Below are 56436 nucleotides of genomic sequence, written 5' to 3' on the forward strand. Positions count from 1 at the left end.
GCCATTGAGGGTAGCGGCGGTGTTGCTCACGGAAACCAGGTTGTTGGAGAACGTTAGCTCTAATGCCGTGGCGAGGCGCACCACGCCTTTGATGCCCAACAAGCCGACCCCGAGGGTGACCAGCGCACACAGTAGAAATGAAAGCAGCAGCTTGGTTGAGATTTTCATGGCTTGAATCCGACGGTAGTAACGGAGGACGCACGGTAGAGCCTCCCTGGCCTGGTGCAGTGTCATAGTGACATCATCGCAATCGACAAAGTTTCGATCCAGACAAATTAACTGAATCGATAAAGCCTGCGCAGATGTATCAAGCTGTTGCAAGAACGCACCAGATTCCGTTTTTGATGTCAGATATTTCGTCATTCAGCGAAAGCTGGATGCCGCCCTCCCGCGTCGCTGGAGGTGCTCTTCCGCGGTCCAGGAGGCCGCCATGTATCGACGACTGCTGCTCAGCGCTTTACTCGGTCTGACCCTTTCTGCTTGTGTGCCTTATTACGATGGAGGCCAGAGCTACTATCGATCCGAGGTCTACACCTCACCGGCACCGGTGTATTACTACGGGGGTGGCACGGCGTACCCGTACCGCCGTGATTACTACCCTGCGCCGCGCTATTACGCGCCCCAACCGCGTTATTACTCGGCCCCGCGCTACTACCAGCCGGCCCCGCGTTACTACGGACCGCGTGCCGGTTACCGGCCTTATCCGAACCAAGGCTGGGGCGGCGATCGTTGGGGCAATGGCGGGCACGGCCGCGGTGACCATGGAGGCGGTCGCGGCGGTCATCGCTGACCGGTCTGTAGTGCAAGCGGCGCAGGAAGCGCCGCTTTTTATTGGCCACAATTAATCAATAATCGGACAGGTCTGCCAGCGGATGGCGGCCTTCCCACGCCTTATTGAAGTGCGCCTGCACCACCGCCTCCGGAATCGCGTTGATATCCGGCCAACGCCAATGCGGCGCCTGGTCCTTGTCGATCAGCCGCGCACGCACGCCTTCGCTGAATTCGGGGTGACGGCAGCAATTGAGGCTCAGGGTGTATTCCATCTGGAACACCTGCGCCAGGGACAGATGCCGGCCACGCTGGATCTGTTCCCATACCAGGTGCGCGGTCAACGGGCAGCCTTCGCTGAGCGTCTTGCCGGCCCGGCTGAACAGTGGGTCGGCGTGTTCGCGCAATTGACTCAAGGCGCGCCAGGCGCATCGCACATCACCCACGTCCAGCCATTCGTCGATCTGTGCCCGGCGCGGCAGCCATTGTGCTTCGGGTTGCTGATCGACGGCTTCCTGGGCCAGCGCCTTAAGCAGGCTGTTGAGTTGCATCGAGGTCTGTTCCTGCCAGTTCAGCTGCAGCAGGCCATCGAGCAGTTCGTCTTGCTGGTCGTCGCGCAGGAAGCGGTCGGCCAGGCCCAGGTCCAAAGCGTCGCGGCCGTTGATATGGGCACCCGTGAGGCCCAGGAAGAGCCCGAGCTTGCCTGGCAGGCGTGACAGGAACCAACTGGCGCCGACGTCCGGGTACAGGCCGATGCTGATCTCCGGCATGGCCAACCGGCTGCTGGGGGTGACGATGCGCACTGCCGCACTCTGCAGCAGGCCCATGCCGCCACCCAGCACGTAGCCGTGGCCCCAGCAGATCAGCGGTTTGGGGTAGGTGTGCAGGCGGTAATCAAGGCGATACTCCGCGGCAAAAAACTGCGCGGCCAGGTCCGGCACAACCCCTGGCTGTTCCCGGCAGGCCTGCGCCAGGCTGCGGACTTCGCCACCGGCGCAAAACGCTTTGGGGCCGTTGCCGCGCAGCAGTACACAGACGATGTTCGGGTCCTTGGCCCAGGTATCCAGGCGTTCGCCCAGGGCGAGGATCATCGGCAAGGAAAGGGCATTGAGGGATTTTTCAGCGTCGAGGCTGGCGATGCCGATGCGGGCACCGTCGCTGCCGGTCAGCTCTTCGAAGTGCAGGTTCATCGTGACCTCAATCGATACGTTGAAGGATGAGTATGATCGCTTCGTAGGAAAGTGTCGGTGGTGTGTCAGATCAATTGACAAGCGGGGTCGGCTTTCCTAGGGTTCGCCTCATTCTTTTTGACAAGACTATTCAACCATGACCGAAGACGACCGTATCAAACTCGAACCCAGCTGGAAACACGCCCTGCGGGATCAGTTCGAGCAGCCGTACATGGCGCAGTTGCGCGAGTTCCTGCGCCAGGAACATGCCGCCGGCAAAGAGATCTACCCGCCCGGCCCGCTGATTTTCAACGCGCTCAATTCCACGCCGCTGGACAAGGTCAAAGTCGTGATCCTCGGCCAGGACCCGTACCACGGCCCCGGCCAGGCCCACGGCCTGTGCTTCTCGGTGCAACCGGGCGTGCCGGCGCCGCCGTCACTGGTCAATATCTATAAAGAGCTCAAGCGCGACCTGAACATCGACATCCCCAATCACGGCTACCTGCAAAGCTGGGCGGACCAGGGCGTACTGATGCTCAACACCACCATGACCGTCGAGCGCGCCAACGCCAACGCCCATGCGGGCAAGGGCTGGCAGTTCTTTACCGATCGGATTATCGAAGTGGTCAGCGAGCATCAACCGCACCTGGTGTTTTTGCTGTGGGGCGCCCATGCCCAGAGCAAGCAGAAGCTGATCGATGCCACCAAGCACCTGGTGTTGACCTCGGTGCACCCGTCGCCGCTGTCGGCATATCGCGGGTTCCTCGGGTGCGGGCATTTCAGTCGTACCAACAAGTTTCTTGAGCAGAATGGCGAGACGCCGATCAATTGGGTGTTGCCACCTGCCTGAATCCCTTGGGGCGGCAGGCTGCCGTTCATCGGTAACGGCGGAGCCCTGTTATTTCTGACAGTATCCGCGCGCTTTTTTTGCGCATTCAATAAGTATCCGGACCTGAGCGTGCTGATCGCCCGGGTCGATCCTCGATTGATTGCTCAAGGAGCGTGACCATGTCTGATTCGAACCTGCCCTCAGGCCGGCGGCCCCCTCATGGGTCAAGAGCGGCCACGAAGCCGATGCGTGACCCGACGATACTTGAGCTGGACGCGCCTAACCCTTCCCAGGCACTGGATTTGGAGTGGGACGAAGCAGCTCGGACCTTGCCGCTTGCTCTTCATGATCAGGATCTGGAAGTTACGATTGCACGGGTCTGGCCATTCAACCTCCATGAGGAGGACATGGTGACAACGGTGGAATATCGTTGGAATGGCGACACTGTGCATACCCACCCTATTAAAGGTCCGTACAACCCTGACGACATCTTTCCGTTGGTGCAGTACTTACCCAAATCGATCTTGTCGACCGAGGGCATCCATCGGCTGACTTATAATGTCAGCGCCAGATTGATTGGGCCGAGCGACTCATTTCCAACCTTCGTCAATGTCGACAAAACCGCTCCGAATGGTGGTAACCCTGCCCCGGATGTGCAGGTGGATGACGAGGCTCGCACTGAGGTGACGGATGGGTACTTGGTCACGCACGGTGGCATACCGTTCTGGCTGGTGCGTTGGTTTGATATGCGTATTGGCGATTTGATCTACGTCTATTACGGAACACTTCCTGATCTAAGCCTGGCTGCCACCTTTGTCATTACGAGAGCGCATGTGCAAGGCGCGCCCATCGCGTTCACCCTTCCTGAGGCGCACGTGCGTGCCAGCGGTAGCGGTGACAGGTTCGTGTCCTGTCGGCTTGAGGATCGAGGCGGCAATGTGGGGCAGTTTTCTGATGCACTCAAGCTCAAGGCCTCTCCGGTTGTGTTGCCGGACCTGCCTCGTCCTTACATTGAGCCGGCTGAGCTGACGGGTGTGGTCCTCTTTGAAGATACCTGGCCGCCGAAAGAGCTGGCGGTCACCATCCCTCGGATAGAGGGCGCAGAAGCGGGGGCCAAAATTTACACCTATTGGAATACTCATTCCCTCGGCATCCAAGAGATTGGCGATGTGCAGCACTGGCCGATTCTCAGGCCTGTGCCGTGGTCTGTTATTGCTGCCGGTGGTTTCTCTACGCGTTATCCATTGCGTGTGCGCTATGTGTATGAGCAAGGCAGCGCTTCCAAGCCGTCACCGGACAGCTTTTATGATGTAGATATGCGTGTGGCCGGTCCGGACCCCAGCGGGCCTGATCCGATCAATCGCAAGCTGGCCGTCCCCATCATAAAGGGCAAGACCGGCGACAATGTGCTGACTTCCGTTGATAGCCCCGGGCCGGTGCGGGTAGAAGTGCGATTGTTTGAAAACCCGCAACAAGGCGAACGCCTTGAACTGTGCTGGAACAGCGACGACGTTATCGTCGCGGCCTATGACGTACAGCTGGGGGACGTGGCCGGGAAGTTGATCACGCTGTGGGTGCCCTGGGCAGTGGCGTCGTCCGTCAACCTCGCTGAAGTCTATTACTGGACAGACAACGGCATAAACCGGCAGCGCAGCCCTTCAACGCCTGTACGGGTAACCCTCGACACGCTGACCGGCCTCAAGAGTCCGGTGCTATTGAATGACAGCCCTCTGTTCTTTATTGCGTGCGGTACCAAACCGGAACCTTATGAAGGCGTGTTCATTGGCATACTCTGGGATTTTACTCATTTCAGTACCGGTGATTACGTGCATCTATATTGGAAAAGTTACCCGTCAAAAAATGGCAGTGGTGAGCCCTTCAGTGGTACCGAGGTGAGTTTTGAGCATCGCCTGACATCGGATGATCGTGACAGAGGCCAAGTTGAGATCCGTATCGAGCCATTCAGCTTGATCACATTGCCGGGTTTGGTGAAGGATTTCGGCTCGGCGGTTGTGCAGTATCGTCTGTTCAAGGCAGCGGGGGAGACCGGGTTGTCCTCCAGGAAACTTATCTATATCGATTTGAAGATACCGGGTGGTGGAACGTGCCTGGGGCCGCATAGTGGCGGCGTTTAAACGTTGGCTGAAATAAAAGAGGGCGAAAGCCCTCTTTTTTATTTATGAAAAATCTGATGATGTTTTTGCATTGGAGTGAGCCGAAGACTTAGGTTTGTTTAGAGTAATTGGTGTTAAAGGTGTTTGGTTTTTAGCGTGTTTGTTATTAAGGCAGCTGTTTAGGTGGTCTGTCATTCAGATGCATAGTTTGTGCATTTGTGCAGCTGTCAAGTTTCACAGGCTGTGCAAGTTGATTGAGTGATGTCTAATTAAGCTCTCATCCCTCGCGTGCGTCGGGTGACGAGCGTGAATCATTTAACTTACAGGAGTAAGCAGTGATGGCTAAGTCAAATAACACTCAAGCAGCTTCAGTCGATCAAAAAAAGAAGTCGAAGGGCAACGATAGTAGCGCTACTCAATGCGTCAATCCCTTGGAGGCCCCTGTTCCCCATGGTCTTGCGCCCCACGGACCTAGAGCTGTGGATGACCTCAGAGTTACCAATGCCCTGCCTCCAGTGGTCGGTTTACCGCCTAATCTGATGAAAACTATCGTTGCGCAAACGGAAGGCGTCAAGCTTGAAGTTGATATGTGGGACGATACCTTTCCGCTTCCTGGAAGCAACCCTGATGTGTTTCGGTTGTTCGTGAATGGCGTCGTTTATGGAGATCCTATAGAACGACCTAAGCCATTGTCGAGTCTGGTTTGGCCATTGGCAGTAACTATCAAAGATGTCGATGTATCGAACCATGGGGAGTATCGTGTCAGTTATGAGATCGCTTTGGGATCGGGGGGTAACGAGCAGTCCAACACTACATTGGTGAACGTCGATACTATTGGCCCTGCCGGTGGGATTTTATTGGATGCTGTGACGTTGACAGGCGGTGCAGTAGGTGGGAAGGTCACGCTGGAGTCACTGGCCGCGAATGGCGATGCACTTGATATTACTGTTCCAGGGCGTCTAATTGCACGTGCAATGGATGAGCTTTGGTTGTATGGGAATGTTACAGATGCGGATCCAATAAAAGTTGTTAGCAGTCTGCCGGTTAATACTTTGCCTGTCGTTGTCTCTCTCACTAAAGATGAAGTTGTCGCTAAGGGGTCACGTGTAGAGCACCTGTCGTTCCGTTACTTTGACTACTCCGAGAACTCAACAATTTATCCGACGAAGTTGAGAGAGGTTGAGTATCTTTTAACGCCCCAGCCGACGAACTTGACCGACCCCGCAGTACCGGCGGCACCGTTGGACCTTCGGGACGCGCAGTTGAAATTGGCGGAAGTGTATATTTTTGGCTGGACCAATTATAGACCTGGCCAAACCCTGAACATCGACTTGGGTGGGCACGTGTTCCCGGCTGCATTGTCGTCCGAGCCGACCCTTGCAAACCCCGCAAAGATTGAAATTCCATGGCTCATTCTCTTCGCGGCCTATGGGATCACTGTTGCCGGTACAGCCAACCTACGTTACCAAGTGGTGGATGGCGGCACGGCTTCAGCATGGTCCAACTCTATTTCGGTGGCTGCAGACTTCCGGTCAGCCGCTGGAGAACCTGGAGGCCCCGGTCCCATCCGGGATTACCTGCCGCAGATTACGGTAACCTCCTTCGACGGACTCACCAACGAGATTGGACCGGGTGATGACGGCCCTGCTACCGCCGCATTTGGTGTGTATATCGGAGCGATGCCAGGGCACCAACTTCAGCTCTACTGGGACGGGATACCGATTTTCACCCCCACCCCTCATACCGTGACGCAGCCTGAAATTGACTCAGGGACGTTTTCCTTCACTATTCCTGCCTCAATCATCGCTGCCGGCCTTAACGGACTGGACAAACCCGTCTGGTACAGCCTGACGAATGGTGTGAACCCCAACATGGACACGTCCCTGTCTACGCCGGTTGATGTGTTTGCCAGTGAACTGACGAACCTGGCGCTGGCACAATTCCCTAAATCCGTGAGTGCGGGCGGCACCTTGCGCTCGATCAGTTGCAAGCAGTTTGTTGAGCTTGGCATCGACACAAGAATCAAGGATGCGGTCAATCTGAAAACAGGTGACACGATCAGGCGTTTCTGGACCCTGTATGGAGAGGGCTTGGAGTCCTCCAACATACTGGTCCAAGCAGAAATGCTGCCTCCGATTGTGGTCGTAAATGATCACAGCCTGCCGGGCCACAATGGCGAAGAATTCGTCGCGGATTTCGCCACGTATGTCCAGCCGGCGATTTTGGGGCGAGTAGAGTTCTATTACACCGTACTCAAAGCCGACGGGGTGACGACAGGCCAATCCCTACCGACGATTCTCTATGTCAGCCGCCGTAACGCCGATACCACCGTTTGCGGTGCTCTGCCTACTCCTTAAACGCGTCGCCCGGTATGAACCGTCATGGGTAGCCGTGACGGTTTGTACCGTTCTTTTTTAGCGAGCCCCTGCAGGCTCAAATTTCACGACCTGCTGTGATTAAGGAAAGTCCTACGTCGCCTTGGACGATCCCTACATGAACCTCCCTGCCTGATCCGTACCCTTGCCGCTTCTGAAAGCCAGAGTCGATGGACCTTTAAATCGCTTGGCTTGTTCAGTCACCGACTAGAGGTACTTAAGCATGTCCACTGAAAAAACATTTCTTCTTTCTCGTTTATCACTAGCTATTAGAGTATTGGCCGTCATGCCTGTCGCCTTGGCGGCGACACAGGTCAAGGCGTTGAATATCTACCCTGGGCAAAACGTCGTCATTGACGCTGACACGTTAGTTGATCGCTACCACGTGACCGAGGCCACCCTGACCTCGAATGGGGCCAGGATCCTGGGGGTTAAAGCCTATGATTCGACCTTTACGATGAGCGGTGGCACTGTCAAGAACACCGCCGGTACTGAAGTGGGTGTGGCGCTTTATGGCAGTAAAGGTACCGTGCGCGATGCTTCGATCTACAGCGGCGGTGCCGAAGGCATGATTGTCGGCACCAATTCGGACCGCGGCTCTGCCGTGGAAGTGTTCGATAGCGACGTGACTGGCGCCACAGATGGCATTGTGCTCAGCGGCTCCAGCACTTTGGCCCTGCATAACACTCAGGTCAGCGGTGCAAACGCTGGTTTGAGAGCGTACGACGGGCAATTGACCACCCAGGGCGGCCGAATTTACGGCGGCACCAACGGCATTGTGGCGTATCGCCTGCCTACGGTGGATAACCCCTCCGTGCTGAACCTCAACCAGACTGAAGTGGTGGGCGGAACAGGGGCTGCCATCCTGGTGGACTACCCCGGTGGCACCGAGATCAACATCAACAATGGCACGACCTTGGTCGGCGGCAACGGCAACATGCTTGAGCTTGCCCACGGCGGCGCGGCCGATGTCAATGTCTCCAACACGACGCTGGGTGGCAATATCCAAGTCGGCAAAGACAGCGCCCTGGACATGAACATGGATTTCGCCTTCATGAACGGCGACATCATCAACAGCGGCGGCAGCGCCAACGTTGGCCTGAACAATGGCTCGGTGCTGACCGGTCGCCTGGACAATGTCGACAAACTGTCGGTCAACAGCGACGCCACCTGGGTGATGGTGGATGGTCAACAAGCGCTCAACACATTGTCGATGAACGGCGGTAACGTTAAGTTCGGCGAGTCCGGAGCCTTCTATAAGCTGGACGTGGCTAACCTCTCCGGCACCGGCGGTACGTTCATCATGAAGGCGGATTTCGGTTCGCTGACCGGCGACTTCCTAAACGTCACGGGCACGTCTGCTGGTCACCATCAGTTGCTGCTCGCCGCCACGGGGGCCGACCCGTTGAACGAGCGCCTGCACATGGTGCACACCGCCGACGGTGTGGCGGATTTCAGCCTGGTGGGCGGTCGGGTCGACCGCGGTACCTATTCTTACGACCTGGCGGCGGATAACCAGAATCATGATTGGTACCTGGACCCGGATAGCAAGGTCATCAGCCCGAGCACCAACTCGGTGTTGGCCTTGTTCAACGCGGCGCCGAGCGTGTTGTTGGGGGAAATGACTAACCTGCGTACGCGCATGGGCGAACTGCGTTTCAACGGTGGACAGACCGCTGGCTTGTGGACCCGTGCCTACGGCAATAAGTATGAAGTGTCCAACGACAAGACTGGCTTGGGTTATAACCAGACCCAACGCGGTTTCACTTTGGGTGCGGATGCACCGCTGGAGGCCGGCGATGGGCAGTGGCTGATCGGTGCAATGGCCGGCCACAGCCAATCGGACCTGGACTTGAACCTGGGCAGCAAAGCCACCATCAACAGCTACTACGTGGGCGGCTATGCAACGTGGCTGGATAGCGAAAGCGGCTTTTACTTCGACGGCGTGCTCAAGTTCAACCGCCTGCACAATGAGTCCAACGTGGCCATGAGCGATGGCAAGAAGAGCAAGGGCAACTACACGCAAAATGCCACAGGTGCCTCGGCTGAGTTCGGTCGTCATATCACGCTGGATGACGGCTATTTCGTCGAACCCTACGGCCAATTGGCGGCGGTGATCACCCAGGCCCAGAGCTACACACTGGACAACGGCCTGAGCGCCAAGGGGGATCGTTCGAGTTCGGTGATCGGTGAGTTGGGCGTCACTGCTGGCAATAATATCCAACTCGACAGCGGCGGCGTGCTGCAGCCTTACTTGAAAGCCGCAGTCACCCATGAGTTCGACCAGAGCAACAAAGTGTTTGTTAATGACAACTCGTTCAACAACGACCTGTCGGGCTCACGTTTGAAGCTGGGGGCGGGTATGGCGATGTCGGTGTCGCAGAACTTGAGCATGCATGCGGACCTGGAGCGCAGCGTGGGCAAGAACATCAAGCAACCTCTGGGTGTGAATGTGGGGCTGCGCTACGCGTTCTAAGCGCGGCCGGTGCAGTACTTTCCGCTTGTCGGACAAACCGCCAACCTATCAAATATGACAGTAGGCGGTTTATTTTTTTGGGGGCTAACTGGAGGGGCATTCCTAATCAGGAGATTCCCATGCATCATTTTATGAGTAAGAAAGTTATGCGTACTGTCCCCAAGGTATTACTGGCGGCAGGTGTCGCTGTGCTGCTTGCCGCTTGTGCCAGTGGCCCTTCCGAGACGGTGTCGAGTGAGTACCCAGGGCTTGATCCTGTCTGCACTCGTGCAGGCACCTTCAAAAGCATATCGCCGGGTTGGTATTACACCTGCAGGTACGACACTAATTCCCAACGGTGGATAAGGCAGCCAAGACAGTGCCCGGCTGGACAAGATTTCAATGAAACTCTTCAACGATGCATACCCAGATAATAACCCATTGAAAGGCCTCTCTTCCTGACGGTAGAGAGGCCTTTTTTATTGCCTTCAATGTGCTGCTGTCGGGTGGCTATGTCGCCACCCGACAGCGGTCTTGAGCAATGAATCTATGGCCGCTCCACAACCAAAATATCATCCAGTGAAAACTCTGCCCCTGAGGTAATACTCTTGAAGTAGATGCGCATAGGCAAGAACTGAGAGGGAACCCCGGCAGGCAATGCAAAGGTCCGGGAGTGTGAGGTCCACACACCGGGATTAACATGGGTGAAAGATTGTGACTGAGTGCCGAACTCTATGAATACCTGGGGTAGATAGGGGTTCAAGTCCACCTTCATTTTGAAGCTCAAGTCGTAGGTTTTACCGCTCTTGATATAAAAGGTTTTAATGACGCCGGGAAAGAGAGGGCTGCCATTATTGAGTTTCACATACCAGAAATTGTTGTTGTTGACGTTTCTGATCGCGCCCAAGACATTGATGATGTTGACCCAGCCATTCCAGGACAATAACTCAAAGTCTGTCAAATCATAGAGCCGAAGCGCTGTGAGGGTGTAGTTGCTCGACGGAAAGGGCTTGGCGGTCAGTTCATTTGAATCGCCATTGAAAGTGACGGCTGCCGTTGCCGTCACCTGGCTGCTATCCGCAAGTACGGTAAACCAATCACGCATTGCCTTTTCATTCACTATCCCATTATCGACCTGCGTCTGGTCGATCGGATGGCCGTTCAACAGTGTCAAAGGGGTTGCGCCAACACTATGGAGTTTGAGCCAGATCCGTTGGCCCTTCCGGCTCAGCGTCCAGCGCACCAGGCTCACCCAGCAATCGGTGTTGAATGTATTCAAGTCGATGGTTGAGCCGGATGGCAGGCCATTGAGTCTTGGCTGCGGCAGTGGATTGCCGCCGGGTAATTCATTGAAGTCCAGTACGCGCAGATTCAGCACCCTTGAGTCATCGGTGACGCCGTTGGTTGTGACGTGATACTGAAGACGCAGGACGCTTCCAATGTAGTCGCCGATGACGCTGTTGGAGAATTTGAAATCGACGAAACCCGTAGTTGGGTTGCCGTATTGGGGCGTTATGGACGGCAGCGTCGCACCGGGCTTGCCTTGCAGTTCGAGCTTGATGAAGTCGTTCGAAGACATCGGTGCAAATTGCACGCGTACCGTCACCTCTGGCGTGTTGTCAGCAATGACCGGGTTGATGGTCGCGTTTCCGTCGTCCACGGGGGTGCTGTTGTAAACCAAAGGCGCGGGCAAATGGCGCACTGCGAGGATCTTCATGGGTGCGGTGTTCGACGTGCGTGGTGCAACGCCTGGGCGGGCGCGGTCGTAGAAAATATTCATGCTTTGATTGAGCAGGATGTACTGGCGCTTAAGCGTGAAAGGCAGCGGCCGGTCTTTCCAAATGTTTGAGACAAAGAAGGGTTGTGGCGGAGCGCTTCCACCTGGCGCAGTGCCTTCAGCGTGCAGGGTGACCGTATCCCCCACTTTGATATCGTTGTGGGGGTCAACCTCAATGGTGGCATCACCGGTGGATTGGTTCGGATCAAATACGTAATCAGGCGGCGGAGCCTCATGCACCCTCGGTTCGGGCAGTACGGCCGTAGAGGCACCGACATAAACGGTTGTGTCCGGGGATGGTATTGTTCCCTCGCTATTCTGACGGGTATAAGAAGCAGTCAGGCTGCCACCTGCCAATTTGGCAATATCACCCTCGGGGCCATTGATAATCGAGAACACCACATTGCCTGTACCTGCATTTTTGAATTCTTCGTGGTAGTAAAATTTACCGTTAGGGTAGCGGCCCAACAGCTTCAGCGTGATGCGGTCAAAGAAGTCCTGTCCATGATATTTACGGATGTCGATGTTAATGATGGGGGTGTCCGCAATCAGAATCCCATCGACAGCCTCCCGAAATGTCGGGGCGTAAAGCCCACCGGGAATGGCGGTGCCGATCACACTGACCAGCGTGAGGTGTGAGCCTCTATTCGGCGCGCCAAAGCGGATTCGCTCATAGCGAAGTCGAGCCTGCCCTCTGATCAACGGTATCAGGTCGCTTACCGGGCATGGAATTCTGAGTTGGCGCGTCGTGGTGGATGTCAGTGGATCGGAACTGTAGGTTTTCCTCACCGTTTGCCCATCCGCCGTCCTGCCGGTGAGGGTCACCTTGATCAAGTCGCCCAATCGGTAGCCGTTACCCGCGATTGGAACGACGATCGTCACAAAATCGCCACTGACTTCATCGAGGTTGAGGATGTCTTCCGGAGCCTCATCGAAGAAGCAATGGGGCAACAATGGCTCTGAACCATCGTTCAGGAAGACCTCGAGGAATTCGGCGACCGACCAGCCATCCGAGTAGTTTCCGCACTCATCAATCACGTTCCACTCAGCGACGTGAGAGCCGCTGCCGATCTGAAGCCAGTGTTCGATGCACAGCCTGAAGACAATGTCGTCATGGTGATCCGCTTCTGGCTGCGACACGGTGTGCTCGAATAGTGCGTCGCCGATTTTCAGGCGAACAACATCACGCACCGCGCGGTGGGTGCGTGGTGACAATGAGGTATCGGCAGGGTAGTAGGGGACGCGAATCTCTATGCAGTTTTGGGCATCTTCTTCTGTAACGCCAAAGTCGAGAAACGCTTGGGGAATGATCGGCTTGGGCAGGTTCGTGTTTACAAAACTGTAGCCGTCCGGGTTGTCCCCGGCGGGTTTCACCTTATCAACCTTCAGTGCGAATTTTCTTGTTTCTCCTACCGCCAGGCCGAGGCGTGTCACCCGGAAGAACACCGGATAGACATTACCGTCGGTGATCGCACCCGACGGTACGAACAGGGGAATCACCTCAGCGTTATCCACTTCATGCTGGTGGATGGTGGTGGATGCGACGGGGTTGCTCAGATCGCCCCAGAACAGTTCCACGAAATCCAGGGCTGCCATCTCCAGAAATGGCAGCAAGGCAATCAGTAGTCCCTCCTTGTGCATCGTGATCGCGACGAGATTGATACCTGCATCGACGCCTTGCACCGGCTGGGTATTTGCGGGGATGTACAGTACCAAATCTTCGAGGCGAACCTTTTTGAAGGCTTCCGTCGAATTGAGAGACAGGTCGGAGGGGCATGGCACCAGGTAACGAGGGTCGATGAAAGTACGCTGCACGGGCGGCGTCTTTTCAGGTGGCTGCTGGTTTGAGTAAGACGCAAGCAGTGAGCGCCCTTCTGGGAGCTTGATCAAGCGCTGGTTTGGATGGTTGGAAAGCTCTTCGTCGTTACCCATGATGAAACCCTCTGCAGTCAGTGAGGAACTCAATGTCTACGGCCCATATACTGAGTGGGAGTAGTTGCGAAGAGGTGTAACGCGGAATCTGGGGAGCAACCAGCTGTGAGAAATGACAGTGCCGACAAACGGCAACGGCCCGCTGGCGAGCCGTTCACGTTGCGGTGGTCAGGGTTGGCGGTTCCAGTGCCGGAACAGGGGTTCGGCGAGAAACAGAACGAACAACAAACGCATCACCTGCATGGCCGTTACCAGGGGGACGGACAACTGCAGCGTCTCGGCGGTCAGGCTCATCTCGGCAATCCCCCCCGGCATCATGCCCAAGGTCAGCGAGCGCAGGTCCAGGTGGGTCAAGGCGCTCAAACCCACCGCTGCCAGGGTCGCCAGCGCCATGGTCAAGGCCGTGCCGATAAGGGTGCGGCCCATGAACGACGGCGCCCGACGGAAGAACTGCCGGTTGAAGTGGCAGCCCAAACCGCTACCGATCAACCATTGGCCGATTTGGCTGCCGCCATCGGGCAGGCCGATGTGCAGGTTCCAGACCACACTGGCAGTGGCGCTTACCAGTAAGGGCCCGAACAGCCACGGGTTCGGCTGACGCAAACGCTGCCAACCCCAGGCGACCAGTGCGCCCATCGGAAACAGCGCTAACAGCCAAGGCCAACTCACGGGCGCCGGATGAAACTGCGGTGTACCGCCTTCCAGCAGGTACTTGAAGATCGCCGGCACACACAGCACCACCACCAGCACGCGCAGACTCTGCCCTGCCGCGACACGGCTGAGCACGGCGCCATTGCGGGCGCCGAGGTTGACCATCTCGCCGGAACCGCCCGGCATACTGGAGAAGAACGCGGTAGCGCGGTCTTCACCGCTGCGGCGCATCAACCATACGCCGACCACGCTCGACAGGCTGGTGACCAGCGCGCCGAAAAAGATCAGCCCGAAGTGGCTCATCACCTGCTCGATCACCACGGGCGTGAAGTGCAGGCCGATGCCGATGCCTACCACCCATTGGCCGCATTTGCGCCCACCGGGAATTTCCGCCAACTGCCAGGGGGTTAGGCAGCGCACCAGGATGATCGCCAGCAACGAGCCGACCATGTACGGCAAAGGCCAGCCGACGAGGCTGGCCAGGTAACCGCCGGCCAGGCCGACCAGCGGTGTTCCCCACCATTGCTTAAAGGTGACCTCAGACATCGGCCACGGCACGACGCTGCAGGGCACGTTTGCGGTAGATGCGGATCAGCGGAAAGGCCAGCATCAGCGCGGTCAGCACCCACACACCAAAGGTGATCGGGCTCGACCAGAGGATCTGCAGGTCGCCGTTGGAGATCGACAGCGCACGGCGCAGGTTCTGCTCCATCAAGCCGCCGAGGATAAAGCCCAGCAGCACCGGCGACAGCGGGAAGTCCAGCTTGCGCAGGATGTAACCGAAGATGCCGATACCGACCATCAGGAACAGGTCGAACGTGGTGGCGTGAACCGCGTACACACCAATCGCGGTGATGATGGCGATCACCGGCACCAGCGCCCAGTTCGGCACGGCGAGGATACGGGTGAAGATGCGGATCATCGGGATGTTGAGGATCACCAGCATGATGTTGGCGATGAACAACGAGGCGATCAGGCCCCAGACGATGTCCGGTTGCTGTTGGAACAGCAGCGGGCCCGGGGTGATGTTGTACAGCGACAGCGCGCCGATCATCACCGCCGTAGTGCCCGAACCGGGTACGCCGAGGGTCAGCATCGGCACCAGGGCGCCGCAGGCAGAGGCGCCGATGGCCGTTTCCGGAGCCGCCAGGCCGCGCATGTCGCCTTGGCCGAATTTACCGCTGGCACCGGCCAGGCGTTTCTCGGTCATGTAGGCAACAGCCGAGGCCAAGGTAGCACCGGCACCCGGCAACACGCCCATGATGAAGCCAAGCAGACCGCAGCGGATGTTGACGACGAAGACGGCGCCGGCTTCCTTCAGGTTAAACATCATGCGCCCGGTGGCTTTTACCGCTTCCTGGCCACGGTGGGTTTTTTCCAGCAGCAACAGGATTTCGCTGATGGAGAACAAACCCAGCACCAGCACCACAAACTGGATGCCGTCAGTCAGGTGAATGTTATCGCCGGTAAAGCGGTACACGCCGCTGTTGGCGTCGATGCCGACCGCCGACAGGAACAGGCCGATCAGCGCCGCCACAAAGGTCTTCAACGGTTTGCCACCGGCCATGCCTCCCAGGCAGACAATCGCGAACACCATCAGTACGAAATATTCCGCCGGGCCGAAGGCAATCGCCCATTTAGCCAGCAGCGGCGCAAACAGCACCATGCCGCAGGTGGCGATAAACGCACCGATGAACGAACTCCACGCCGACAACGACAGTGCCACGCCGGCCAGGCCTTTACGGGCCATCGGGTAGCCGTCGAGGGTGGTCATTACGGTGGAAGCTTCGCCTGGGATGTTCAGCAGAATCGAGCTGATACGGCCGCCGTATTCACAGCCCAGGTACACGGCTGCCAGCAGGATCAACGCCGATTCCGGCGGCAGGCCCAGGGCGAAGGCGATGGGGATCAACAGCGCCACGCCGTTGATCGGGCCCAGGCCCGGCAACAAGCCGACGACAGTACCGATCAGGGTGCCGCACAGTGCGGTCACCAGGTTGTAAGGGGACAGTGCAACGCCGAAGCCCTGGCCCAAGTAGCCGAAAGTATCCATATCAGTTCTCCAGAACGTCGAGCAGGCCGAGGGGCAACGGCACATCCATGGCTTTATCGAACAGCAGATAAAGACCAATCGCCATCAGGCTGACGATCACCACGCTGGGCACCCAGCGGCCGCCATACAGGCGCGCCATCGGGATGCCGATCAGCATGCTGCTGAGGATGAAACCCAGGGGTTCGAAGGTGGCGGCGAACACGATCAACAGCGCGACGCACACGCCGATCTTGATCAGGGTGTCGCGGTCCAGCGCAGGCTCTTCTTCGGTGTGCTGGGTCGGCTGTGGACGAAACAGCATGTAGATCAGTGCCAGGCTCATCAGCCCGAGCATCAGCAGCGGGTAGGCACGTGGCCCTACCGGCTCGTAGGAAAACGACGCTTGATACGGCCAGGCCATCAGCGCCAGGCCGGCGCAGGCGAGCAAGAGCACGGCGGCGAAAATGCGTTGTAAGAGCATAGGAAACTCCTTGGAGACTCTTGTAGGCGCGCGCTTGTTCACGAAGGGCGCAAGGATGTCGCGTGTATCAGGCCACACGCGTCGTCGTTGACGTTTTTCGCGAGCAAGCCCGCTCCCACAGAGGGGCGATTACTGGATCAGGCCGAACTCTTTGGCCAGCACTTTGTAGTCAGCCACCTGTTTCTTCACGTAGGTGTCCAGCTCCGGGCCGGTCATGGCGAACGGGAACAGCTCGCGCTGGTCACGCAGCTTGGCGAACTCCTCGGAGACCAGCAGTTTGTCGAAGGCGTCTTTCCACCAGGCGTAGTCCGCATCGCTGACTTTTGGTCCGAGGTAGAAGCCACGTACCACTGGCCAGACGATGTCGTAGCCTTGCTCCTTGGCGGTCGGAATATTCTTCATTTCCGGCTCGTCCAGGCGTTCCTCGGAGAACACCGCCAGCAGGCGCATGTCGCCGCTCAAGATGTGCGGCATGGAGTCGGAGATATCGGTACTGCCCACCTGGATATGGCCACCGAGCAGGGCGGTGGCAATTTCACCGCCGCCTTCGAGTGCCACGTAACGCAGTTCGCGCGGGTTGATTCCGGCGGCCTTCGCGATCAGCGCGGTTTGCATCCAGTCCTGGCTGCCGACGGTGCCGCCGGAACCGATCACCACGCTGCCCGGATCTTTCTTCAGTGCTTTGACGAGATCGTCGAGGCTCTTGTAGGGCGAATCGGCTTTCACCGCGATAGCCCCGTAGCTGGTGCCGACGGCGGCCAACCAACGCACGGCGCTTTCATCGAAACGACCGAACTTGCCCTGGGCCAGGTTCAACAGCGAACCGCTGGACCAGGCCACCAAGGTGCCGGCGTCTGCAGGACGCTGGGCCACTACGGCGTTGTAGGCCACCGCGCCTACGCCGCCAGGCATGTAGGTCACGCGCATCGGCTTGCTGAGCAGTTTCTCGTTGACCAGCGCGCTTTGCGCCAGTTTGCAGGTCAGGTCAAAACCACCGCCAGGCGAGGCCGGGGCGATGCATTCCGGGCGCTTGGGTTCGTCGGCGGCCAGCAGTTGGCCGGCGAACAGCATGCAGCCGGCGGCGAGGGCCAATTTACGCAGTGAAGGGGTCATGGTTATCTCCGTCTTTGTTGTTATGAGTTGTTACTACCAAAGCGCAACGCTATAGCTCACCAGCAAGCGCATTTCATCCGCATCACGGGCTGAGTAGTTGGAACGGTAGGTGGCGTTGCGCAGGCGCACGGCCACGTCTTTGAACGTGCCGGTCTGCACCACGTACTTGATCTCGCTGTTGCGTTCCCACTCTTTGCCCGTCTCGCCGTTCTTGAGCTTGATGTTGTCACCTGAGAGGTAACGGCTCATGAAACTCAGGCCGGGGATCCCAAGCTTGGCGAAGTCGTAGTCGTAGCGCGCTTGCCAGGAGCGCTCTTCGGCGCCGGCAAAGTCGTTGATCTGCACGAAGTTGACCAGGTACGGGTCGCTGCCATCCACATACGGGAACGCACTGTCGCCGGACATGTGCTGGTAACCGGCGCTGAGCTTATGACCATTGAGGGCATAGCTGAACAGGCCGTTGAGGGAGGTGTTGTCGATCTTGCCGCCACGCGCACTGCCGGTGTCATCGCTGATCGCCAGGCGCAGGTCGGTGCCGAACGTACCGGGGCCCATCGGGCGCGCGGCCACCAGGCCGAGGAAGTGCTGGCGGTACACGTCGTCGAGTTGGGCGAAGTGGTAGCTGCCGGTGATTTTGTCGGCGAACTTATAGTCGGCCCCGCCGAAATTGAAGTGCTTGCCGGTGGCCCCGCTGAGGAAGCGGCTGTTCTTGTTGTTGAGGGCAATGTCTTCGTAGTTGCTGTCGTCGCGGTCCTTGGCTTTGTCCAGGCGACCACCGGTGAACACCAGGTTCTTGAATTCCTTGGACGTGATCAGGCCGCCATTGAAGGTCTGCGGCAGGATGCGACCGTCGTTGGGCTTGAGGATCGGCAGTTCGGGGATCAGCGAGCCGATTTTCAGCTCGGTGGCCGAGATCTTCACTTTGCCGGTCAGGCCCAGCTTGGAGTACTCATCGGCGGCGCGACCGTCGTCATGCGTGGGCAGCAGACCGGTGCCGGTGCGGTCGGGGCTTGAGTCGAGCTTGACGCCGAGCATGCCCAGCGCATCCACGCCGAAACCGACGGTGCCGTCGGTGTAGCCCGATTGCAGGTTGAGCATGAAGCCCTGGGCCCATTCATCGCGCTTGGATTGCTGCGCGCTAGTGCCGTCGCGGAAGTCGCGGTTGAAGTACATGTTGCGGGTTTCCAGGGTCGCGCTACTGTCTTCGAAGAAGGCAGCCTGGCTAAGCGGCGAAAAGCCGGCAAGGGTAGCAGCACTGGCAAGGGCGGTCTGGGTCAGGCGAGAAGAACGAACAGGCGAGGGGGCCTGGGGCTGTGTCGACAGCATCGTTGTGTACTCCGTTATTGTTCTTATTTTGGCGAAAACGCTTCGAGGCGTTTTTCGGGCGCTGCGGTTCAGGCAACTCGGTGGGCATAGACCACCGTGACTGGATGCTAAAGGGCGAAGCTTTCACTAACCTTTCAGCTGCCTTTCAATGTTTTCGGGCTTCACAGGGCAGTCGGCGCCTGTAAACTGCCCGGCAAAGCGTGGTGCCAACCACCCCTGACTGAGGTAGAAATCCATGCGTGTCTTGCTGGTTGAAGACCATCTGCAACTCGCTGAAAGTGTCGCGCAAGCGCTCAAGAGCACGGGTTTGACCGTTGACGTGCTGCACGATGGCGTGGCCGCGGACCTGGCCCTGAGCAGTGAGGAATACGCCGCGGCGATCCTCGATGTGGGGCTGCCGCGCATGGACGGTTTCGAGGTGCTCGCGCGCCTTCGGGCCCGTGGGAAAAATCTGCCGGTGCTGATGCTGACGGCGCGCAGTGACGTGAAAGACCGCGTGCACGGCCTGAACCTGGGGGCGGACGACTACCTTGCCAAACCTTTCGAGCTGACGGAGTTGGAGGCGCGGGTCAAGGCGCTGCTGCGGCGCAGCGTGTTGGGTGGCGAGCGTCAGCAGGCCTGTGGTGTGCTGGTATATGACCTCGATACCCGGCGTTTTACCGTGGGCGGCGAGCTGATGACGCTCACTTCCCGTGAGCAAGCGGTGCTTGAGGCGCTGATCGCCCGTCCGGGCCGGGTGATGAGTAAGGAGCAGTTGGCTTCCCAGGTATTCGGCCTGGACGAAGAGGCCAGCCCCGACGCCATCGAAATCTATGTGCATCGACTGCGTAAGAAGCTCGACGGCCAGCCCATCGCCATCGTGACCTTCCGCGGCCTTGGCTACCTGTTGGAAGCCCGCGATGCATAAGCCCAGCAGCCTGCGCTGGCGCCTGTTGTGGAACCTGGCGCTGTTGCTGGTGTTGTTGATGATCGCCAGTGGCCTGAGTGCCTATTGGAATGGTCGCGAGGCCGCCGATACGGCCTACGACCGTACGCTGCTGGCCTCGGCGCGTACCATTGCCGCCGGGTTGACCCAGGTGGACGGTACGCTCAGCGCGAATGTGCCGTATGTCGCGCTCGACACGTTCGCGTACGACAGCGCCGGGCGTATTTACTATCAGGTCAATGACATCAACCAGAAGTTGATCTCCGGCTACGAAAACCTTCCTGGCCCACCGCCGGGTACCCCACGAACCGATGATTACCCGGCCTTGGCACGGTTCTACAACGCCATCTACCAAGGGCAGGAGGTGCGGGTGGTCAGCCTGCTCAAGGCCGTTTCCGAGCCGAACATGAACGGCATGGCGGAGATACGCGTGGCTGAAACCGACGAAGCACGCGTCAGCATGGCCCGCAGCCTGGCAGCGGACACGTTGCTGCGCCTGGGCATGCTTGCGATTGGCGCCTTGTTATTGGTGTGGTTTGCGGTGAGCGCGGCATTGCGCCCGCTGGAGCGATTGCGCACGGCGGTGGAAGAGCGCCAACCCGACGATCTGCGGCCGTTGCCCTTGGTGGAAGTGCAGCACGAGTTTGGCCCGCTGGTGCGGTCCCTCAACCACTTCACCGAGCGCTTGCGCGGCCAGTTCGAGCGCCAGGCGCAGTTTATTGCCGACGCTGCCCATGAGTTGCGTACGCCACTGGCCGCGCTCAAGGCCCGGCTGGAACTGGGCTTGCGTGCCGAAGAGCCCGCCACGTGGCGCAGCACCCTGGAAACCGCCGCCCAGGGCACTGACCGCTTGACTCATCTGGCCAATCAATTGTTGTCCCTGGCCCGCATCGAAAATGGTGCCCGCGCGATTGCCGAGGGTGGCGCACAGTTACTCGACCTCAGCCAATTGGCCCGTGAACTGGGCATGGCCATGGCACCGTTGGCTCACGCACGTGGCGTGGCATTGGCGCTGGAGGCCGATGAGCCGGTGTGGCTGCGCGGTGAGCCCACCCTGTTGAATGAGCTGTTGAGCAACCTGGTGGACAACGCCCTGGCCCACACGCCACCGGGTGGCAATGTGATCCTGCGGGTGACGGCGCCGGCGGTGCTGGAAGTGGAAGATGATGGTCCAGGCATTCCGCTGGACGAGCGGGACCGAGTGTTCGAGCGTTTTTACCGACGCAGTCAGCAGGGCATGGGCTCGGGGCTGGGGTTGGCGATTGTTGGCGAAATCTGCCGGGCGCATCTGGCGCAGATCAGCCTGCACGATGGGGAGCAGGCCGGGTTGAAGGTGCGGGTGAGTTTTATCGCGGGTTGATCAGTAGAACATCGAGCGGGCTTCATCCAACTCGGCCCGCAAGGCGTCGCTGTAGGGGTCGAACCGCAGCTTTTTGATCGCCGGCAGCGTGGAAACCGCTATGTTGGCCAGCGGGTGATCGGTGCCGCGATGGCAATACAGCACGGCGACCTGCACCAGGTCGATGTAGTCGAGGCTGGGCGAATCGCGCTCCAGGTCGAGGTATTGGCCGGGCAGTTTCGCCAGCATTTCCGGGAAGTCCCAGCCACCCAGCAGTTTGTCACCCAGTAACGGGTGGATGCTCTCGATGACGTGGTTGAGGCTGACCGGGTCCGCGAGCAGCTCGTAGTGGTCTTCGGCGTATGTCAGGATGGGCAGCACACCGATCTGGTGCACCAGGCCGCCGAGGGCTGCCTGGTCCGGTTTGAGCTGGCTATGGCTGCGGCACAAGGCGTAACTCACGCCCGCGACTTCGAGGCTGCGGCGCCACACATCACGCATCTTTTGTTCGACCACGTCGGAGCGGGCGTGGAATATCTGCTCCATCACCAGGCCGATCGCCAGGTTACTGCTGTAATTGGTGCCCAGCCGGGTGATGGCGGTGTGCAGGTCGGTGACTTCCTGGGTCGCGCGCAACAACGGGCTGTTGACCACTTTGATCAGGCGCGCCGACAGCGCGGTATCGCGACCGATCACTTTGCTCAAGTGGCTGATGCTGATTTCCGGGTCTTCGGCGGCCTGACGAATGTTCAGGGCCACTTCCGGCAATGTCGGCAGAACCAGGTCATCGTTATCGATGGCCGTCACTAAAGCCTGTTGGACTTTTTCCGCCAGCTTGTTCATTCATGATCTCTAGGGTGTTGCAAAAGGGTGCGGCGACTAACGCTGGATCTCTCGATCACGGTCGAGCGTGTAAGGCAGGTCAAGCAGTTGCAAGCCGGGACCTTCCAGATTGCCTAAATGCACATCGCCACTATCGGCAGCTTCGGCTTGCAATACGGCCAGAAGTTCAACGCTCTGGTCAGCTTTTGCGGCAATGACCACTTCGCCGATCGCGCTGTTATGGCTGGGTGAAAACAGCGGTGTGCCTGGCGCGGGCATTTCAGTCGCATTGAGGCTCAAGCGGTACAGGCGACGTTTGAGTTTGCCCAGATACTGCATGCGCGCGACGATTTCCTGGCCGGTGTAGCAGCCTTTCTTGAAGCTGACGCCGCCCACGGCTTGCAGGTTGAGCATCTGTGGGATGAACAGTTCGCGTGTTTGCGGCATGACCTGGCCGATGCCGGCGCGGATTTGCCCCAGCAGCCATTCATTCAAGTCCGCTTGTTGCAGCCTTTCTGTCAGTTGGCTGCGCACCGTATCGGCGTGCTCGGCGGGCGCCCACAGTTCGGCGCGGCCGGGGGACACACGAACAGCGATCAAGGCATCGGTGCGGGCAACGCTGTCGGTCTCGGCCGGCAGTTCCAGACCAAGGCCGGACAAGGCCTGGTCGGCATTCGCCAGGCCAAAACGCACCCAGGCGGCACTTTCGTCGGTGAGTTTGGATTTGGAGAATACGGCGTATTTCTTCAGGTCTGCCAGTTGCGGTTCCAGCAGCTCGGTGGCCATGGCCAGCAACACGCCGTCACCTTGCAGCAGGATGCGGAAGCTCGACTGCATGCGCCCTTTTTGCGTGCACCGCGCACCAAGGCTCGCCTGGGTGTCGCTCAGGTAATTGAGGTTGCAGGTCAGTTGGCCCTGAAGGAATTTGGCAGCGTCAGTGCCGCGGACGGCGAGAACGCCTTCGTGGGACAGGGGGCAGAAGAAAGCAGAGTCAGCCATGGGTCATCGCAGGTCAAAAAGTCATGGGTGCATCATAGAGGGGCGCCCGGCAAATGGATAGTTTCCGTAGGGGGCGACCAAAGCCGACTGTTCCGGTGCCGTCGGGGCTGTATACTTGCCGCCTATTTGAGGAGCGCTCCATGGTCGAAGAAGTTGAAATCAATCGCCTCTACTGGCACAGCCGTCGTGGCATGCTGGAGTTGGATGTGTTGTTGGTGCCTTTCACCAAGGAAGTGTACGCGACGCTCAACCAGGTGGACCGCGACCTCTACGTCAGGCTGCTGACTTGCGAGGATCAGGACATGTTCGGCTGGTTCATGGAGCGCGCCGAATCTGAAGATCCGGAGCTGCAGCGCATGGTCCGGATGATCCTGGACCGTGTCCAGCCCAAGTAATCGCTTCGAATGCCGCTGGCAGGCCTCACGGCTGTTGCTGGCGGCGTATCTCCTTGCCCAGCTGTTCGCGTTGGGTGCGCTTTCGTTGCTCGATCTGACGTATTCAAGCCTCGCCATGCTGTTATGCCTGGCTCATGCCGCCTGGGTGCTGCCGCGCCATATCCTGCTGACTCACCGTTCGTCGATTCGTGGCCTGCGTCGCGATGACGATGGCTGGTGCCTGTTCAGTGAAGAGCGGGGCTGGCACAGCGTGCAGCTACTTCCCGACAGCCTGGCGTTGCCGCTGGTCGTAGTGCTGCGCTACAGGGTGCAGGGTGGGTGGTGTGCGCGTTCGATGTGTGTGCCCAGGGATGCGCAGGCGGCCGATGTACACCGGCGCCTGCGGGTTCGCCTGAAGTTCAGCCGCCGTAGGTGGTTGGCACCAGGATAGTGTCGCGGGCCTCGGGCAACATCTGGGGGTAGTCGAGGGTGTAATGCAGGCCGCGGCTCTCCTTGCGCTCCATCGCCGAGCGGATCATCAGTTCGGCGACCTGGGCCAGGTTGCGCAATTCGATCAAGTCGCGGCTGACCTTGTAGTTGCTGTAGAACTCGTCGATCTCATCCAGCAGCAGCCGCACCCGGTGTTGCGCGCGTTGCAGGCGCTTGTTGGTGCGCACGATCCCTACGTAGTCCCACATGAATCGGCGCAACTCGTCCCAGTTGTGCGCGATGATCACGTCTTCGTCCGAGTCGGTGACCTGGCTGGCGTCCCAGCGGGGCAGGGCGGCAGGCACCGCAATGCGTGGCAGCTGTTCGAGAATGTCCGCCGCCGCCGAGCGCGCATAGACGAAGCATTCGAGCAGCGAGTTGCTGGCCATGCGGTTGGCTCCGTGCAGGCCGGTGAAGCTGGTTTCACCAATGGCGTACAGGCCGGGCACGTCGGTGCGGCCGTGCTGGTCGACCATCACGCCGCCGCAGGTGTAGTGAGCGGCCGGCACCACCGGGATCGGCCCTTTGGTGATATCGATGTTGAATGCCAGGCAGCGCTCATAAACGGTGGGGAAGTGGGTCTTGATGAAATCTTCGGGTTTGTGGCTGATGTCCAGGTAGACGCAGTCGACGCCCAGGCGTTTCATTTCGTGGTCGATGGCGCGGGCGACGATATCCCGTGGGGCCAGCTCGGCGCGTGGGTCGAAGCGCTGCATGAAGCGTTCGCCGTTGGGCAATTTCAAGTGTGCGCCTTCACCGCGCAGGGCTTCGGTGATCAGGAAGCTCTTGGCCTGCGGGTGATACAGGCAGGTGGGGTGGAACTGGTTGAATTCCAGGTTGGCCACGCGGCAACCGGAGCGCCAGGCCATGGCGATGCCGTCGCCACAGGCGCCGTCGGGGTTGCTGGTATAGAGGTAGACCTTGGCTGCGCCGCCTGACGCCAGGATGGTGAAGCGCGCGCCGTAGGTGTCGACTTCGCCGCTGCCGCGATTGAGCACGTAAGCGCCAAGGCAGCGGTCGCCTTCCAGGCCCAGGCGTTTCTCGGTAATCAGGTCGACGGCGACGCGTTGCTCCAGCAGCTCGATGTTGGGGCGTTGGCGCGCCTGATCGAGCAGGGTTCTGAAGATGGCGGCGCCGGTGGCGTCGGCGGCATGGATGATGCGACGGTGGCTGTGGCCGCCTTCGCGGGTGAGGTGGAATTCGAAGCCGCCGTCGTCGCTGCCTGCGTGTTCGTCACGGGTGAACGGCACGCCCTGATCGATCAGCCATTGGATCGCCTCGCGGCTGTGCTCGACGGTGAATCGCACCGCCTCTTCATTGCACAGGCCGCCACCGGCGTTGAGTGTGTCTTCGACGTGAGATTGCACTGTGTCGGTGTCGTCCAGCACGGCGGCGACACCGCCCTGGGCCCAGAATGTCGAGCCGTTGGCCAGGTCGCCTTTGCTCAGGACCGCAATGCGCAGGTGGCCCGGGAGGGTCAGCGCAAGGCTCAAACCGGCCGCGCCGCTGCCGATCACCAGGACATCGTGTTGAAACTGTTGGCTCATTGGAAGGATTCCGCAAAAAGCGATCCGAAGAGGGGGCGCAAACAGGACGCCTGGATCGGCGAATCAAAGGGTCACACGGGCTACTAGTATATAGAGGGGTGGAGCGGCACAATAGCCGGGCATTCGTGGCAATGTGAGATTACGGTGCACAGCTTGGGGTAAAATCGGCTGGTTATTGAAGCGGGAACTTTTTGCATAAGCCTCGACTCAATAGCAGGTTGCCCGAAAGCTGGGAAAACGTTGAGTTTATTGGCCCGTCGGGAGCATTGGACGCGTCAGAAAACCGACGACAAGATTATTCGCGCAGTCGGCGTTGCCCGTACTGCGTTTTTCGTGTGTGCCAAATCAGTGCGTGCCGGAAACTTGCTTGAAGGGGGAGAACTTTTGCGAAAAGACCGAGTCTATGTTTGCAAGCCTGATCGTTTAGTTATGCAAGCCTCCTTCAAGTACAACGAGGAGTGTTCATGCTAACCCAGGAAGAGGATCAGCAGCTGGTCGAGCGCGTTCAACGCGGCGACAAGCGAGCTTTTGATCTGCTAGTGCTGAAATACCAGCACAAAATTCTCGGGTTGATCGTGCGGTTTGTGCACGACACCCATGAAGCGCAGGACGTTGCACAGGAGGCCTTTATCAAGGCTTACCGTGCGCTTGGTAATTTTCGCGGTGACAGTGCGTTTTACACGTGGCTCTACCGCATCGCCATCAACACGGCGAAGAACTATCTGGTGTCTCGCGGACGCCGCCCACCAGATAGCGATGTAAGTTCAGAAGATGCGGAATTTTACGATGGTGATCACGGCCTCAAGGATCTCGAGTCGCCGGAGCGTGCATTGCTGCGCGACGAGATCGAAGGCACCGTTCATCGCACAATTCAGCAACTGCCAGAAGATTTACGTACGGCGTTAACTTTACGTGAATTCGATGGTCTGAGTTACGAAGACATTGCGAGCGTCATGCAGTGTCCGGTGGGGACTGTAAGGTCACGGATTTTCCGGGCCCGGGAAGCCATCGATAAAGCCTTGCAACCGTTGTTGCAAGAGAACTAAAGACAGCGGCGACAGCCAAGAGAGGAACCGCCATGAGTCGTGATGCCCTGCAGGAATCGCTGTCCGCAGTGATGGATAACGAAGCGGATGAACTGGAACTTCGTCGAGTGCTCAATGCATTTGATGATGCCGAAACCCGTGACACCTGGTCTCGTTACCAAGTCGCTCGGGCGGTGATGCACAAGGATCTTCTAATCCCTCGTCTGGATATTGCTGCGGCTGTTTCTGCTGCGCTGGCTGATGAAGCCGTTCCGGCTAAAGCTACTCGTGGTCCATGGCGTAGCCTGGGTCGCCTGGCAGTTGCAGCCTCGGTGACTGTTGCCGTGTTGGCCGGTGTTCGCCTGTACAATCAAGACGAAATCGCGGGTGCCGAGCTCGCCCAACAGACTCAGCAGCCGGTCATGGCCGGTCCGCAAGTCAAAGGCCCAGCGGTACTGGCCGGCTACAAGGAAAGCTCCGACACCACCGGCCCTATGGCTAACGGTGTGTTGCAAGGGCAATCCGGCTGGCAAGACCAGCGTCTTCCAGGTTACCTGCGTCAACACGCACAGGAATCAGCCCTGAAAGGCACTGAAAGCGCTCTGCCATACGCTCGCGCAGCAAGTCTGGAAAACCGCTAATCCGTAAGGAGCTCTATGCGAGCCATACCGCTCCTTACGCTTTTGCTCAGTAGTTGGTTTGCACTCCCCGCCCACGCCGATGAAGCCCAAGATTGGCTGACTCGACTTGGGCGTGCAGAGCAGCAGCAGAGCTTTCAAGGTACGTTCGTCTACGAACGTAACGGCAGTTTTTCTACCCATGACATCTGGCATCGTGTCCAGAATGGTCAAGTCCGTGAGCGGCTCTTGCAACTCGACGGTTCCGCCCAGGAAGTCGTGCGGTTGGACGGTCGTACACAATGTGTCAGCGGCACCCTCGTCGCAGGCTTGGGCAACTCACGTGATGCACCTTCACGTGCGCTGGATCCGCAAAAACTCAATGAATTCTACGAACTGGCCGTCATTGGCAAATCCCGTGTGGCCGGTAGAAATGCGGTCATCGTATCGATCACGCCGCGTGACCAGTACCGTTATGGGTTTGAATTGCACTTGGATCGAGAGACCGCGCTGCCGCTCAAATCCCTGTTGTTGAACGACCAAGGGCAATTGCTGGAGCGCTTCCAGTTCACGCGGTTGGATACCTCGCAGGTACCTGACGAACGTGATCTGCAACCTAGTGGTGAATGCACGCCTATCGCCGTCGCTAATGGCAAGGCGCCAGAAGTGCAGTCTACCGAGACTTGGCATATGGAGTGGTTGCCACCCGGTTTTCAACTGACCCGTAGCAGCGCCCACAAAGACACCCACACCAAAGCGACGGTCGACAGCCTGATGTATGAAGACGGGCTGGCGCGTTTCTCGGTGTTCCTTGAGCCGATCAGCGATGTGAGCGTGACCGAAACCCGCACTCAGCTGGGCCCTACGGTTGCAGTATCGCGTCGCCTCAATACGGTGGACGGCGAGATGATGGTGACGGTGGTGGGTGAGATACCCATCGGCACCGCAGAACGTATCGCGTTGTCGGTGCGCGGTGAAAAAAAGCCAGTCCCCCAGCCGTGAGTCGTTAATCCTATGTTCATCCTGACCTTTCACTGTATTTCCATGCCAGGTTGGCTGCCGAGAGCATGAAATGTCTGGATCAGCATTTTCACTTGCAAAAATCCTTCATGTTTTTTATAGGTCAGGGCTTGTCGGCTCTGGCCTTGATTTGTTCGCGGAACAAAGATGTCGGTCGCAGTTTTCGGCGTTTCTTGAACCCTGTCGCTCAACCCTGCTCGTCGTAACGGGAGCTGTATGTCGATACCACGTTTGAAGTCTTACCTATCCATAGTCGCCACAGTGTTGGTGCTGGGTCAGGCCTTACCTGCGCAAGCAGTCGAGCTGCCTGACTTCACCCAATTGGTTGAGCAAGCCTCGCCTGCAGTTGTGAATATCAGTACCACGCAAAAACTGCCGGATCGCAAAGTCTCCAACCAGCAGATGCCGGACCTGGAAGGCCTGCCACCGATGCTGCGCGAGTTCTTCGAGCGTGGCATGCCGCAACAGCGCGCACCGCGCGGCGGCGGTGGTCAACGTGAAGCTCAGTCCCTGGGCTCGGGCTTCATCATCTCGCCGGATGGCTATATCCTCACCAACAATCACGTGATTGCCGACGCCGATGAGATTCTCGTGCGCCTGGCTGATCGCAGTGAGCTGAAAGCCAAGCTGGTCGGCACCGATCCACGTTCCGATGTGGCTTTGCTGAAAATCGAAGGCAAAGACCTGCCTGTGCTGAAACTGGGTAAATCCCAGGACCTGAAAGCCGGCCAGTGGGTGGTTGCCATCGGTTCGCCGTTCGGTTTTGACCATACCGTTACCCAAGGCATCGTCAGCGCCATCGGCCGCAGCTTGCCGAACGAAAACTACGTGCCGTTCATCCAGACCGACGTGCCGATCAACCCAGGTAACTCTGGTGGTCCGCTGTTCAACCTGGCGGGCGAAGTGGTGGGCATCAACTCGCAGATCTACACGCGTTCCGGTGGTTTCATGGGTGTCTCGTTCGCGATCCCGATCGACGTCGCCATGGATGTTTCCAATCAACTGAAAAGCGGTGGCAAGGTCAGTCGTGGTTGGTTGGGTGTGGTCATCCAGGAAGTGAACAAAGACCTGGCTGAGTCCTTTGGCCTCGACAAACCGGCCGGTGCCCTGGTCGCGCAGATCCAGGACGACGGTCCGGCTGCCAAAGGTGGCCTGCAAGTCGGCGACGTGATCCTGAGCATGAACGGCCAGCCGATCGTCATGTCGGCCGACCTGCCGCATCTGGTAGGCGCACTCAAGGCTGGCAGCAAGGCCAAGCTGGAAGTGATCCGCGAAGGCAAGCGCCAGAATGTTGAGCTGACGGTGGGCGCCATCCCTGAAGAAGGCGCAACGCTGGATGCACTGGGTAACGCCAAGCCAGGTGCCGAGCGCAGCAGCAATCGCCTGGGTATCGCCGTGGCCGAGTTGACCGATGAGCAGAAGAAGAGCTTCGACCTCAAGAGCGGCGTCGTGATCAAGGAAGTGCAGGACGGGCCTGCCTCCCTCATCGGCCTGCAGCCGGGTGACGTGATTACGCACCTGAACAACCAGGCAATCGACAACACCAAGCAATTCACCGACATCGCCAAGGCGTTGCCGAAGAACCGTTCGGTGTCGATGCGCGTGCTGCGCCAGGGGCGTGCCAGCTTCATTACCTTCAAACTGGCTGAGTAAATCGGTAAAAACAAAAAGCCCCGCCTTCGTTTAACGAGGGCGGGGCTTTTTTGTGCCTGGTAGGTTTAGCTCATCATCCCTTTAACCAGGCGTTCCTGCTCGATCAACTCACGCTGGCGTGCGTCGATGCGCGACGACAGTGGGAAATTGTTACCGGCCCGACGCTTGGCAAAGTCCAATTGCTGAATGGCCTGCTGGAAATCACCCACCAACGCAAAGTATTCGGCGCGGGCCTGATGCAGGCCGATGATGTTGCCGGACAACCCGCGTGTTTCGGCGACCTGGTACCAGACGTCCGGATCATCCGGGCGCGACTTGAGCAAGCTGTCCAACGCCTTTTCCGCGTCCGCCGTGCGGTTCTGCTTGAGCAGCAGATCCACGCGCACCTGATTCAACGGATAGTTGCCCGGATATTGGGTCAGCATCCGATCCGTCCGTTGCTGGGCATCCGGCAGGCGGCTGTTGTCGATGTCCAATTGGATCTGCGCCAGGTTGTAAGTGATGTCGTTGGGCGCCTTGGCCAGCAGCGCCGCCAGGTTTTCCCGTGCCTGCTTGAACTGAGAACCTTTGATTTGTGCGATAGCCAGGCCGTAGCGCGCCACATCATTCTTCGGGTTCTCGTCCAACTGCGCCTGGAAGCGCTTGGCGGCGAGGCCCGAGGTGTCTTCGTATTGCAACTGCACCCGCGCGCGAATCAGCTGATAGCGCAGGCTGTCTTCCTTGCCACCAGGCTTGGACTGCTCGGCACGGTTGCGGGTGTCGGCGATCCGCGATTCGGTGACTGGGTGCGTCAGCAGGAATTCCGGTGGCTTGGCATCGAAGCGGTACTGGCGCATCAGGCGCTCGAACATGGTCGGCATGGAGCGCGGGTCGTAACCGGCTTTTTCCAGGTTGAGGATGCCGATGCGGTCCGCTTCCTGTTCGTTCTGGCGGGAGAACCGTCGTTGTTCCTGGATCGCGGCGGCCTGGGTGCCGGCAATGGCGGCGATACCGGCATCACCGGCACCGGCGGCTGCCGCGATGATGCCGCCGAGCAGCGCGGCCATCATCGGGATCTGCATGCGCTGTTGCGCTTCAACGCCACGGGCGAAGTGGCGTTGGGACAAGTGCGCCAGTTCGTGAGCCAGTACCGAGGCATATTCGCCTTCGGTCTGGGCGTTGAGGAACAGGCCGCCGTTCACACCGACAATCCCGCCAGGCGCGGCGAAGGCGTTCAGTTGCGGGCTGTTGATGAGGATGAACTCCAGGCGCCGGTCGTTGACCTGGCTGGTCTCCACCAGTTTGTACACGCTGGTCTCGACGTAGTCCTTGAGTTGCGGGTCGTTGAGCTGCGAGACCTGGCCCCGCAGGTAAGCCAGCCACGCACGGCCCAGCTGGTATTCCTGTTGTGGCGAGACAATGGCAGAACTGGCGTCGCCAAGTGACGGTAGGTCGTCAGCGAAGCCTGGGGAGGCCAGCAGGCAAGCCAGCGTCAGCAGGGTAGGGCGCAAAAAAGTCATGCACAGAGCCTTTCGACAAAGAGCTTACTGTAGCCGGACACTGAGCTTCGGACCAGATATTCTAAGCAACCCAAACGCGTGCCCGGAGTAAAAACATGACCGACGCTTTAGCCTTTGATGCCGAACTCGATGCCAGCGGCCTCAATTGCCCGTTGCCCTTGCTCAAGGCCAAGCTGGAACTCAATCGTTTGGCCAGTGGCGCAGTGCTTAAGGTGATCGCCACGGACGCTGGCTCCCAGCGCGACTTTCGAACCTTTGCCAAACTGGCCGGCCACACCCTGCTGCATGAAGAAGACGCCGCCGGTGTGTACCGCTATTGGTTGCGCAAGGCCTGAACCGTTTGCCCCACCACCCGAGGTTGATTGATGTTCAAAGTGTTACGAGACTGGATTCAGCGCTACTTCTCCGATGAGGAGGCCGTGGTGCTGGCGGTCCTGCTGTTTCTGGCCTTTACGGCCGTGCTCACCTTGGGCGGCATGCTGGCGCCCGTATTGGCGGGGATGGTGCTGGCTTACCTGATGCAGGGCCTGGTGACCACGCTGGAACGCTTGCGCTTGCCGGGCGGTGCTGCGGTGGGGCTGGTCTTTGCCTTGTTCATGGGCCTGTTGGTGCTGTTTATCGTGGTGGTATTGCCGTTGTTATGGCATCAGCTGATCACGCTGTTCAATGAGTTGCCGGGCATGCTCGCTAAGTGGCAATCGCTGTTGTTGCTGTTGCCGGAGCGCTACCCGCATCTGGTGTCGGACGAGCAGGTGTTGCAAGCCATCGAAGTGGCGCGTGGCGAGATCGGAAAATTCGGCCAGTGGGCGCTGACCTTTTCCTTGTCCAGCCTGCCGCTGCTGGTCAACATCATGATCTACCTGGTGCTGGTGCCGATCCTGGTGTTCTTCTTCCTCAAGGACCGCGCCATGATCGGTCGCTGGGTACGTGGCTATCTGCCCCGCGAGCGCGCGCTGATCACACGCGTGGCCGAAGAGATGAACCGGCAGATCGCCAACTACATCCGTGGCAAGGTTATCGAGATCATCATCTGCGGGGGCGTGACCTACATCGCGTTTATCGCCCTGGACCTGAACTACGCGGCCTTGCTGGCGTTGCTGGTCGGCATTTCAGTGGTGGTACCGTACGTCGGCGCCGTGGTGGTGACCGTGCCCGTGACCCTGATCGCCTTGTTCCAGTGGGGGTGGAGCGATCAGTTCATCTACCTGATGGCGGTATACGGGATCATCCAGACGCTGGATGGCAACGTGCTGGTGCCGCTGCTGTTCTCTGAGGCGGTCAACCTGCACCCAGTGGCGATAATCTGCGCAGTGCTGTTGTTTGGTGGGCTGTGGGGTTTCTGGGGCGTGTTTTTTGCGATCCCGCTGGCAACACTGTTCAAGGCGGTGCTGGATGCATGGCCACGGCAAGAGCCGGTGGTAGCGCCGTTGTTGTAGCGGCACAAATAACTTACTGTAGTGAGCGGGCTTGCCCCGCGCCGGGCTGCGCAGCAGCCCCAATACAGCCGCCGCAGTCTTTCAGATAAAACGCGATTGCAGGTTTTAGGGCTGCTTCGCAGCCCAGCGCGGGGCAAGCCCGCTCACTACAAAAGCCCGCGTTTCAGGCTTTGTTTAAAGCCTGTGCTGCCGCCAATACGGCATCCACATGGCCTGGCACCTTCACGCCGCGCCATTCCTGACGCAGCACACCTTCGCTGTCGATCAGAAAGGTGCTGCGGTCCACACCCAAGTATTCCTTGCCGTACAGCTTCTTCAACTTGATCACATCAAACAGCTGGCAAACCGCTTCATCCTTGTCGCTGATCAGCTCGAAGGGGAATTCCTGCTTGCCCTTGAAGTTCTCGTGGGACTTCACGCTGTCGCGCGACACGCCGAACACTTCGGTGTTGGCCGCCTTGAACGCTGCGTACTGGTCGCGAAAGCCCTGGCCCTCGGTGGTGCAACCCGGCGTGCTGTCCTTCGGATAGAAGTAGATCACCACTTGCTTGCCCTTGAGGGCTGCGAGGCTGAAGGTCTGGCCGCTGGTGGCCTGGGCTTCGAAATCGGCTACAGGTTTGTCGATGACTACCGTCATGAAAAACTTCCTTACATTGGGTTCTGTGGGCGCCATGGCTCGATCAAGGCGTCGAGGTTCAGGGCATCGGCGAAATCCAGGAACTGGTCGCGCAGCCAACTGATCTGCACGCCAGCCGGCAAGGTCACGGTAAACGTGGCGTTCAACATGGTGCCGCCGGTTTGCGGGGCCAGGTAGGTGTCGCAGGTCAGGTTCTCCAGTTCGACGTTGTGGTCGATGAAGAACTGGCACAGCTCGTTGACGATGTCCGAGCGATAGGCGGAACTGACATAGGCGACATAAGGCAGGGCCTGGGGACGATTCTCCAGGGCAGCACTGCGTACCACATTGACGGTGAAATCATGCTTCTTGGCCAGGCCCGGCAGGCCCGTCTCCAGGCGCGCCAGGGCATCCCATGTGCCGGAGATCTGCAAGACCAGCGCGCTGCACTCGCCATGGCGGGTCAGGCGGGAGGTCACGACGGCGCAGCGGTTTTCATGGCTGGCGCGGCACAGGACGTTGGTCAGCTCCATGGGGTTGGCGCCGAGGGCACTGATAACAAGGAATTGTTCGCGAACTGTGGGGGTGGACATGCAGCCTTCCTAAAACGATGAGCGGTCGATACCGTGAGGGCTGTATCGATCAAAGGATGAAGGGTAGCGAAAACCGCCGCCAAGGGATAGGAGGTGGCGTTTTCATTACGTGATCGGTCTGATTTCATCGTGCGTCAGAGCATGCTTTTGTCCAATGATGGCATTGCCCGTCGTTTAGTTGCGCCAGAACGCATCCTCACGCGGTACTTCGCTTGTACAAGCATCTTGGCGCCAGTACCATTACGGCTCTCTTTTTCCGGCAGGAGCGGTTGCATGATTGCGGGCAGTATGGTGGCACTGGTCACACCCATGGATGCACAAGGTCGTCTCGACTGGGACAGCCTGGGCAAACTGGTGGACTTCCACCTGCAAGAAGGCACCAACGCCATCGTGGCGGTCGGCACCACCGGTGAATCGGCCACCCTTGATGTGGAAGAACACATCCAGGTGATCGAATTCGTGGTCAAGCGTGTCGCGGGCCGTATCGCCGTGATCGCTGGTACGGGCGCCAACTCGACGCGTGAAGCGATCGAGCTGACCAAAAACGCCAAGAAGGCGGGTGCCGATGCCTGCCTGCTGGTGACCCCGTACTACAACAAGCCGACCCAGGAAGGCTTGTACCAGCACTTCCGCGCCATTGCCGAAGCGGTCGCTATCCCGCAGATCCTCTATAACGTGCCGGGTCGTACCGCGTGCGACATGAAGGCCGAGACCGTGATCCGCCTGTCCACCGTGCCGAACATCATCGGTATCAAGGAAGCCACCGGCGACCTGCAGCGCGCCAAGGACATCTTGGCCGGCGTGAGCAGCGATTTCCTGGTGTATTCCGGTGACGACGCCACCGCGGTCGAGCTGATCCTGTTGGGCGGTAAAGGCAATATCTCCGTGACCGCCAACGTGGCCCCGCGTGCCATGAGCGACATGTGCGCCGCCGCCATTGCTGGCGACGCCGTGACCGCCCGCGCGATCCACGAGAAGCTGATGCCGCTCAACAAGACACTGTTTATCGAATCCAACCCTATTCCCGTGAAGTGGGCGCTGACTGAAATGGGCATGATGCCGGACGGTATCCGTCTGCCGCTCACCCGTCTCAGCGAAGCCTGTCACGAACCGCTGCGACAGGCCCTGCGCCAGTCCGGCGTCCTGGTTTAATTGAGGAAGCACTACGCATGAAGCGATTGGCCGGACTTTCCGCACTTGCCTTGATTATCTCCAGCACCAGTGGCTGCGGTTGGATCTGGGGCCCGGAAGGCTACTTCCGTGACCGCGGCAGCGATTACCTGGAAGCACAACCCACCAAACCGATGGAATTGCCGCCGGGCGTCAACGTCGCCAAGCGCCTTGACCCGTTGCTGCCGATCCCGCGCAACGTCGCCGACGACACCACCAAAGGTGAATACGTGGTGCCACGTCCACAGCCGATCTCGGCCGTGGCGGATGCCAGCGACTACAGCCTGCAGAAGAGCGGCGACTCCCGCTGGATCGTGGCCCAGCGTCCACCTGCCGAAGTCTGGCCAGTGGCGGTGCAGTTCTTCCAGGACAACGGTTTCCGTATCGACGAGCAGCGCCCGCAGACCGGTGAATTCACCACGGCATGGCAGCAGGGCAGCGAATTGTCCGCCACCATGGCCAAGCGCCTGCAGGCCGGTGGTGTAGCTGCCGACAGCGAAGCCCGTGTGCGTGTGCGCATCGAGCCAGGCGTGCAGCGTAATACCAGTGAAGTCTACGTGGTCAGCGCCGAGCGTCCTGCCGGCAGCACCGCCAACGTTGATTTCACCAACCGCTCGGTCAACACCGGCGTCGACTCGGCACTGGTCGACGAAATGCTGGCCAGCATGAGCCGTATCTCCGAGAAGGGCGGCTCCGTGTCCCTGCTCGCCGCCCGTGATTACGACACCCCAAGCCGCGTCAGCCTCACCGAAGACGGCAGCGGCAACGTGGTGCTGAACCTGGGTGAAGACCTCGATCGCGCCTGGGCCAGTGTCGGCCGCGCGTTGGAGCAGGGCCCTTGGCGCGTAGAAGACATCAACCGCAGCCTCGGCCTGTACTACATCAACGTGGCTGAAAAGGCCGAGCGTAAAGATGAAGAGCCCGGTTTCTTCGGCAAGCTGTTCGGTAGTAAGCCGACCAAGGAAGAAATCGAGACTCGCGCCGAGCGTTACCAGGTTCGTTTGAGCAAGGTTGGCGAAAGCGTGCAGGTTACCGTCGAGAAGAACATCAATACCGTTGCGCCCGCTGAAACAGCGCGCAAAGTGTTGGGCGTGATTCAAGACAACCTGGGCTGATCCGGTGCGTTTTGCCGTTCTCGGCAGCGGTAGCCAAGGGAACGGTACGCTGGTCGCCCACGACGACACGTACGTGCTGGTGGATTGTGGTTTCTCGTTAAAAGAAACCGAGCGTCGCCTGTTGCGCCTGGGGGTTCACCCCGCGCAGCTGAGCGCGATTCTGGTGACCCACGAACATGCCGACCACGTGCATGGCGTGGGTTTGCTGTCTCGGCGCTACAATCTTCCGGTGTACCTCAGTCGCGGTACCTTGCGCGGGATGCGCAAACCCATTGAACCCGCAGGTTTCCTGGCCGGTGGCGAGCAGCTGCAAATCGGTGCCTTGAGCATCGATGTGATTGCCGTGGCGCACGATGCCCAGGAACCGACGCAGTATGTCTTCAGTGACGGTGAGCGGCGCTTCGGCGTGCTCACCGACCTGGGCTCCTACTGCGCCAAGGTGCTGGACGGTTACCGGAACCTCGATGCCTTGATGATCGAGTCTAACCACTGCCGAGATCTGCTGGCTCGCGGTCATTACCCCTACTTTCTCAAGCAGCGGGTGGGCGGCGAACTGGGACACTTGAACAACCACCAGGCGGCGTACCTGGTGTATGAGTTGGGCTGGCAAGACTTGCAACACTTGGTCCTGGCCCACCTGAGCAGCAAGAACAACCTGCCGCAGCTGGCCCGGCAATGTTTTGTCGACACCCTCGGGTGCGACCCGGACTGGCTGCAACTGGCCGATCAAGATTCAGGGCTCGACTGGCGACACATCGCCTAGCCCACCATTTAGCAAGCGGAGCCCATCATGGAAAAACGTGAAGAACTCTACCGCGGCAAAGCCAAGTCGGTGTACAAGACCGACGACGCCAACCGCCTGATCCTGCTGTTTCGCAACGACACCTCGGCGTTCGACGGCAAGCGCATCGAACAACTTGATCGCAAAGGCATGGTGAACAACAAGTTCAACGCCTTCATCATGCAGAAGCTCGAAGCGGCCGGCATTCCGACCCAATTCGACAAACTGCTGGGCGACAACGAGTGCCTGGTCAAGAAGCTCGACATGATCCCGGTTGAATGCGTCGTGCGTAACTACGCCGCCGGCAGCCTGGTCAAGCGTCTGGGCGTGGAAGAGGGCCTCAAGCTCAATCCCTACACCTTCGAACTGTTCTTGAAGGACGACGCCAAGGGCGACCCGTTCATCAACGAATCCCACGTCGTGGCATTCGGTTGGGGCACCGCTGAGCAACTGGCGCGCATGAAGGAGTTGTCCCTCAAGGTCAACGACGTACTGAGCAAACTGTTCGACGACGCAGGCCTGCTGTTGGTGGACTTCAAGCTCGAATTCGGTGTGTTTCACGACGGCTCCATCGTCCTGGGTGACGAATTCAGCCCGGACGGCTGCCGCCTGTGGGACAAAGACACCAAGAAGAAGATGGACAAAGACCGCTTCCGCCAGGGCCTCGGTGACGTTATCGAAGCCTACGAAGAAGTCGCCAATCGTCTCGGCGTACCGCTGTAATCGACGCAAGCATCTGATAGCACGGAAAAAATTCGCTTCGGCGCTTTGCTTTCCTGATCCACGCTGTTATGATGCGCGCCGTTGGAGAGATGCCAGAGTGGCCGAATGGGACGGATTCGAAATCCGTTGTACCTTCACCGGTACCTAGGGTTCGAATCCCTATCTCTCCGCCATATTATTGATGCTCTTGTAAATCAAGCACTTACAAGAGGTCACATAAAGCGTTTGTACCAGCGCTTTGTACCAAAATAAATAGCCCTGATCTGCGGATCGGGGCTTTTTTTTGTCCAAAATTTGACCAGTTAATGTGCTTGTGGGGCCTGTCTGGCTTTTACCTTGGCATTCCTGTCTTCATCCATGATTATTTCGCCTTAGAACCCCTGTGCAGGGTAGTTTGTACTGAAAATGACAGTAGGGTAGGTTGGTTGTTCGTAAGCGTCTCAATACGCTTCACAGCCCTACCCAAGGGAAATTATTTGATCGTGGTTCTGCCTGAAAGCCTACAACGCGCAAGGTGTGAAGGTTAAGTTCTTCACCGCAGATGACTTGATCACAGACAAGCTTTTCAAGCGGATCAGCGCCAAACATATCGTAGGGCATGACGTAACGATTGTTCCAAAGTCCAGGCGCTACCACTACTTCACAATCAGCTCTGTCACGTCCCTGAAGCTCAGAGGCCTGGCTCGCCTAGGCTTTCCCTACGCTGGTCGCAACGATCAAGGGAAGCTTGCACAGCAAGCTCACAGCGCCTGCTGTTGGAGTTGGTAGCCCTGATGACGCCGCTTTCTACCTAAAGGCATTGCGCGGGACGTTCGTGTACAAATCAATGCTGCATGGTGATGCGCTGGTTGACGATGTGAGCGATAGGAAGGTGGCAAGAGGAGCCTTTGCAGAACAATACAGCGGCGATGACGTGTTGGCCTTCCTAATGAGTCAGAGCCACATCCAATTGAGGGAGAATGCGTTTGAGCATGCTGTTAATGCTATAAATATCTGATTTTATAGTAAAAATACCAAAAATATGCACAAATGCATATTGTCGGTTGTGTGTAGAACTGGTTTTATGTACAGTTGTTTTGCCTGGTGTCTAGCATCGTATGAAGACAAGCAGGACGCAGCCTGCTTTTGGGCTGCTGAAATTTAAGATTTGTGCATTTCTAAAAAAATGCCAAGTCACATGGAGATTCTTATGTCTACAACAAATGGAATTGAGCTACCCCCTATCATCGTCACACCAGATCCACTTCCACCTCCGCTTCCACCTGTACCAGTTGTTGTACCGGGAGTACCCGGCGCACAGCCTCCAAATTCAGTAGATGTGCCTGTTGGTACCGACGTTGAGACCCTTCTGAGCCTTCCTGGAATCCGCTCCTCTTCGGATTATGTTTTGCCCATTGCAGGTAAAGCAGCTCGTGCTCAGGTGGACATTGAAACGGCCTATAATGCAAATTTTCCTAATATTCCAACCCAAACCGAAAGCGAAGTAGCCGCTGCGCTTGGTGATGTCGGCCTTCTGAGTGAATTGGAAAAAGCACAAAAAGAGAAAGCGGTAGTAGATGGGCTGGTTGCACAAGCACAAGAGTTACTTGTTAATAGTAATGCAGTTGCGAACTCTTATTTTGGAAGAGATCCTCTTGCAGTAGAATTCAAAAAGAATTCCGCCATTCTCGCAACTGATATTGTTAACGGAAAACGCCCAGGCACGCCGATTGAAATCTATCGATCTTTTATCGCTTCGATTTCAGCTGTTTATGAAAGTAAAAAGCTGGCTGAAAAAATCCGGATCCTTACTGAAAAGTCTAACGCGTTGACCCTTGCTGTTGCAGCAGCACAAGCTGCAGAGGATGAACGTATTGCGGCTGAAGCCGCAGCCAAAAAAGCTGCAGAGGAAGCAGAAGCAAAACGAATTGCCGAAGAACAAGCAAAGGCAGAAGAGGAAATTAAGGGGGCTATCAAATTCACTGCTGATTTCTACAAAGAAATCGGTGAAAAATATGGCGCTCAGATGTCTGCATTAGCTACAGATTTGGCTGAAACTGCAAAGGGTAAAACGCTTCGCAGTGCTGAAGAGGCTTTGAAGGCTTTTGATCAATACAAGGATCATCTGGATAAGAAATTCAGTGCTGCAGATCGTGCCGCCATCGTGAATGCTCTGGATTCACTTGATCGAGCTGAGCTGGCAAAAAACCTCAACCTCTTCGCGAAAGGGTTTGGCTATGCAAGCAAAGCATTTGATGTGTATGACTTGGTTGAGGAGGTCAAAAAAAGCTACGCATCGGGTGATTGGAACAATACTGTGCTGAAAATGGAAACACTTTTTGCCGGCAGTGCAGCGACAGGTCTAATTGCTTTTGCTTTCGGAGTGACCGTTTCCACACCGATTGGTATCGTAGCTTTTGCGCTAATTATGGCACTTGTCAGTGCTTATATTGATGACGCGCACGTGAAGCAATTTAACGATGCGCTTGATGCAATGCTGCCTTAAAAGAGAAGAGAGGAAGTGGTCTTTTTAGGCCACTTTTTTTAATGCCATATACATTAGGTAAATACCACAAATGGGAACTGCTAGGATCGTACAGACTACATAAAAGATAGCATATAGGCCATTTTTCCCAGGTGACTCAGTAAATAAGCCGGTAGTCCAGAATTCTGGCGTTGTGAAGCGAAGCGCAGTTTTTTCGATGATCATCCGCGAAAAAGGGAATAAAAAAGTACTGCATACACCCAGCGTTAAAAAAATGGGGTTTGTCCTTTCTACGAATGTTTCCCCACCAAACCAATTGGTAAAGAATAAAATGAAAATTCCTACCGAGATTATCAAGTTTCGGAAGTAGTATTTTATATACAAAGTATGCTCGCGTTTAAATTCAATTTTAGTTTGAATGCTACCGTGCTCAGTATCACATAGCAAATGTCATAGGTGCCGATGGGCTAATAGTGAGCCTCACCGACACATGATTTTCCTCATACCCGACGCCGGTGTATTCAAATGCACCACATTGAGTATCAGCGCTACAGCAAAGCGTTGATGCCTGAAGGGCTGCCGGGCTACTACGATGCCCATCTGCGTGATAAGACCATGAACCCGGAAAATGGAACAGGGGTGAGCACGGCAGCTAAAGCCAAGATCCTGGCAGATAAACTTATTGAGAAATGTGCTGCCAGCTAACAACCGCGGTTGTAGGTTGATCTGAACATCGGGGGCCATGGAATGCCATGAATGGTCAGAGGTTGCGCTCTCTGATCGGACCCCAGGAACGAAAAAGCCCCGTAATTTATTCAACTACGGGGCTTTTTCGTTTCTGGGGCGCGGTCAGGCGGGTTGAGCCGCCAAGCTATTACTGACCTTCCGCCCCAGCACCAGCACCGTCACAAAACCTGCACCCACCAGCGCCGTGGCCAGGCTCAACAGCACCGCGCTGCCCAGTTGGTCGACGATACGCCCGCCAAAGAACGAGCCCAAGGCAATGATCACTTGGAACAGGGCGACAAACAGCGGCATGCCGCGCTCCACATCTTTCGGCGCTACGACAAACATCCAGATACTGGCGCACGCCGGGAAGGCGCCAAAGGCGAAGCCCCATAGCCCGATCAGCATCGCTGCGCCGGTCATGCCGGTGGCGAAGTAGGGGAACAGGGCGGTGCTGGTGCCGATCATCAGCGCAACCAACAGCAGGGTGTGACGTACGCTGCGGTTGGCGGCGAAACCGGCAAAAATATTACCGAATACCCCGGCCACGCCAAAGAGCAGCAACAGCGAGCCAATGGTCGGTCCGTCGAAGCCGGAGCTGTATTTGAAGAACGGCGCGACATAGGTGTACGCGGCAAAGTGCGCCAGGCCGATCAGCAAGACAGCGATCAACCCGACACGCGCTTGCGGATTGATAAACAAGGCCGGCAGGTCACTGACGCGAATCGCTTTTTCCGGGGTGAGTCGGGGGAGGAGGAAGACCTGCGCCAGCAGCACCGGTACGCCCACCAGTGCGGTGACCAGGAAGGTCATGCGCCAGCCCATCAGGCCACTGAGCCAGGTGCCGACGGGCACGCCCAGTACGGTGGCCAGGGTCACGCCCATCATGATGATCGAAGTGGCCTTCGCAACATCCACGCCCTTGGGGGCCAGGCGGCCGCTGAGGGCGATGGCCGTGGCCCAGAAACCGCCGATGCTGATGCCCAGCAATACACGGCCGAACAGCAGCAGGCTGAAGTCGCTGGCGAAGGCCACGACCGAGTTGGCGATGATCATGATCAGCGTCAGGCCGATCAGCAGGTAACGACGGTCCATGGCGCCAATGCTCACAGACAGCAAGGGCGCGGCGAGGGCGGCCATGATGCCCGGCAAGGTCACCATCAACCCGGCGTGGCCGGCGCTGATGCCGAGGTCGCTGGCGACGTCATTGAGTACGCCCACCGGGAGAAACTCACTGGTCACCAAGGCGAAGGCGCCCACGGCGACCGAGAGAATCGCCAGCCACTGCTGCTTGAGACTTTGTTGATTGTGTTCGGGAAGGCCGCTAGGGGCCTGGCTGGCACTTGGCATAGTGTTGGGTTCCAGGGTTAACGTCGCCTGAAGCCAGGCGAAAGGGGAGGGAATAGGGAAGGGATTATAGGAACCCGTCTTGAAAATCGAGCAGGCGCTCCGTTCGATAGTAATCATCAGTGCAATCGATGCGACGCTCTAGCACGCACTACATGACCGGTACACCTTTCGCACATGCTTCCAAAACGTTGCCTACAAGCAGCGCGTTGCGATACCCCGGGCAACGCTTTACTTTGTGGTGGCGCTCGAGATGGAGTGCCCACAACTGCAAAGGAATTGCATCATGAGCAAGAATACGAAAGAAACCTCCGACAAGGTCGCGACGTTGGCGGCCCAAACGCTCAACAGCCCAGCCTCCTCAGCCCTCGCCAAAAGCCTCGCGGCTTCAGCGCTAGCCCAGAAAGACCACGACAAGCAGACGGGTGCAGAAATGGAGGCGAAAGCCGGGAGGGTACTCGGCGCCAATCACTACAACGAAACCACCAAAACGCTTGCCGCCTCGGTCCTTTCACAATCCAACAAAGAGCGCGGAAGCTGAGTCACCTCCGGTCGCTAAAAGAAGCCCGTGGTCGAAGAGGTTACGGGCTTTTTCGTAGCTGTATTTTTCTCCTTTTTTCCAGCAGCAGAAATATTAAGTAGCACTTTCATCCGCATCGCTAAAGTCCTGCCCCAGCAGGCCGAAACGCTCTTATACGACATCGTATCCCCAATAAGAGAGTCTCCTGAAAATGTCCCTTCGCAGCCTGTCCATCGCCCGCCGTGCGGGTCTGGGTTTCGCCTTGATTGCTTTGCTGGTGGCCCTACTGGGTTTTTTTGCGCTGTCGAACATGGCAAGCATCCGCGCCAGTGCGGTGCAGGTTGAAGGCGGGCTGGTGCCCAAGATGCGGCTGGTGGCGGACATCCGCGAAATCATGCTGCGCATTCGCACGATCTCTTTGCGCATGGCGCTGGACCCGAACCCCGCCAGCCTTGCGCAGTACCGCAGCCAGATGGACACCCGTAGCCAAGACCTGACGAAAAGGCTGGCCGAGCTCGATGCGGTCATCGACACCCCTGAAGTGCGTTCGCTCTATGACCAGTTTCAGGTGTCGCTGCGCCTGTACCAGCAAGGTCTGGCTCAGTCCTTCGTCCTCGCCGACAAGCAGCAGGGCGCCGAGCTTAACAAGTTGCTGCTGGTGGACATGAAAACCGTGGTCGATGGTTCGGGTGCGCAACTCAATGCCCTGGCTGACTACTACAACGCGCAGGTCAATCAGCAGGGCCAGGAGGCCGAATCGCAATACAGCCGTTCGCGCACCATGGTGGTTGGCTTCGTGCTGCTGGCCGCCTTGAGTACGGTGGCGCTGGCGTGGTTGTTGACTCGCAGCATCGTCGGTCCGCTGAGCCATGCGGTGCGGGCCGCCGAAAACGTGGCCCACGGTGACTTGACTCAAACGGTAGACGTGACCGGCGACGACGAAGTAACCCGCTTGCTCGTGGCGCTCAAGACCATGCAGTCCAACCTGCGCGGGACCCTGCAACTGATCCGCCAGTCGGCAGGGCAGATGGCATCATCCGCCACCGACCTGAATGGCATCACGGATCAAAGCAGCCGCAGCCTGCAAAAGCAGACCGCTGAAATTGAACAGGCCGCCACCGCCGTGAACGAGATGACCTCGGCGGCGGATGAGGTGGCGCGCAATGCCGTTTCCACCTCCGAGTCCACTCGCCTCTCCAATGAAACGGCGCGCGAAGGCCAGCATCGTGTCGGCGAAACTGTCAACGCCATCCAGGCCCTGAGCTCTAACATCGGTGAAACGTCGACGCTGGTGCAGAACCTCGCCGAGCAATCGCGCGATATCGGCAAGGTACTGGACGTGATTCGCTCCATTGCCGAACAGACCAACCTGCTGGCCCTCAATGCTGCCATTGAGGCTGCGCGGGCCGGCGAATCCGGGCGTGGCTTTGCGGTCGTGGCTGATGAAGTGCGCGCATTGGCGCACCGTACCCAGCAATCAACCCTGGAAATCGATCAGATGGTGACCGCGATGCGCACGGGGTCTGACCATGCACTCACATCAATGCAGTCGAGTACCCAGCGTGCCACCGATACCTTGGCGTTGGCTGAGGGCGCAGGTGGTGCATTGAGCCAGATCACCGACTCCATCGACCAGATTCACCAGCGCAACCTGGTTATTGCCAGCGCCGCAGAGGAGCAGGCGCAGGTGGCCAAGGAAGTTGACCGCAACATCGTCAATATCCGCGACTTGTCTGCTCAGTCCTCGTCCGGCGCCGGGCAGATCAATGGATCGAGCCGAGAGCTGGCGCAGTTGGCCGTCGCGCTGAACGAGGCGGTGGCGCGTTTTCAGCTGTAGCGGGACTACGATGACGGCGTGAGTGAATCGGACATCAGTTCCAACACCCGATCTCTTCCGCCTTCGGCCAGTACATAGGTTCCTCGACCGGTCGGCACAATCGACTGCGGCGCCTTCAGGAACGATTGGGTGTTCAGCCAGGAGTTTTCAGGTGGCTGAACACCTCCGGGTCGCTGCCGTCCTGAGTGAGTTCGCGCACCACGCCTTTTTTCTTCTCGGTATAGAGCATGCGCCCATCCGTGCAACGCACGATGGACTCGCCTTCCTGGACCCGGTCGCGCAGCACTGTCAGGCTCTGGTCGCTCCAGCGAGAGCGCAACAATCGCCCGAAGGGCTTGCGGTCTTCAATGGCGTAGAGGTCGTCGCCGTCATCCCACAAGCCCTGCACGTTCTCACCTCTGAACAGTTCGGTGACGACGCCGTCCTTGAGGAAAGTCCGCCGAGGGTGAGTAGGATTCAATCCTGCTTGACCATTGGCGTGATGCAAGAAGCAACTGATCGATGCCGATATCCGGCGTCTCGGCGTCTGTCCAGAACTGATGGGTTTCCATGAGTGGCTACGTCTTCCGTTGTGTAGGTCAGGCCGCAAGTATTGACCCATTTCGACGATTGCGTGGCCGCAGACGGCCGATAACCTATTGATATGTATGACTTCATATTTGTAGTAGGGTTATTACCGCAAACCTTTCTGCCATACATGGCGCCCCACCGGCTCCCATACGATAATGCCCACCACCCCGACCACTCTGGCTTCCCTCCCGTGATCATCAACTTCGACCTCAACGACCTCCAGGCCTTCCGTGCCGTGGTAGACAAGGGCAGTTTCCGAGGCGCCGCCGAGGCCATCCGCATCTCGCAACCGGCCCTGAGCCGGCGGATCGAAAAGCTCGAAACCGCCCTCGACGTAAAACTGTTCGAACGCACCACCCGGCGGGTCAGCCTGACCATGGTCGGCCGCGCATTCCTGCCCCAGGTCGAACGCATGCTCGACGATCTTGATGTGGCGTTGATGGGCATCAGCAATGTCGCGTCCACGCGCATGGGCAATGTGACCATCGCCTGTGTGCCGTCCACCGCGTATTACTTCATGCCCCACGTGATCTCCGAATTCCACAAGCTGTACCCGAAGATTCGCCTGCGGGTGCTGGATGCCAGTGCGGGTGAGGTGTGCAATGCGGTGGAGAGTGGCGAGGCGGATTTTGGCGTGAGTTTCAGCGGTAGCCTGGCCGATGAAGTGGAGTTCGAACTGCTGTTGCAGGAGCGCTATGTCCTGGCCTGTCGCCGCGACCACCCGCTGGCCCAGCGCGACAGCGTGACCTGGACCGAAGCCTATGAGTACGACTACATCACCGTCGACAAAACCTCCGGCAACCGCAGCCTGCTGGACCAGGCCTTGCGTGGCATACGGGTGAAAAAGCCGAGTATCTGCGAGACGCACCACGTGACTACGATGATCGGGCTGGTGGAGGCCGGGCTGGGCGTGGCGATGGTACCGTCGATTGCGATGCCGGCGCTGGAACACCCGATTCTGGTGAGTGTGCCGTTGGTGGAGCCACAGGTGATGCGCAATGTGGGTTTGATCAAACGCCGCGGGCGGACATTGCCCCCGGCGGCGCTGGAGTTGGAGCGGTTAGTGCGTGAGATGCCGTTTCGCTCAGCGTGACACCGAGTCCAGGCCGGTGGATTGCACCACCGGTTGCGCCTCGGGCGAGGCCAGGTAATGCAGCAGCGCCTTGGCCCGCGTCGGGTGCTCGGCGTTGACCGGAATACCCGCCGCAAAGCGCGTCACCGATTGCACGTCCTCCGGGATCTTGCCGACATAGGTCACACCCGGCACCGGCAACAATTCCGCCACCTGCTGCAAGCCCACTTCGTAGTCTCCCTTGGCGACCTGTTCGGCCACCGGGAGGCGTTCGATCATGGTGCCCTTGGCGGGCATGCCGAGCTTCTTGAACAGCTCTTTCTCGACATACACACCGCTGGCGCTGTCCGAGTACGCCACTGATTTGGCTTGACTCAGCACGGCTTTCAGTTCGGCGTCAGTCCCGATGGCAGGCTTTGGCACGCCTGCCTTCACCACCAGGCCGATGCGCGAGTCCGCCAGTTCCACACGGGAGGCCGGGTCGACCTTGCCTTGCTTGATCAACTCATCCAGGGCGTAGCCGACCATGATCACCATGTCGGCGTGTTCACCACGGGCCAGGCGGTTGGGAATCGCTTCCGGCGCCTTGCCCATCGACGGGCCGAGAATGGTGTCCAGGCTGTCGCCGCTTTGCTTGGCGTACTGCGGGCCGAGCAATTTATACGCGGCAGTGAAGCCGCCGGAGGTCATCACCTTGAGCTGTTCGGCCTGGGCCGTCAGCGCCACGGCGCCGAGGGCCAGGGCCGTCAGGGTCTTGAGCAGTGGCTTCATCACGCGGCCCCCTGCATGACTTGCCCACGGGCATTGGCGCGGCGATACAGCGCCAGGGTCGAACACAGGGCGCACAGCGCGGCGAACATCAGCCAGTAGGCCGGCGAGGCCTTGTCTTCGGTGATGTGGATGAACCAGGTGGAAATCGCCGGGGTAAAGCCGCCGAAGATCGCCGTTGCCAGGCTGTAGGCCAGGGAGAAGCCCGCCACGCGCACTTCCACCGGCATGATTTCGGTCAGCGCCGGGATCATCGCGCCGTTGTACATGCCGTAGAGGAAGGAGAACCACAGCAGGGTTTCCAGCATATGGGCGAAGCTTGGCGAATTCACCACGTAGGACAGCGCTGGATAAGCGGTGAGAACGGTCAGCGCAGTCATGGCGATCAGTACCGGCTTGCGGCCAAAACGGTCGCTCAACGTACCGCCGATCGGCAGCCAGACAAAGTTCGACACGGCCACCAGCAACGTCACCAGCAGGGCATCGGAAGTGCTCAGTTGCAGCACGGTCTTGCCGAAGGTCGGCGCGTACACGGTGATCAGGTAGAACGCAGTGGTGGTCATGGCCACCATCAACATGCCGCCAATCACCACCGTCCAGTTTTTCGCCAGGGTTGCCAGCACTTCGCGCATGGTCGGGCGATGCTTGCGGTTGGCGAACTCTTCGGTTTCCTGCAGGCTGCGACGCAGGATGAAAATGAACGGGATAATCACGCAGCCGATGGCGAATGGAATGCGCCAGCCCCAATCGGCTACCACCGCCGGCTCCATCCATACGTTCAGGCCATAACCCAGCGCGGCGGCGACCACGATAGAGATCTGTTGGCTGCCCGATTGCCAGCTGGTGTAGAAACCTTTGCGGCCCGGTGTCGCCATTTCAGACAGGTACACCGACACGCCGCCCAATTCCGCGCCGGCCGAGAAACCTTGCAGCAGGCGGCCCAGCAGCACCAGCAAGGGCGCCCACAAGCCAATGGTGTGATAACCGGGCACCAGCACGATCAGCAGCGTGCCGCTGGCCATGATCGACAGCGTCACGATCAGCCCTTTGCGGCGACCGACGTCATCGATGTAGGCACCCAAAATAATCGCGCCCAACGGCCGCATCAGGAAGCCCGCGCCGAACACGGCGAAGGTCATCATTAATGATGCAAACTCATTAGCGGAGGGGAAGAACGCGGCAGCGATATAGGTGGCGTAGAAACCGAACAGAAAGAAGTCGAACTGTTCGAGGAAATTGCCCGAAGTAACGCGGAATACCGCACCAACTTTCGAGTGGGCAGAGTCGGGTCGGGTAGGGCTAGTCATGGTTTTGTGTCTCCAGCGTTCTTTTTGAAGTGCTTGTCTCGCTTAAGACCTGGAATAGTGGCTGACACATTTAGAAATGAAAAGTGACAAATTTAAATGGATTGATGTTCGTTGGCTATCAATCGGCGGTGCAGTCGAAAATTCATCAGCTGTTTGTGCGTGCGATTTGGAGATGGGAAACTATTTGACATATTTGATTTGTGATCACATATTGGGGCCATAAGAACGACAACACAGGTTTTGCCTCATGACAGATGGTCCGCTCCTCCTGCCCACCCTGCGCCAGGTGTCCCGCGATACCTTGCAAGACCAGGTCTATCGCCAGATCCGCGAAGCATTGATGAGTGGCCGTTTCCAGCCCGGCCAGAAACTCACCATTCGCGGCCTCGCCGAAGCCCTCGGTTCCAGCCCGATGCCAGTGCGCGAAGCCCTGCAACGCCTCAGCGCCGAAAACGCCTTTGAAGTCACCGAAACGTCCCGTCTGCGTGTACGCCTTATGACGGTCGAACGCCTGCGCGAAATTCGTGATGCGCGGGTCGCCCTTGAAGGGCTGCTGGCGGAAAAAGCCGTGCTGCTCCTGCAAAAGGCCGACCTCGATGAAATCACCGACCTGTGCCAGCAAATGCAGCACGCCGCCGACGAAGTCGACGTGTCGCGCTACCTGTGGACCAACTTTGCCTTTCACCGGCGTATCTACGCCGTGGCCCAGGCCGAGTTGACCATGGCCGCCGTGGAAAACTTCTGGCTGCACATGGGCCCGTGCTTTGCGCTGGTCGCCCCGGATAAAGCTCACCTGCAACGCTCGATGGAGGCGCACACGCGCATCGTCGAGGCCCTGGCTGCCCGTGATGGCGCCGGTGCACGCGCGGCGGTGACCGATGACATCATGCAGGCCGCCGATTCCCTGGCGCGCCTGCTCGTCAAGAGCGACCGTTCGCGGTCGTCTGCTTCAGGAGGTAAACGAGCATGAGTGTCCTACAGCGGCTGCAGCCCTATCCTGGGTTACGTGTATTGATTTCCGGCGGGGCTGCCGGCATCGGTGAAGTGCTGGCGGCGGCATATCTGGAGGCCGGTGCCCAGGTGCATGTGTGTGATGTGAGCGAGCCAGCCCTGGCCGCGTTTCGCGACAAATACCCGGGCACCGTCGCCACCCGCGCCGACGTCAGTGATGCCGCGCAGATCGAGGCGGTGTTCAAGGTACAGCGCGAGCATTTCGGCGGCCTTGATGTGCTGGTCAACAACGCCGGGATCGCCGGGCCTACCGGCGGCATCGATGCGATCAGCGACGCCGAGTGGCAAGCCACCATCAACATCAATCTCACTGCGCAGTACCGGTTTGCCCACCACGCGGTGCCGATGCTCAAGGAATCATCCCACGGCCACCTGCTGCATATCGCCTCGGTGGCGGGGCGCTTGGGCTACGCGTGGCGCACGCCGTATGCGGCGACCAAATGGGCGATTGTCGGTTTGATGAAATCCCTGGCGTCGGAGCTGGGCGAGAGCGATATCCGCGTCAACGCCTTGCTGCCCGGCATCGTCGAAGGCCCGCGCATGGACGGTGTGATCCGCGCGCGTGCCGAACAGGTCGGCGTGCCCGAAACCGAGATGCGCCAGGAATACCTCAACAAGATTTCCCTCAAGCGCATGGTCACCGCCGAAGACGTGGCAGCCATGGCCTTGTTCCTCTGTTCGCCCGCCGCACGCAATGTGACCGGCCAGGCGATCAGCGTCGACGGTAACGTCGAGTACCTGTAAGCCACGGAAGAACATATCGCGCTGTACCCAGGATTTTTTTCATAAGAATAAAAGTCGGAGATTCGTCATGTCCAAAAAACGTCCTGTCATCATTACCTGTGCCGTTACCGGTGCGATTCATACGCCGTCGATGTCGCCGCATTTACCGATTACCGCGCAGGAAATTGCCGATGCCGCCATCGGCGCCGCCGAGGCTGGCGCCGCGATTGTCCACCTGCATGCCCGTGATCCGGTTGACGGCCGCCCCAGCCAGGACCCGGCGCTGTTCGCCGAATTCCTGCCGCACATCAAGGCCGCCAGTGACGTGGTGATCAACATCACCACCGGCGGCGCACCGACCATGGGCGTGGAAGAGCGCCTGCAACCGGTGATGCAGTTCAAGCCGGAACTGGCCTCGCTGAACATGGGCTCGATGAACTTCGGCCTCTACGAAATGCTCAACCGCTTTACCGAGTTCAAGCACGACTGGGAACGGCCTTACCTGGAAGAGAGTGACGACCGGATTTTTCGCAACACCTTCCGCGACATCACCCACATCCTCAATTCGTGCGCCGAGAACCGCACGCGGTTTGAGATCGAGTGCTACGACATCGGCCACCTGTACACCGCCGCGCATTTCCTCGAACGCGGCCTGCTCAAGCCGCCGTTGTTTATCCAGTCGGTGTTCGGCCTGCGCGGCGGCATCGGCGGCCACCCGGAGGACTTGGCACACATGCGCCGCACCGCCGACCGCCTGTTCGGCGACGACTACGTGTGGTCGATCCTCGGCGCCGGGCGTGGGCAGATTCCGCTGGCGACCATGGGCCTGTCCATGGGCAGTAACGCCCGTGTCGGCCTGGAGGATTCGCTGTGGGATGGCCCGGGCAAGCTGGCGGCGTCGAATGCCGACCAGGTACGGCGTATTCGCACGGTGATCGAAGCCCTCGGGCATCGGGTCGTCACGCCGGATGAAGCGCGGGAAATCCTCGGGCTCAAGGGGCGCGACCAAGTCAATTTCTAACCCGACAAACCGCCGCGTCAAGGCGCGGCCTGCATCCCGCACAACAACAATAAGGGGATCACCATGCGTATCGAAGTGCTTGTGGACGTCAAGACCACCCTGGGCGAAGGCCCTGTGTGGGACGTCGAGCAACAACGTTTGTATTGGATCGACAGCGCCGACGGCCGCATCCTGCGCTGCACCGAGGATGGCCGCGAGTTGCGCGCCTGGGAGGTGGGCCAGAAGATCGGCTCCATGGCCCTGCGCCACGCTGGTGAGTCTGCGATTGTCGCGCTGCAGAACGGCGTGCACACACTGGACCTCAGCAGCGGGGAGCTCAACCTGGTCATCGACCCGGAACCGCACCTGCCCGATAACCGCCTCAACGACGGCAAGGTCGACCGGCAGGGCCGTTTCATCTTCGGTTCGATGGACACGCTGGAAGACAACGCCAGCGCCAAGCTTTACCGCCTGGACGCCGACCTGAGCCTGCACACCCTGGACGAAGGCATCATCGTGTCCAACGGCCCTTGCTGGAGCCCGTCGGGAGAGACCTTTTACTTCTGCGACACCTGGTCCGGCGAGATCTGGGCCTACGACTATGACCTCGCCACGGGCAATGTGAGCAACCGCCGCACCTTCGCCAAGGTCGACACCTGCGGCGGTGGCGCCGCTGACGGCTGCACCGTGGACGCCGAAGGGTGCCTGTGGCAAGCCCTGGTCTATGCCGGGAAGCTGGTGCGCTACACCCCGGAGGGTCAGGTCGACCGCGTCATCCAGATGCCGGTGAAAAAGGTCACCAGCCTGACCTTCGGCGGGCCGAACCTCGACACCCTGTTTGTGACCTCTATGGCCAAGCCGCCGCTGCCGCGTTTCCCGGCAGACGGCCAGCAGCGCGGAGCGCTGTTCGCCATTACCGGGTTGGGCGTGCAAGGAATAGCCGAGCGACGGTTCGCCAGCTAGCGCGTGTGTTCAAAAAGGCATATTCCTTCGCAACCTTGTGTCAGTGCGCGCCCTTGCGCGCCTGGAGAGGCCCATGGCAACTATAAAAAAAGCGTCGCTGCGCAGCATTCACCGGCATTCCTGGGTATCCCTGCTGGTCTGCTGGATGATCTGGATCCTCAACGCCTACGACCGTGAGATCGTATTGCGCCTGGGGCCGACCATCTCCAAGCATTTCGATTTGTCCGCCGATCAATGGGGCACCGTGGCCACGGTGGTCATGCTGGCCTTGGCGTTGCTGGATATCCCCGGCTCGATGTGGAGCGACCGCTACGGTGGCGGCTGGAAACGTGCGCGCTTCCAGGTACCACTGGTGCTGGGCTACACCGCGATTTCGTTCCTGTCCGGCTTCAAGGCGTTGAGCGGCAACCTCGCCACCTTCATTGCCCTGCGGGTCGGCGTCAACCTCGGCGCCGGCTGGGGCGAGCCGGTCGGCGTCAGCAACACCGCCGAATGGTGGCCGGTGGAACGTCGCGGCTTTGCCTTGGGCGCGCACCACACCGGCTACCCGATTGGCGCGATGCTCAGCGGCATCGTTGCGAGTTTTGTCATCACGGTGTTTGGCGAGGACAACTGGCGTTATGTGTTCTTTTTTGCCTTTGTGGTGGCGCTGCCGTTGATGATCTTCTGGGCGCGTTATTCCACCGCCGAGCGCATCACCGCGCTGTACGTCGACATCGCCGCCAAAGGCATGACCCCGCCGGACAACGCGCCGGCCAGCCAAGTCAAAGGCGAAGCCTGGCGCACCTTTGTCGCCACCTTGCGCAACCGCAATATCGCCCTCACGGCCGGTAACACCATGCTCACGCAGGTGGTGTACATGGGCGTGAACATCGTGCTGCCGGCCTACCTCTACAATATCGCCGGGCTGTCATTGGCCGAGTCGGCAGGGATGAGCGTGGTGTTCACCCTCACCGGCATCCTCGGGCAACTGGTGTGGCCGTCGCTGTCGGACATCATCGGCCGGCGCACCACCCTGATCATCTGCGGGCTGTGGATGGCGGCGAGTGTCGGCGCGTTCTACTTCGCCAATACCCTGACGTTGATCATCGTTGTGCAACTGCTGTTCGGCCTGGTCGCCAATGCGGTGTGGCCGATCTACTACGCGGTGGCCTGCGACTCGGCCGAGCCGTCGGCGACCTCCACCGCCAACGGCATCATCACCACAGCGATGTTCATCGGCGGCGGCCTGGCGCCGGTGCTGATGGGCAGCCTGATCGCCATGGGCGGCGGTTGGACCACGCTGCACGGTTACACCGTGTGTTTCTTCGTGATGGCCGGCTGCGCCCTGGGCGGCGCGCTGCTGCAACTGTTTTCCCATCGCCCCCAGGCGTTGGTTGTGCAACTCGACTCCTAGAACAACACCGATGCGCCCCCCAGCCTGGCTGGCGGGGCGCCAAGAGGAATTGCCGATGACTTCCGCCCCCCACGCCCGCGAGCCGCAGGCGTTGAACAAACTGATGTTCGTCAAGCTGATGCCCTTGCTGATCATCGCCTACATCCTGAGCTTCCTGGACCGCACCAACATTGCCCTGGCCAAGCATCACCTGGACGTCGACCTGGGCATTTCCGCCGCGGCCTATGGACTGGGCGCGGGGCTGTTTTTCCTGACCTATGCGCTGTCGGAAATCCCCAGCAACCTGATCATGCACAAGGTCGGCGCCCGCTTCTGGATTGCGCGGATCATGGCGACCTGGGGCCTGATCTCGGCGGCCATGGCCTTTGTGCAGGGCGAGACCTCGTTCTACGTGCTGCGCCTGTTGCTGGGGATTGCCGAGGCCGGGCTGTTTCCAGGCGTGATGCTGTACCTGACCTACTGGTTCAACCGCGAACAACGGGCGCGCGCTACCGGTTATTTCCTGCTCGGCGTGTGCTTTGCCAACATCATCGGCGGCCCGGTGGGCGCCGCCTTGATGCGCATGGACGGTATGCTCGGCTGGCACGGCTGGCAGTGGATGTTCCTGCTGGAAGGCTTGCCGGCCGTGGCGTTCGCCTGGGTGGTGTGGCGCAAACTGCCGGACCGTCCGAGCAAGGCGCCCTGGCTGTCGGCCGAGGAAGCACGCGGGATCGAACAACGCATCGCGCTGGAAACCGAAGAGGGCGCGGGCGAGGGTGGGCACTCATTGAAAAACTGGCTGACCCCACAAATCCTGCTGGCGATCTTTGTGTACTTTTGCCATCAGATCACTATCTACACGGTGATCTTTTTCCTGCCGAGCATCATCAGCAAATACGGCGAGTTGAGCACCATGAGCGTTGGCCTGCTGACCTCCTTGCCCTGGATCGCGGCGGCACTCGGCGCGGTACTGATCCCGCGTTTCGCCACGACGCCGGGGCGTTGCCGTCGACTGTTGGTCACCGGGCTGCTGACCATGGCGCTGGGGTTGGGCATTGCGTCGGTGTCGGGGCCGGTGTTCAGCCTGCTGGGCTTTTGCCTGTCGGCGGTGATGTTCTTTGTGGTGCAGTCGATCATCTTTCTGTACCCGGCCTCGCGTCTCAAGGGCGTGGCACTGGCGGGCGGGCTGGGGTTCGTCAACGCCTGCGGGCTGTTGGGCGGGTTTGTCGGGCCGTCGGTGATGGGCGCGATCGAGATGAGCACCGGCAATGCGATGAACGGCTTGAAAGTGATTGCGCTGGTATTGGTGGTGGCCGCGTTGGCGGCATTGCGTCTGCGCCAGGGCCAGGAGGCGGCTCAGACCAGCAGCGAAGTCGGAAACCCGGAAGCCAGCACCAGATAAGCCACGACCGCCGCCAGGCATAACCCGACAAAGGCGCGCAGCAGTGTCCTGGCGGTGGGATGAGCGATGAACTTGATGGCCCAGAGCAAAACGCCGCCGAGCAGGATGCTTAAGGCAAGAATGACCAGCACGGCGGTGTTCCTGTGACCATTGAGAGCTGATTTATAGTCGCAAAGCGTCTGGATGAACAGTGCGCGCATAGACGCAGCCCCCCGCGCTTTCTAAACTGCGGCTTGGCTTGGGGAAAGGGGCTGGCGCCGATGAATCGCAATGAATTACGCAAGGCCGACATCAACCTGATGGTGGTGTTTGAAGCGTTGATGCTTGAGCGCAATGTGACGCGGGTGGCGGAGAAGCTGTTTCTCGGCCAGCCGACCATCAGTTCGGCCCTCAACCGCTTGCGCACGCTGTTCAACGACCCGCTGTTCATTCGCGTCGGCCACCGCATGGAGCCCACCGCGCGGGCCGAGGAAATCATCCAGCACCTGTCGCCGGCTCTGGATTCGTTGTCATCGGCCTTGAGCCTGACCCACGATTTCGACCCGTCCGTCAGCACCATGACGTTCCGCATCGGCCTGTCCGATGATGTCGAGTTCGGCCTGCTGCCACCGCTGCTGCGCGCCTTGCGCCAGGAAGCGCCGCAAGTGGTGTTCGTGGTGCAGCATGTGGACTACTGGCGCATTCCCGATTTGTTGGCCTCCGGCGATATCACCGTCGGCATCACCCAGACCCGTGGCCTGCCGGCCAATGCCAAGCGCAAGTTGCTGCGCCATATCCGCCCACGCTTGCTGCGCGCCGATGCGTCGGACACACCGCTGACCCTCGATGAATATTGCTCACGGCCCCATGTGCTGGTGTCTCACACCGCCAACGTGTCGGGGTTTGCCGATGAGTGGCTGGCGGAAATCGGCCGAAAACGCCACGTGGTGCTGTCGGTGCCGCAATACAGCGCGCTGCCGGCCTTGCTGGCCGGCACGGACCTGATCGCCAGCCTGCCGGACTACACCGCCGAGGCCATGGCGGTGTCGGGCCACCTGTTCTGCGAGCCGTTTCCGTTCGAGACGCCGACCCTGGATTTGTCCATGGTCTGGCTCAGCCATGTGGACACCGACCCGGCCGAGCGCTGGGTGCGTTCGCGGCTCGAGGCGTTTATGAGTGATCGAGGGTTGGCGACCCAGGCCTGACTCACGTGATATATCTACAAATCTTCCTACAACAAATTCGGAGCCCTCCATGCCACATCTGCACTTGGAATACACCGCCAACCTGACGAACCTGGCCGTTGAGAAAACCCTGTTGCGGCTCAATAACGTGCTGATGGCGTCCGGGCAGTTTGGTTCCGAGTTCGATATCAAAAGCCGAGCGCTCAAGGTCGAGAGTTTCCAGGTCGGCACCTCTCTCGACCCGCGTGGCTTTATGGCGGTGAGGCTGTCACTGCTCAGTGGGCGGTCGCCACAGGTCAAGAAACAGTTGTCGGAGAGCCTGCTGGCAGCACTGCAGGATCTGGGCGATTGGCCGGCGGATATCCAGGTTCAGCTGAGCGTCCAGGTGATAGATATGGATCGCGAGTCCTACAGCAAAGTCGC

General features: G+C 59.0%; 52 protein-coding genes, 1 tRNA gene and 2 pseudogenes (2 of these 55 cut by a window edge). 35 read left to right on the forward strand and 20 right to left on the reverse strand.

Annotated elements, in window-relative coordinates:
- On the reverse strand, positions 1-168 hold the 5' end (the start) of the coding sequence (locus tag QCBJ_RS24775; protein WP_046034520.1) for a methyl-accepting chemotaxis protein. 1455 nt of this gene lie to the left of the window's left edge; 168 of the gene's 1623 nt are visible here — the first part of the coding sequence; it begins with the start codon at positions 166-168; its stop codon lies beyond the left edge, outside the window.
- A 262-nt stretch (positions 169-430) separates the two neighbouring features.
- Here QCBJ_RS24775 and QCBJ_RS24780 point away from each other — a divergent pair, with 262 nt between their 5' ends.
- Positions 431-790 (forward strand): hypothetical protein, encoded by a 360-nt coding sequence (locus QCBJ_RS24780; protein ID WP_012722742.1) that lies wholly within the window; start codon positions 431-433, stop codon positions 788-790.
- A 55-nt stretch (positions 791-845) separates the two neighbouring features.
- Here QCBJ_RS24780 and QCBJ_RS24785 read toward each other — a convergent pair whose 3' ends face one another.
- Positions 846-1958 (reverse strand): enoyl-CoA hydratase/isomerase family protein, encoded by a 1113-nt coding sequence (locus QCBJ_RS24785; RefSeq protein WP_102061802.1) that lies wholly within the window; start codon positions 1956-1958, stop codon positions 846-848.
- Between the two features lie 136 nt (positions 1959-2094).
- Here QCBJ_RS24785 and ung point away from each other — a divergent pair, with 136 nt between their 5' ends.
- The 4 genes from ung to QCBJ_RS24805 all read left to right on the forward strand — a co-directional run bounded on the left by ung (position 2095) and on the right by QCBJ_RS24805 (position 9731).
- Positions 2095-2787 (forward strand): uracil-DNA glycosylase, encoded by a 693-nt coding sequence (gene ung / locus QCBJ_RS24790; RefSeq protein WP_093543931.1) that lies wholly within the window; start codon positions 2095-2097, stop codon positions 2785-2787.
- 158 nt (positions 2788-2945) lie between these two features.
- Positions 2946-4901: a hypothetical protein gene (locus tag QCBJ_RS24795; RefSeq protein WP_145994245.1), complete on the forward strand. Its 1956-nt coding sequence runs from the start codon at positions 2946-2948 to the stop codon at positions 4899-4901.
- Positions 4902-5218: 317 nt separating this feature from the next.
- The gene (locus QCBJ_RS24800; protein ID WP_102061804.1) at positions 5219-7237 is read left to right on the forward strand and encodes a hypothetical protein; all 2019 of its coding nucleotides are present in this window, start codon (positions 5219-5221) and stop codon (positions 7235-7237) included.
- Between the two features lie 304 nt (positions 7238-7541).
- Positions 7542-9731: an autotransporter outer membrane beta-barrel domain-containing protein gene (locus QCBJ_RS24805; protein WP_371914026.1), complete on the forward strand. Its 2190-nt coding sequence runs from the start codon at positions 7542-7544 to the stop codon at positions 9729-9731.
- 526 nt (positions 9732-10257) lie between these two features.
- Here the strand turns inward: QCBJ_RS24805 and QCBJ_RS24810 are convergent.
- From QCBJ_RS24810 to QCBJ_RS24835, 6 genes are all read right to left on the reverse strand, one after another.
- The gene (locus QCBJ_RS24810) at positions 10258-13419 is read right to left on the reverse strand and encodes a hypothetical protein (RefSeq protein ID WP_102061805.1); all 3162 of its coding nucleotides are present in this window, start codon (positions 13417-13419) and stop codon (positions 10258-10260) included.
- Positions 13420-13587: 168 nt separating this feature from the next.
- The gene (locus tag QCBJ_RS24815) at positions 13588-14616 is read right to left on the reverse strand and encodes an AbrB family transcriptional regulator (RefSeq protein WP_012722749.1); all 1029 of its coding nucleotides are present in this window, start codon (positions 14614-14616) and stop codon (positions 13588-13590) included.
- Positions 14609-16123 (reverse strand): tripartite tricarboxylate transporter permease, encoded by a 1515-nt coding sequence (locus tag QCBJ_RS24820; RefSeq protein WP_102061806.1) that lies wholly within the window; start codon positions 16121-16123, stop codon positions 14609-14611. The genes QCBJ_RS24815 and QCBJ_RS24820 overlap by 8 nt, the downstream gene beginning before the upstream one ends.
- Position 16124: 1 nt before the next feature.
- Positions 16125-16583, reverse strand: coding sequence for a tripartite tricarboxylate transporter TctB family protein (locus tag QCBJ_RS24825; protein WP_043204945.1), 459 nt, complete (start codon positions 16581-16583; stop codon positions 16125-16127).
- A gap of 129 nt (positions 16584-16712) precedes the next feature.
- Positions 16713-17696 carry a tripartite tricarboxylate transporter substrate binding protein gene (locus tag QCBJ_RS24830; RefSeq protein ID WP_046034525.1) on the reverse strand — a complete coding sequence of 328 codons (984 nt, stop codon included), beginning with the start codon at positions 17694-17696 and terminating at the stop codon, positions 16713-16715.
- A 33-nt stretch (positions 17697-17729) separates the two neighbouring features.
- Entirely contained in the window at positions 17730-19022 is a 1293-nt protein-coding gene (locus tag QCBJ_RS24835) for an OprD family porin (protein ID WP_064055050.1), read from the reverse strand.
- A gap of 235 nt (positions 19023-19257) precedes the next feature.
- Between QCBJ_RS24835 and QCBJ_RS24840 the strand changes: the two genes are divergently transcribed.
- Positions 19258-19929 (forward strand): response regulator, encoded by a 672-nt coding sequence (locus QCBJ_RS24840; protein ID WP_010212220.1) that lies wholly within the window; start codon positions 19258-19260, stop codon positions 19927-19929.
- The gene (locus tag QCBJ_RS24845) at positions 19922-21307 is read left to right on the forward strand and encodes a sensor histidine kinase (protein ID WP_093543917.1); all 1386 of its coding nucleotides are present in this window, start codon (positions 19922-19924) and stop codon (positions 21305-21307) included. The genes QCBJ_RS24840 and QCBJ_RS24845 overlap by 8 nt, the downstream gene beginning before the upstream one ends.
- Here QCBJ_RS24845 and QCBJ_RS24850 read toward each other — a convergent pair whose 3' ends face one another.
- Positions 21308-22129: an HDOD domain-containing protein gene (locus QCBJ_RS24850; protein ID WP_012722755.1), complete on the reverse strand. Its 822-nt coding sequence runs from the start codon at positions 22127-22129 to the stop codon at positions 21308-21310.
- Between the two features lie 36 nt (positions 22130-22165).
- A complete protein-coding gene (locus QCBJ_RS24855) occupies positions 22166-23107 on the reverse strand; it encodes a folate-binding protein YgfZ (protein WP_102061807.1) in 942 nt (313 codons plus the stop codon).
- A 140-nt stretch (positions 23108-23247) separates the two neighbouring features.
- Between QCBJ_RS24855 and QCBJ_RS24860 the strand changes: the two genes are divergently transcribed.
- A complete protein-coding gene (locus QCBJ_RS24860; RefSeq protein WP_012722757.1) occupies positions 23248-23502 on the forward strand; it encodes a succinate dehydrogenase assembly factor 2 in 255 nt (84 codons plus the stop codon).
- Positions 23486-23932: a protein YgfX gene (locus QCBJ_RS24865; RefSeq protein WP_012722758.1), complete on the forward strand. Its 447-nt coding sequence runs from the start codon at positions 23486-23488 to the stop codon at positions 23930-23932. Before QCBJ_RS24860 ends, QCBJ_RS24865 begins: the two co-directional genes overlap by 17 nt.
- Here QCBJ_RS24865 and nadB read toward each other — a convergent pair.
- Positions 23901-25517: an L-aspartate oxidase gene (gene nadB, locus QCBJ_RS24870; RefSeq protein WP_046034526.1), complete on the reverse strand. Its 1617-nt coding sequence runs from the start codon at positions 25515-25517 to the stop codon at positions 23901-23903. The genes QCBJ_RS24865 and nadB overlap by 32 nt on opposite strands.
- Positions 25518-25981: 464 nt before the next feature.
- Between nadB and rpoE the strand changes: the two genes are divergently transcribed.
- From rpoE to QCBJ_RS24895, 4 genes are all read left to right on the forward strand, one after another.
- Entirely contained in the window at positions 25982-26563 is a 582-nt protein-coding gene (gene rpoE, locus QCBJ_RS24875; protein ID WP_003172477.1) for an RNA polymerase sigma factor RpoE, read from the forward strand.
- 32 nt (positions 26564-26595) lie between these two features.
- Entirely contained in the window at positions 26596-27183 is a 588-nt protein-coding gene (locus QCBJ_RS24880; RefSeq protein ID WP_012722767.1) for a sigma-E factor negative regulatory protein, read from the forward strand.
- A 15-nt stretch (positions 27184-27198) separates the two neighbouring features.
- The gene (locus QCBJ_RS24885) at positions 27199-28161 is read left to right on the forward strand and encodes a MucB/RseB C-terminal domain-containing protein (RefSeq protein ID WP_012722768.1); all 963 of its coding nucleotides are present in this window, start codon (positions 27199-27201) and stop codon (positions 28159-28161) included.
- A 234-nt stretch (positions 28162-28395) separates the two neighbouring features.
- Complete coding sequence (locus QCBJ_RS24895; protein WP_046034528.1) at positions 28396-29832, forward strand: DegQ family serine endoprotease; 1437 nt, start codon at positions 28396-28398, stop codon at positions 29830-29832.
- A 65-nt stretch (positions 29833-29897) separates the two neighbouring features.
- Here the strand turns inward: QCBJ_RS24895 and QCBJ_RS24900 are convergent, their stop codons facing one another.
- Complete coding sequence (locus QCBJ_RS24900; RefSeq protein WP_012722770.1) at positions 29898-31331, reverse strand: M48 family metalloprotease; 1434 nt, start codon at positions 31329-31331, stop codon at positions 29898-29900.
- A 95-nt stretch (positions 31332-31426) separates the two neighbouring features.
- On the opposite strand from QCBJ_RS24900, the gene QCBJ_RS24905 reads away from it, so the two are divergent.
- Positions 31427-31666: a sulfurtransferase TusA family protein gene (locus QCBJ_RS24905; protein WP_102061809.1), complete on the forward strand. Its 240-nt coding sequence runs from the start codon at positions 31427-31429 to the stop codon at positions 31664-31666.
- A gap of 30 nt (positions 31667-31696) precedes the next feature.
- Positions 31697-32767, forward strand: coding sequence for an AI-2E family transporter (locus tag QCBJ_RS24910; protein WP_012722771.1), 1071 nt, complete (start codon positions 31697-31699; stop codon positions 32765-32767).
- Positions 32768-32930: 163 nt separating this feature from the next.
- Here QCBJ_RS24910 and QCBJ_RS24915 read toward each other — a convergent pair whose 3' ends face one another.
- Positions 32931-33404 (reverse strand): peroxiredoxin, encoded by a 474-nt coding sequence (locus QCBJ_RS24915; RefSeq protein WP_012722772.1) that lies wholly within the window; start codon positions 33402-33404, stop codon positions 32931-32933.
- A gap of 11 nt (positions 33405-33415) precedes the next feature.
- Positions 33416-33976: a glycine cleavage system protein R gene (locus QCBJ_RS24920; RefSeq protein ID WP_012722773.1), complete on the reverse strand. Its 561-nt coding sequence runs from the start codon at positions 33974-33976 to the stop codon at positions 33416-33418.
- A gap of 273 nt (positions 33977-34249) precedes the next feature.
- On the opposite strand from QCBJ_RS24920, the gene dapA reads away from it, so the two are divergent.
- The 7 genes from dapA to QCBJ_RS24955 all read left to right on the forward strand — a co-directional run bounded on the left by dapA (position 34250) and on the right by QCBJ_RS24955 (position 40250).
- Complete coding sequence (dapA, locus tag QCBJ_RS24925) at positions 34250-35128, forward strand: 4-hydroxy-tetrahydrodipicolinate synthase (protein ID WP_012722774.1); 879 nt, start codon at positions 34250-34252, stop codon at positions 35126-35128.
- A gap of 17 nt (positions 35129-35145) precedes the next feature.
- Complete coding sequence (gene bamC / locus QCBJ_RS24930) at positions 35146-36261, forward strand: outer membrane protein assembly factor BamC (protein WP_012722775.1); 1116 nt, start codon at positions 35146-35148, stop codon at positions 36259-36261.
- Between the two features lie 4 nt (positions 36262-36265).
- On the forward strand, positions 36266-37024 hold the full coding sequence (locus QCBJ_RS24935; RefSeq protein ID WP_012722776.1) for an MBL fold metallo-hydrolase: 759 nt from the start codon (positions 36266-36268) through the stop codon (positions 37022-37024).
- Positions 37025-37051: 27 nt separating this feature from the next.
- A complete protein-coding gene (gene purC, locus QCBJ_RS24940) occupies positions 37052-37765 on the forward strand; it encodes a phosphoribosylaminoimidazolesuccinocarboxamide synthase (RefSeq protein WP_010212191.1) in 714 nt (237 codons plus the stop codon).
- Between the two features lie 83 nt (positions 37766-37848).
- Positions 37849-37938: transfer RNA gene (locus QCBJ_RS24945), tRNA-Ser, on the forward strand.
- A gap of 554 nt (positions 37939-38492) precedes the next feature.
- Positions 38493-38762, forward strand: coding sequence for a hypothetical protein (locus QCBJ_RS30495; RefSeq protein WP_256581564.1), 270 nt, complete (start codon positions 38493-38495; stop codon positions 38760-38762).
- Positions 38763-38954: 192 nt separating this feature from the next.
- Positions 38955-40250 (forward strand): colicin-like pore-forming protein, encoded by a 1296-nt coding sequence (locus QCBJ_RS24955; protein WP_102061810.1) that lies wholly within the window; start codon positions 38955-38957, stop codon positions 40248-40250.
- A gap of 24 nt (positions 40251-40274) precedes the next feature.
- Here the strand turns inward: QCBJ_RS24955 and QCBJ_RS30850 are convergent, their stop codons facing one another.
- A complete protein-coding gene (locus tag QCBJ_RS30850; protein WP_371916687.1) occupies positions 40275-40676 on the reverse strand; it encodes a colicin E1 family microcin immunity protein in 402 nt (133 codons plus the stop codon).
- Between the two features lie 78 nt (positions 40677-40754).
- On the opposite strand from QCBJ_RS30850, the gene QCBJ_RS24960 reads away from it, so the two are divergent.
- Complete coding sequence (locus tag QCBJ_RS24960) at positions 40755-40934, forward strand: hypothetical protein (RefSeq protein ID WP_043204949.1); 180 nt, start codon at positions 40755-40757, stop codon at positions 40932-40934.
- 144 nt (positions 40935-41078) lie between these two features.
- On the opposite strand, the gene QCBJ_RS24965 is transcribed toward QCBJ_RS24960, so the two are convergent.
- Positions 41079-42305 (reverse strand): MFS transporter, encoded by a 1227-nt coding sequence (locus tag QCBJ_RS24965; protein WP_046034531.1) that lies wholly within the window; start codon positions 42303-42305, stop codon positions 41079-41081.
- A gap of 283 nt (positions 42306-42588) precedes the next feature.
- On the opposite strand from QCBJ_RS24965, the gene QCBJ_RS24970 reads away from it, so the two are divergent.
- The 3 genes and pseudogenes from QCBJ_RS24970 (at position 42589) to QCBJ_RS30860 (ending at position 44659) form a co-directional block, all read left to right on the forward strand.
- Positions 42589-42843: a hypothetical protein gene (locus QCBJ_RS24970; RefSeq protein ID WP_012722780.1), complete on the forward strand. Its 255-nt coding sequence runs from the start codon at positions 42589-42591 to the stop codon at positions 42841-42843.
- Between the two features lie 190 nt (positions 42844-43033).
- Positions 43034-43801: pseudogene (locus QCBJ_RS30855) on the forward strand (MCP four helix bundle domain-containing protein); the annotation flags it as partial.
- Between the two features lie 48 nt (positions 43802-43849).
- Positions 43850-44659, forward strand: a complete 810-nt coding sequence (locus QCBJ_RS30860; protein ID WP_370636466.1) for a methyl-accepting chemotaxis protein — start codon at positions 43850-43852, stop codon at positions 44657-44659.
- 5 nt (positions 44660-44664) lie between these two features.
- Here the strand turns inward: QCBJ_RS30860 and QCBJ_RS24980 are convergent.
- Positions 44665-45095 (reverse strand): annotated as a pseudogene (locus QCBJ_RS24980) (hypothetical protein); the annotation flags it as partial.
- 324 nt (positions 45096-45419) lie between these two features.
- Between QCBJ_RS24980 and QCBJ_RS24990 the strand changes: the two are divergent.
- Positions 45420-46322, forward strand: a complete 903-nt coding sequence (locus QCBJ_RS24990) for a LysR family transcriptional regulator (RefSeq protein ID WP_102061812.1) — start codon at positions 45420-45422, stop codon at positions 46320-46322.
- On the opposite strand, the gene QCBJ_RS24995 is transcribed toward QCBJ_RS24990, so the two are convergent.
- Together QCBJ_RS24995 and QCBJ_RS25000 are read right to left on the reverse strand one after the other, a co-directional pair.
- Positions 46314-47072 carry a substrate-binding domain-containing protein gene (locus QCBJ_RS24995; RefSeq protein WP_102061813.1) on the reverse strand — a complete coding sequence of 253 codons (759 nt, stop codon included), beginning with the start codon at positions 47070-47072 and terminating at the stop codon, positions 46314-46316. The two genes, QCBJ_RS24990 and QCBJ_RS24995, sit on opposite strands and share 9 nt — an antisense overlap.
- Complete coding sequence (locus tag QCBJ_RS25000; RefSeq protein ID WP_102061814.1) at positions 47072-48376, reverse strand: MFS transporter; 1305 nt, start codon at positions 48374-48376, stop codon at positions 47072-47074. Before QCBJ_RS25000 ends, QCBJ_RS24995 begins: the two co-directional genes overlap by 1 nt.
- Positions 48377-48623: 247 nt before the next feature.
- Between QCBJ_RS25000 and QCBJ_RS25005 the strand changes: the two genes are divergently transcribed.
- The 6 genes from QCBJ_RS25005 to QCBJ_RS25030 all read left to right on the forward strand — a co-directional run bounded on the left by QCBJ_RS25005 (position 48624) and on the right by QCBJ_RS25030 (position 54850).
- A complete protein-coding gene (locus QCBJ_RS25005) occupies positions 48624-49346 on the forward strand; it encodes a GntR family transcriptional regulator (protein WP_012722786.1) in 723 nt (240 codons plus the stop codon).
- Positions 49343-50131: an SDR family oxidoreductase gene (locus QCBJ_RS25010; RefSeq protein ID WP_102061815.1), complete on the forward strand. Its 789-nt coding sequence runs from the start codon at positions 49343-49345 to the stop codon at positions 50129-50131. Before QCBJ_RS25005 ends, QCBJ_RS25010 begins: the two co-directional genes overlap by 4 nt.
- 67 nt (positions 50132-50198) lie before the next feature.
- Positions 50199-51131, forward strand: coding sequence for a 3-keto-5-aminohexanoate cleavage protein (locus QCBJ_RS25015; RefSeq protein ID WP_102061816.1), 933 nt, complete (start codon positions 50199-50201; stop codon positions 51129-51131).
- Positions 51132-51194: 63 nt separating this feature from the next.
- A complete protein-coding gene (locus QCBJ_RS25020; RefSeq protein ID WP_046034535.1) occupies positions 51195-52073 on the forward strand; it encodes an SMP-30/gluconolactonase/LRE family protein in 879 nt (292 codons plus the stop codon).
- A 73-nt stretch (positions 52074-52146) separates the two neighbouring features.
- Positions 52147-53469, forward strand: coding sequence for an MFS transporter (locus QCBJ_RS25025; RefSeq protein ID WP_046034536.1), 1323 nt, complete (start codon positions 52147-52149; stop codon positions 53467-53469).
- Between the two features lie 55 nt (positions 53470-53524).
- Positions 53525-54850: an MFS transporter gene (locus tag QCBJ_RS25030; protein WP_102061836.1), complete on the forward strand. Its 1326-nt coding sequence runs from the start codon at positions 53525-53527 to the stop codon at positions 54848-54850.
- On the opposite strand, the gene QCBJ_RS30085 is transcribed toward QCBJ_RS25030, so the two are convergent.
- Complete coding sequence (locus tag QCBJ_RS30085) at positions 54805-55050, reverse strand: hypothetical protein (protein WP_145994246.1); 246 nt, start codon at positions 55048-55050, stop codon at positions 54805-54807. The genes QCBJ_RS25030 and QCBJ_RS30085 overlap by 46 nt on opposite strands.
- A gap of 60 nt (positions 55051-55110) precedes the next feature.
- On the opposite strand from QCBJ_RS30085, the gene QCBJ_RS25035 reads away from it, so the two are divergent.
- Together QCBJ_RS25035 and QCBJ_RS25040 are read left to right on the forward strand one after the other, a co-directional pair.
- Positions 55111-56034, forward strand: coding sequence for a LysR substrate-binding domain-containing protein (locus QCBJ_RS25035; RefSeq protein ID WP_012722791.1), 924 nt, complete (start codon positions 55111-55113; stop codon positions 56032-56034).
- Positions 56035-56083: 49 nt separating this feature from the next.
- A protein-coding gene (locus QCBJ_RS25040) for a 5-carboxymethyl-2-hydroxymuconate Delta-isomerase (protein WP_093543821.1) crosses the window boundary here: on the forward strand, positions 56084-56436 show its 5' portion. It continues 10 nt past the right edge of the window; the window shows 353 of its 363 coding nt (coding positions 1-353); its start codon is at positions 56084-56086; its stop codon lies off the right edge, out of view.

This window comes from Pseudomonas sp. QC2, assembly GCF_002859085.1.
Lineage (GTDB): Bacteria > Pseudomonadota > Gammaproteobacteria > Pseudomonadales > Pseudomonadaceae > Aquipseudomonas > Aquipseudomonas petroselini.

Excerpts from the sequence above, each read along its gene's own strand:
- QCBJ_RS24780 (WP_012722742.1), top strand. The coding sequence starts at position 431 with ATGTATCGACGACTGCTGCTCAGCGCTTTACTCGGTCTGACCCTTTCT.
- QCBJ_RS24785 (WP_102061802.1), bottom strand. The coding sequence starts at position 1,958 with ATGAACCTGCACTTCGAAGAGCTGACCGGCAGCGACGGTGCCCGCATC.
- ung (WP_093543931.1), top strand. The coding sequence starts at position 2,095 with ATGACCGAAGACGACCGTATCAAACTCGAACCCAGCTGGAAACACGCC.
- QCBJ_RS24795 (WP_145994245.1), top strand. The coding sequence starts at position 2,946 with ATGTCTGATTCGAACCTGCCCTCAGGCCGGCGGCCCCCTCATGGGTCA.
- QCBJ_RS24800 (WP_102061804.1), top strand. The coding sequence starts at position 5,219 with ATGGCTAAGTCAAATAACACTCAAGCAGCTTCAGTCGATCAAAAAAAG.
- QCBJ_RS24805 (WP_371914026.1), top strand. The coding sequence starts at position 7,542 with ATGCCTGTCGCCTTGGCGGCGACACAGGTCAAGGCGTTGAATATCTAC.
- QCBJ_RS24810 (WP_102061805.1), bottom strand. The coding sequence starts at position 13,419 with ATGGGTAACGACGAAGAGCTTTCCAACCATCCAAACCAGCGCTTGATC.
- QCBJ_RS24815 (WP_012722749.1), bottom strand. The coding sequence starts at position 14,616 with ATGTCTGAGGTCACCTTTAAGCAATGGTGGGGAACACCGCTGGTCGGC.
- QCBJ_RS24820 (WP_102061806.1), bottom strand. The coding sequence starts at position 16,123 with ATGGATACTTTCGGCTACTTGGGCCAGGGCTTCGGCGTTGCACTGTCC.
- QCBJ_RS24825 (WP_043204945.1), bottom strand. The coding sequence starts at position 16,583 with ATGCTCTTACAACGCATTTTCGCCGCCGTGCTCTTGCTCGCCTGCGCC.
- QCBJ_RS24830 (WP_046034525.1), bottom strand. The coding sequence starts at position 17,696 with ATGACCCCTTCACTGCGTAAATTGGCCCTCGCCGCCGGCTGCATGCTG.
- QCBJ_RS24835 (WP_064055050.1), bottom strand. The coding sequence starts at position 19,022 with ATGCTGTCGACACAGCCCCAGGCCCCCTCGCCTGTTCGTTCTTCTCGC.
- QCBJ_RS24840 (WP_010212220.1), top strand. The coding sequence starts at position 19,258 with ATGCGTGTCTTGCTGGTTGAAGACCATCTGCAACTCGCTGAAAGTGTC.
- QCBJ_RS24845 (WP_093543917.1), top strand. The coding sequence starts at position 19,922 with ATGCATAAGCCCAGCAGCCTGCGCTGGCGCCTGTTGTGGAACCTGGCG.
- QCBJ_RS24850 (WP_012722755.1), bottom strand. The coding sequence starts at position 22,129 with ATGAACAAGCTGGCGGAAAAAGTCCAACAGGCTTTAGTGACGGCCATC.
- QCBJ_RS24855 (WP_102061807.1), bottom strand. The coding sequence starts at position 23,107 with ATGGCTGACTCTGCTTTCTTCTGCCCCCTGTCCCACGAAGGCGTTCTC.
- QCBJ_RS24860 (WP_012722757.1), top strand. The coding sequence starts at position 23,248 with ATGGTCGAAGAAGTTGAAATCAATCGCCTCTACTGGCACAGCCGTCGT.
- nadB (WP_046034526.1), bottom strand. The coding sequence starts at position 25,517 with ATGAGCCAACAGTTTCAACACGATGTCCTGGTGATCGGCAGCGGCGCG.
- rpoE (WP_003172477.1), top strand. The coding sequence starts at position 25,982 with ATGCTAACCCAGGAAGAGGATCAGCAGCTGGTCGAGCGCGTTCAACGC.
- QCBJ_RS24880 (WP_012722767.1), top strand. The coding sequence starts at position 26,596 with ATGAGTCGTGATGCCCTGCAGGAATCGCTGTCCGCAGTGATGGATAAC.
- QCBJ_RS24885 (WP_012722768.1), top strand. The coding sequence starts at position 27,199 with ATGCGAGCCATACCGCTCCTTACGCTTTTGCTCAGTAGTTGGTTTGCA.
- QCBJ_RS24895 (WP_046034528.1), top strand. The coding sequence starts at position 28,396 with ATGTCGATACCACGTTTGAAGTCTTACCTATCCATAGTCGCCACAGTG.
- QCBJ_RS24900 (WP_012722770.1), bottom strand. The coding sequence starts at position 31,331 with ATGACTTTTTTGCGCCCTACCCTGCTGACGCTGGCTTGCCTGCTGGCC.
- QCBJ_RS24905 (WP_102061809.1), top strand. The coding sequence starts at position 31,427 with ATGACCGACGCTTTAGCCTTTGATGCCGAACTCGATGCCAGCGGCCTC.
- QCBJ_RS24910 (WP_012722771.1), top strand. The coding sequence starts at position 31,697 with ATGTTCAAAGTGTTACGAGACTGGATTCAGCGCTACTTCTCCGATGAG.
- QCBJ_RS24915 (WP_012722772.1), bottom strand. The coding sequence starts at position 33,404 with ATGACGGTAGTCATCGACAAACCTGTAGCCGATTTCGAAGCCCAGGCC.
- QCBJ_RS24920 (WP_012722773.1), bottom strand. The coding sequence starts at position 33,976 with ATGTCCACCCCCACAGTTCGCGAACAATTCCTTGTTATCAGTGCCCTC.
- dapA (WP_012722774.1), top strand. The coding sequence starts at position 34,250 with ATGATTGCGGGCAGTATGGTGGCACTGGTCACACCCATGGATGCACAA.
- bamC (WP_012722775.1), top strand. The coding sequence starts at position 35,146 with ATGAAGCGATTGGCCGGACTTTCCGCACTTGCCTTGATTATCTCCAGC.
- purC (WP_010212191.1), top strand. The coding sequence starts at position 37,052 with ATGGAAAAACGTGAAGAACTCTACCGCGGCAAAGCCAAGTCGGTGTAC.
- QCBJ_RS24955 (WP_102061810.1), top strand. The coding sequence starts at position 38,955 with ATGTCTACAACAAATGGAATTGAGCTACCCCCTATCATCGTCACACCA.
- QCBJ_RS24960 (WP_043204949.1), top strand. The coding sequence starts at position 40,755 with ATGCACCACATTGAGTATCAGCGCTACAGCAAAGCGTTGATGCCTGAA.
- QCBJ_RS24965 (WP_046034531.1), bottom strand. The coding sequence starts at position 42,305 with ATGCCAAGTGCCAGCCAGGCCCCTAGCGGCCTTCCCGAACACAATCAA.
- QCBJ_RS24970 (WP_012722780.1), top strand. The coding sequence starts at position 42,589 with ATGAGCAAGAATACGAAAGAAACCTCCGACAAGGTCGCGACGTTGGCG.
- QCBJ_RS30860 (WP_370636466.1), top strand. The coding sequence starts at position 43,850 with ATGGCATCATCCGCCACCGACCTGAATGGCATCACGGATCAAAGCAGC.
- QCBJ_RS24995 (WP_102061813.1), bottom strand. The coding sequence starts at position 47,072 with ATGAAGCCACTGCTCAAGACCCTGACGGCCCTGGCCCTCGGCGCCGTG.
- QCBJ_RS25000 (WP_102061814.1), bottom strand. The coding sequence starts at position 48,376 with ATGACTAGCCCTACCCGACCCGACTCTGCCCACTCGAAAGTTGGTGCG.
- QCBJ_RS25005 (WP_012722786.1), top strand. The coding sequence starts at position 48,624 with ATGACAGATGGTCCGCTCCTCCTGCCCACCCTGCGCCAGGTGTCCCGC.
- QCBJ_RS25010 (WP_102061815.1), top strand. The coding sequence starts at position 49,343 with ATGAGTGTCCTACAGCGGCTGCAGCCCTATCCTGGGTTACGTGTATTG.
- QCBJ_RS25015 (WP_102061816.1), top strand. The coding sequence starts at position 50,199 with ATGTCCAAAAAACGTCCTGTCATCATTACCTGTGCCGTTACCGGTGCG.
- QCBJ_RS25020 (WP_046034535.1), top strand. The coding sequence starts at position 51,195 with ATGCGTATCGAAGTGCTTGTGGACGTCAAGACCACCCTGGGCGAAGGC.
- QCBJ_RS25025 (WP_046034536.1), top strand. The coding sequence starts at position 52,147 with ATGGCAACTATAAAAAAAGCGTCGCTGCGCAGCATTCACCGGCATTCC.
- QCBJ_RS25030 (WP_102061836.1), top strand. The coding sequence starts at position 53,525 with ATGACTTCCGCCCCCCACGCCCGCGAGCCGCAGGCGTTGAACAAACTG.
- QCBJ_RS30085 (WP_145994246.1), bottom strand. The coding sequence starts at position 55,050 with ATGCGCGCACTGTTCATCCAGACGCTTTGCGACTATAAATCAGCTCTC.
- QCBJ_RS25035 (WP_012722791.1), top strand. The coding sequence starts at position 55,111 with ATGAATCGCAATGAATTACGCAAGGCCGACATCAACCTGATGGTGGTG.